This is a genomic window from Pseudomonas sp. SMV71, from assembly GCF_052042015.1.
GTDB lineage: Bacteria > Pseudomonadota > Gammaproteobacteria > Pseudomonadales > Pseudomonadaceae > Aquipseudomonas.
The window spans coordinates 1-55,853 of sequence record NZ_JBKGGU010000005.1; the positions used below are offsets into that span (position 1 = coordinate 1).

Here is a 55,853-nt window from a genome sequence, read left to right on the forward strand (position 1 = left end):
ACTCAACGCACAGGCTCCCAGAACAGCCACGGCAAACCAGGCGAGGTGTTTAACCAGACGGGTTGTCATTGCATGTCTCCTGCCGATATCCAGTGGATTGCGGCGATTGTTTTTATAGTGTGCCCCGGCTATTCGGAGCCGGCCCAATATCCCTGCAAGCCGTCAATAAATAAATCCGTAGTACTACGTAGATGCCCGGTGCGGACTCCCCTGTGGGAGCGAGCTTGCTCGCGATGAGGCCCTGTCCGTCAACATCAGCGGCGACTGATCGGACGCCATCGCGAGCAAGCTCGCTCCCACAGGGGTTAATGGGCGTCTACAGATTCAGTGTCTGTCCCCACAGGTTTCCCTCTCCTATCCGGCGGCCGGTTTGACATATGATGCCAAGCATCGACCTCTCCCCCGCGAGTCCGGACAGGAGTACCCATGTTGCTCAAACACAAAATCGTCGCCCTGGGGATCCTGCCCCTGGTCCTGGCGATCGCGGTGATCTGCGCGTTGGTGATTTCCCTCCACCGCCAATTGGGGGATCAGCAAGCGCAATTGATCGAAGACAGCATCCTGGCGAGCAAGCGCGCCGAGTTGAAGAACTATGTCGAGATGGCGCAGAGCCTGATCGCCCCGCTGTATAACGATGGTAAGGGTGACGAGCGGGCGCAGCAGCAGGTATTGGAAGAACTGCGCAAGCTCAGCTTCGGCATCAACGGTTATTTCTTCGTGTACGACCGCCAGGGTCGCAGCCTGATGCACGCGCGCCAGTCGGAACTGGTGGGCCAGTACCTCTGGGATATGAAGGATCCCCATGGCCTGCCGGTCATCCAGGCCCTGATCAAAAGCGCCGAGTCCGGCGAAGGTTTCCAGCGCTATGCCTGGAACAAGCCCTCCTCCGGCCAGGTTACCGACAAACTGGCCTATGTGGTGATGCTGGAGCGATGGGGCTGGATGCTCGGCACCGGGATTTACCTGGAGGATGTCGAACGCGCCACCCAACAAGCTCGCGACGAAGTGGCCCAGGGCATCCACACCACCATGTTGGCGATTGCCGCCGTCGCCCTGGTGGCGGTGCTGCTGGTGTTCGCCGGCGGCATGACCCTCAACGTCAGCGAACATCGCCTGGCCGACAAGAAACTCCAGCGCTTGAACCAGCGCATTGTCAGCTTGCAGGAAGAAGAGCGCTCGCGGGTGTCTCGCGAGCTTCACGACGGCATCAGCCAGTTGCTGGTGTCGATAAAATTCCAGTTCGAACTCGCCAGCCACGTCCTTGAAAATGGTCAGGAGAACGGCCTGGGGATCCTGAAGAACGCCACGGACCGACTGGGCGAAGCCATCGGCGAGATCCGCAGCATTTCCCACGACTTGCGCTCTTCCCTGCTCGACACCCTGGGCCTGCCGGCTGCCATCGGCCAGCTCGCCAGCGAGTTCCAGCAGCGTAGCGGACTCGAAGTGTCCTACCGCAGCAACGAGTTCGATTGTCGCCTGGAGAATGGCGCGCCGGTCTCGCTGTTTCGCATTGCCCAGGAGGCGCTGACCAACATCGAACGGCATGCCGGGGCGAAAAGCGTTGGCATCACCCTGTTCGGCTCCGCCCAGTCCCTGCGCCTGACCGTGGTGGATGACGGCATGGGGTTCAACGTCCCGCAGGTCGAACGCGGCCATAGCGGCATTGGCCTGCGCAATATCCGCGAACGGGTCGAGCATTTCGGCGGTAGGCTGGAAGTAAGCTCGGTACCGGGACGCAGCGAACTGGACATTCTGCTGCCAATGAACATGTCTGCGACGCAAAGTTGATGCCCCGCCCACCCAATACGAGTACCTGCCGATGAACCTGCCTGCCGTGATCCGCGTCGCACTGGTCGACGACCACTCCCTGGTCCGCGACGGCATCAGGGCCCTGTTGTCCGTGATGCCGCAACTGGACGTGGTAGGCGAAGCCGAGAGCGGTGCGCAAGCGATCGACATGGTCGGGCGCTGCCAGCCGGACCTGCTGCTGATGGACATCAGCCTCAAAGACATGAACGGTCTGGAACTGACCCGGCTGCTGGGTAAGCAATACCCCAGCCTCAAAATCCTGATCCTGAGCATGTACGACAATCACGAATACGTGAGCGAGTCGGTGCGCTCCGGCGCCAGTGGCTACGTCCTGAAGAACGCCCCGTCGCGGGAAATCATCGCGGCCATCGAGGCCATCATCGGCGGCGGCACCTTCTACAGCGCCGAAATCGCCCAGCGCCTGGCCAGCGACACCACCAGCGATAACGAACTGACACCCCGCGAGAGCCAGGTGCTGGCCAAGATGGTCCAGGGACTGAACAACAAGGAAATGGCCCGCGAGCTGGACATCAGCGTGCGCACCGTCGAAACCCACCGCCTGAGTATTCGCCGCAAGCTCAACATCGATAAGCCGGCGGCGCTGGCGAAATACGCGATCGACCATGGGCTGATTTCTCGTTAGCCCAGGCCGGCCACGGCCTTTGTGGCGAGGGAGCTTGCTCCCGCTGGGCTGCGTAGCGGCCCAGGGCTCTGACGATTGCTGCGCAATCGAGCGGGAGCAAGCTCCCTCGCCACAGGGTCGCGTACCTCGCGATGCTCCGGTGACAGCCCCCGCCGCGTTTTACTACACTGCCCCGCTCCCCTCCTTTGCTCGCGAGCCGTCCACGCCATGAAAAAAACAACAAGCACAATGACGATCTTCGGCCTGATGGCGCTCTGCGGCAGCGCCTTGGCCGAGCCTGCGGCCTCGCACCTGGACCAGGTGCTGCAACGCGGCGAGCTGCGGGTGTGCACCACCGGCGACTACAAGCCCTACACCTACAAGACCGATACCGGAGAGTACGAAGGGATCGACATCGACATGGCCCGCTCGCTGGCGACCAGTCTCGGCGTCAAGGTGCAATGGGTGCAGACCACCTGGAAAACCTTGATGCCGGACATGCTCGCGGAAAAATGCGACATCGGCATGGGCGGGGTTTCGGTGACCCTGGAGCGTCAGAAGAAAGCCTATTTCAGCAACACCCTTGACGTGGACGGCAAGATCCCGCTGGTGCGCTGTGAGGACCAGGCGCGCTACCAGACCATCGAGCAGATCAACCAGCCTTCGGTGCGCCTGGTAGAACCGGCCGGCGGCACCAACGAAGCCTTCGTGCGGGCCTTCCTGCCCAAGGGCCAGCTGGCCTTCCATGACAACGTGACCATCTTCCAGGAACTGCTGGACAAGAAAGCCGACGTCATGATCACCGATGCGTCGGAAGCGCTCTACCAGCAGAAACTCAAGCCAGGCCTGTGCGCCGTCAACCCCACCCACTACCTGCAATACGGTGAGAAGGCCTACCTGCTGCCCCGTGACGACCATACCTGGAAAATGTACGTCGACCAGTGGCTGCACTTGAGCAAGGCCAATGGCAGTTACCAGAAGGTGATTGCGCAGTGGCTGGCGGTGCCTGCGGCTCAGTGACTGCTTGCTGATGCAATGACACCTGTGGGGCGAGCCTGCTCGCGATGGCGGTGTTTCAGTTGGCCTCGATGCGACTGACCTGACGCTATCGCGAGCAGGCTCGCTCCCACAGACGGCCTCATTGATCCAGGCATTTGTATCGCTCTGTATAACAACTGCGAATTGATACGAAACATTGATTTCAGGCCCTTGCGGCACACATCACCGATACACCCGGGCGTTTAACTGTGCACACCGGACAGCAGCGAGCCAAGCGCTGGCGCCGGCCACTCAATTAACGCAAGGAGAATCATCATGTCCAACATCTCGAAACTGTCTTCCCTGGCAATCGCCCTGGCATTGATTGGCGGCATCGGCCTGTCCAGCATCGCTTCTGCGAAGGTCGTGACGGCCTTGACCCAGAATCAGGTTGAACAGCAGTTGGCCGAAGGCGGCTCCGATCGACTGATCGAAAACCGTGTGGCCGAAGGCGGCTCCGACCGACTGATCGAGAACCGCGTCGCCGAGGGCGGCTCCGACCGGCTGATCGAGAACCGCGTCGCCGAGGGCGGCTCTGATCGGCTGATTGAAAACCGCGTCGCTGAGGGCGGCTCCGACCGGCTGATCGAAAACCGTGTGGCCGAGGGCGGCGCCGATCGGTTGCAGGAGCTGCGTGAGCGCAACTCGGCAGCGGTGGTGTAGGACCATGCCGGGCACGGCCCGCGCTGACCATTCACCAAGAAGCACAAATGCAGGTGTCGGGCCACGCTCCCGGACACCTGCCGATGCTCGGGCGGCGCGTACGTGTCCCGCGAACACTCCCCCATTGTGGGAGCGAGCCTGCTCGCGATAAGGCCCTACCCAGCGACCTCATGCACCGGATCGGCGTCCGCCGCCCCCGGTTCTAACACCTTCGTATAGCGCGTTAATACCCAGACATGTCGCCACTGACCTTATGTAGAAGTGTCGGATCGCAGGGCCGCGAATACCATCGTCCCTAGCGAACCGAAACTGGATCGGCTGATGCGCCGCACTTTTTCGGCACTTCGCAACACGGTCACGCTGAAACAGTTGAACAATTCAACGTATCGATTCTTGTCTTCGGGAGCTCATCATGAAACAGCATATTCTGGTTGTTGGCGCCGGCTTCGGTGGCGTCTGGAGCGCATTGAGCGCGGCCCGCCTGCTGGACCGGCACGAGCGCAATGACATACAGATCAGTGTCCTCGCCCCGCAGGCGGAGTTGCGCATACGCCCGCGCTTCTACGAGCCGGACGTCCACACGATGAAGGCGTCGCTGGACGCATTGTTCGACGTCGTGGGCATCCACTTCGTCCAGGGTTTTGCAGACAGTATCGACACGACGTCTAAGCAAGTCGGCTACCACGACGCCTCCGGCGCCCGGGGTACGTTGAGCTACGATCGCCTGGTCCTCGCCGCTGGCAGCCAACTGATGCGCCCGGCGCTCAACGGCATAAGCGAGCACACCTTCGATGTCGACGAAATCGAACAGGCAACGCGTCTCGAGGCGCACATCAAATCCCTGAAGAACCTGCCCGACAGCCCGGCCCGCAACACCGTGGTGGTGGCCGGCGGCGGCTTCACCGGAATCGAAACCGCCACTGAAATGCCCGCCCGCTTGCGCGCCGTGCTGGGCGAGAACGCCAACATCCGGGTCATCGTGGTCGATCGCGGCCCGCAGATCGGCGCCTCGCTGGGCGAAGGTATTCGTCCGTCACTTATCGAAGCGTCCGATCACCTGGGGATCGAGTGGATTCTCAACGCCTCGGTCGATTCGGTGGATGCCGGCGGCGTCACGCTCTCGGACGGTCAGCGCATCGAATCGAGCACGGTGATCTGGACCGTCGGTTTCCAAGCCAGCCCGCTGACCCAGCAAGTGCTCGGCACTCGGGATCGTCAGGGCCGCTTGCATGTGGACGGCAATCTCAGGGTATTGGGCCAGAACGACATCTTCGCCGCCGGTGACGTGGCTTATGCCGCCACCGATACCTTGGGCAACTTCGCCGCCATGTCCTGCCAACACGCCATTGCCCTCGGACGCTACGCCGGCAACAACGTGGCCGCCGACCTGCTGGGCGTGGCACCGACCGCCTACAGCCAGCCCAAGTATGTGACGTGCCTGGACCTGGGCGCCTGGGGCGCGGTGTACACCGAAGGCTGGGACCGCCAGCTCAAGCTGGTGGGACAGGAAGCCAAGGAGCTCAAGTCCCAGATCAACTCGGTGTGGATCTACCCGCCCGCCGCCGATCGTGCGACAGCCCTGGCAGCGGCCGACCCCTCGATCCCGGTCGCCTGACCTACACGCTCCATCCCGGCCAGTCTTCTCCTTTCTGAGCCGGCTTTTCCCGGACGCCCACCACTGTCATTTCGGCGGGCGTTTTTTTTGCCTGTCCCTATGCACCGCAAGCGTCACCAGCCGACGGTCGCCGACAGCAGCCACGGCGTGCCTGCCCTCTCCTGTTCGACTTGACTATGGCTGACTTCAGTCCAGTAACGACACAATCCGCGGTTCGATCCCTGCCGCATTCACCTCCAGCAACGCCAGCGTCACCGGCAGCTTGAACCGGCGACGTCCGGCGCTGCCGGGATTCAGATAGAGCCGCTCCTCGCGCCATTCGATTTTCGGCTGATGCGAATGTCCGGTAATCACCACCTTCACGCTCGGGTCGAGCAGCGCCGGCACATCCGCGATGTCGTGCACCAGCAGCACGGGCCAGCCACAGAGCTCGAATCGCAGGTACTCGGCCACGGACGCGGCCCAATCGGCTCCTGCATCATTGTTGCCGACCACCACAGACAGCGGGGCAACGGCCGCAAGCTGATCGAGGATATCCGGGCTGCCGATGTCACCGGCGTGGATGATCCGCTCACAGCCTTCAAGCGCCGCAAGCGCTTGCGGGCGCAGCAAACCGTGAGTATCGGAAATAACGCCAACTTTCATGTAGTCTCCTTGGTCAATCACTAGGGCCGACCGGATCCGCGACCAGAGAGCGTTCTCTCCCACGGAATATTGCGCCAGGTTTGAATAAGATAAGCTGCGCACCCATTAGTGCGCAGACAGAACAGTCGTAAAGGAAATGTAAATGCTTGGACGCAAACGGCCGGAGCCCATGCTGCAAAGCTCCGATGAAGCCTTCTCCCCCCAGGCTGCGCGCACTGGAGCGGCGCTGCGGCTGACGGTGAGCTTCATGCTGGTGGTGGTCATCGCCTTCCTGGCCGTCGAAGGCTGGCGGACCTGGCGCGATTACCGTGCTGCCTTCGCCTCGGCCCGCGATTCGGTGACCAACCTGGCGCGGGCGACGGCGCAGCACGCCGAAGATACCATTCGCCAGGTAGACGTGGTGACCGCGGCCCTCAGCGAGCGCGTGGAAGGCGATGGCCTGCGCAACATGGACATCCCGCGCATTCACAAACTGCTGGTGCAGCAATCGGCCATCATGCCGCAGTTGCACGGGTTGTTTATCTACGGTCCCGACGGTGAATGGGTGGTCACTGACAAGGAAGTAACCCCGGAAATGGCGAACAACGCCGACCGCGACTACTTCCAGTACCACCGAACCCACGAGGATCGCAACGTGCGGATCGGCGAGGTGATCAGAAGCCGCTCCACCAACGACCTGATCATTCCGATCTCCCGGCGCCTGAACAATCCCGACGGCTCGTTCGCCGGCGTCATGCTGGGCACGGTCAAGGTCAGCTATTTCGTCGACTACTACGGCGACTTCAAGATCGACGACAAGGGCGCCCTGGTCCTCGCCACACGCAGCGGGACCATCCTGGTGCGCCGGCCGTTCGTGGCCTCGGTGGTGGGCAAGAGCCTGCTCAACAGTGTGATCTTCAAGAATTTCCTGCCCACCTCGAACCAGGGCGTCGCCGAGGCCAGGGCGGTGATCGACGACACCGAACGCCTGTACGGCTACCGGGCCCTGACCACCTACCCACTGGTGGTGGAAGCCGGCCTGTCTCGCGAATCGATTATCGCGCCCTGGCGTCGCGACCTGCTCAAGACCGGCATCGTGCTGGTGTTCCTGATCACCATACTCGTCGGTTTCGGGCTCATTGTCCTGAGCCAGCTGCGCTACCGGATGACCATGGAGAAGCAGATCCGCAGCGCCCACGAGACCATGCGCGATATGGCCCTGACCGACAGCCTGACTGGCCTGGGCAACCGCCGCCGGTTGGACATTGCCCTGGCCGATCAGATTCGCCTGGCCAGGCGCCAGGGTTCTTCTCTTGCATTGATCATGCTCGATGTCGACTACTTCAAGCGCTACAACGACAGATACGGCCACGCTGCGGGGGATGAATGCCTTCGGGCGATCGCAGGGGCGATCCAGCAGACGATCAAGCGCCCGGGAGATCTGGCGGTCAGGTACGGCGGTGAAGAATTCACCGTGTTGCTGCCCAACACGGATAACTCCGGGGCGGCCCAGGTCGCGCAGCAGATCCTGGAATCCGTCCGTGCCCTGAACATCGAGCACGCCGACCATCCATTGGGCATGGTCACTGCCAGCGCGGGCATCACCACCAGCCAGCCGGCCGCCGAAGAGGTCACGCCGGCGATGCTGATCAAGGCCGCCGACGCCTTCTTGTACCTGGCCAAGAACACCGGCCGAAACCGTTGGTGCAGCGCCGGACTGACGCCGCAATAGTCGCCGTGCATCGGTCCGCAGCGCGCAAAACCAAGTCTGCAGGTGCCTGTCGGGCGCCTGGCGGCTACAATGCGCGCTTCGACCGTGACCAGCCTGACTAAAAAACCAATGTCCTTGCCCAAACATCACCTGGAACTGCTCAGCCCCGCCCGCGACGTGACCATTGCCCGCGAGGCCATCCTGCATGGCGCCGACGCCGTGTACATCGGGGGCCCGAGTTTCGGCGCACGACACAACGCCTGCAACGAGGTGAGCGATATTGCCCGGCTGGTGGAGTTCGCCCATCGCTACCACGCCCGCGTCTTCACCACGATCAACACCATCCTGCACGACAACGAGCTGGAGCCGGCCCGCCAACTGATCCACCAACTGTACGATGCCGGTGTCGACGCCTTGATCGTCCAGGACTTGGGGGTGATGGAACTGGACATCCCGCCGATAGAGCTGCACGCCAGCACCCAGACCGACATCCGCACCCTGGCACGAGCCAAATTCCTCGACCAGGCCGGCTTCTCGCAACTGGTTCTGGCCCGCGAGCTGAACCTTGCGGAAATCCGCGCCATCGCCGACGAAACCGAAGCGGCCATCGAGTTCTTCATCCATGGAGCGCTGTGCGTGGCGTTTTCCGGCCAGTGCAACATTTCCCACGCCCAAAACGGCCGCAGCGCCAACCGCGGCGATTGCTCCCAGGCCTGTCGCCTGCCCTACACCCTCAAGGATGACCAGGGCCGCGTGGTGGCCTACGAAAAACACCTGTTGTCGATGAAAGACAACAACCAGAGCGCCAACATCCGCGCCCTGGTGGAAGCCGGCGTGCGCTCGTTCAAGATCGAAGGGCGCTACAAGGACATGGGCTATGTGAAGAACATCACGGCCTATTACCGTCAGCGCCTGGACGCCGTCCTCGAGGACCGCCCGGACCTGGCCCGTGCCTCCAGCGGCCGCACCGCGCATTTCTTCGTGCCGGACCCGGAAAAGACTTTCCACCGCGGCAGCACCGATTACTTCGTCAGCGAGCGCAAGATCGACATCGGTGCCTTCGATTCGCCTACCTTTACCGGCGTGCCAGTGGGTGTGGTGGAGAAAGTCGGCAAGCGCGACCTGCAGGTGGTGACCTTCGATCCGCTGTCCAACGGCGACGGCCTCAATGTGCTGGTCAAGCGTGAAGTCGTGGGCTTTAGGGCCAACATCGCCGAGCCCAAGGGCGAGTTCGAGGAAGACGGCCAGAAGCGCTACCGCTACCGTGTCGAGCCCAACGAGATGCCGGCGGGCATGTACCAGTTGCGCCCGAACCATCCGTTGAGCCGCAACCTGGACCACAACTGGCAGCAAGCGCTGCTCAAGACTTCCTCGGAGCGCCGGGTCGGCCTGGCCTGGACCGCTCGCTTGCGCGAAGAACGCCTGGAACTGACCGCCACCAGCGAGGAAGGCATCAGCGCCAGCGTCACCCTGGACGGGCCGTTCGGCCTCGCCAACAAGCCCGAACAAGCCCTGGAGCAACTGCGCGACCTGCTCGGCCAGCTGGGTACCACCGAATACCACGCCACGAACGTCGAGCTGGATGCGCCCCAGGCGTTCTTCATTCCCAACTCGCAGCTCAAGGCATTGCGCCGCGAAGTCATCGAAACGCTGACCGCTGCCCGCCTCGCGGCTCATCCACGGGGCGGGCGCAAGGCCGAGACCAGCCCGCCACCGGTGTACCCGGAGTCGCACCTGTCGTTCCTGGCCAACGTCTACAACCAGAAGGCCCGCGACTTCTACCATCGCCACGGGGTCAAGCTGATCGACGCGGCGTTCGAGGCCCATGAGGAAACCGGCGAGGTGCCGGTGATGATCACCAAGCACTGCCTGCGCTTCTCCTTCAACCTCTGCCCCAAACAGGCCAAGGGCGTCACCGGCGTGCGCACCAAGGTCGCGCGATGCAGCTGATTCACGGCGATGAGGTCCTGACGTTGAAGTTCGACTGCAAGCCTTGCGAAATGCATGTGGTGGGCAAGATCAAGGGCCATATCCTGGATCTGCCGCTGCCGGGCAGTACGGCGGAGCCGGTGGTGGGTTATATCAGCCCTGAGGATCTACTCAAGACCATTCCTCGCGCACCGCATTAAGCCGCTGCTGCAATCCTGCTCATTCAAGGAGATCACTTAACCTGTGGGAGCGAGCAGGCTCGCTCCCACAGATTTTGCATTGCTCGACCGCGACCGCAGCCACATTTGTTTTTGTACAGGCCTCCTCACGGTGTTAGGTTGTAAGTGATTGTTTCGTCGAACAGACGCTCACTTCCAACCTTCTGCAAAGGAATGCCCCGCAATGGACTTTTCGTTCAAGCACCTGGCCCTGTCCACCCTGATGCTGTCCAGCCTCGCCGCGATCACCACGCCCGCCTTCGCCAATATCACCGCGCAACAGAACGCCGCCATCGTCAAGACCTTTTCCGACAACTCCGTAACGGACTTCCGTCAGTTCCTGGCAAGCGTCGGCAAGAGCGACGTGGCAAAAACCGCCAACCTCGCCCCGGCCATCGATGGGTTCCTCGGCAACCAAACCCTGACCGCCGAACAGCAGAATGAAATCCATCGCCTGCTCGGCCTCTACGCGCGGGTGAAGTATGGCAACGCGGCCACCGAAACCCTGAAGGAGCTGGTCGCCATCCCGACCTTTCGCAAGGAAGGTGTCGCCCAGCACGAGAACCCCGAGTTCCTGAAGATCGCCGACAAGATCCAGGGCCTGGCCAAAGCCTTCAACCTGAACTTCCGCAATGTCGACAACCGCGTCTACGAGATTTCCCTCGAAGGCAGCGGTGACGAAGTGGTGGGCATCCACGCCCATGCCGACGTAGTGCCGGTGACGCCGGAAAACTGGGTGTTGAAGGACGGCACCCGCCTCGATCCGTTCAAGGTCACCCTGGTGGGCGACCGCATGTATGGCCGTGGCACCGAGGACGACAAGAACGGCATCGTGGTGGCGTTGTACGCGATGAAGATCATCAAGGAAGAAAACCTGCCGCTGGCGCGTCATTTCAAGCTACTGGTCGACACCACCGAGGAAACCAGCGGTGACGCCATCCCTTATTACTTCGAACGCAACCCGACGCCCAACTACAACCTGGCGTTGGACGGCGGCTACCCGGTGGTGATCGCCGAAAAAGGCTACGGCACGGTCATGGCGAACTTTGCCCGGCGCCCCGCACAGGGCAAGGGCGCAGAAATCACCGGGCTGACCGGCGGCCTGGCGACCAACCAGATTCCGTCGACCTCGGTGGCGACCTTCGCCAGCGACAAGCCGGCCGAACTGGCCGCGGCACTGCTCAAGGCCGGCAGCGAATATGCCAAGGACAACGGCGGTGACTTCCAGGTGGCCACCCAGGTGGTCGGCAAGGACGTCCAGCTGACCTTCACCGGCGTTTCGGCGCACTCCTCCGAGCCCGAGTCCGGGGTCAATCCGGTGGCGCGCATGCTGGTGTTCATCAACGGCCTCGACGGCAAGGTCGCGCTCAAGCACAACCACATCACCGACGCCGCCCGCTACGCCGCCGACAACTGGGGCCTGGACTACTTGGGTAAAAAGCTGGGGATCGGTTTCTCCGACGACTTCATGGGCCCGCTCACTGCGTCCCTGACCTATGTCGGGATGGACGAAAAGACCTTCAAGCTGGCGGTCAACCTGCGAGTACCGGTGGGCAAGACCACCGAAGCGCTGAAGACTGAAATCGCCGACAAGCTGGCGGTCTGGAGCAAAAAATCCAAGGTGGCCGTGGCCTTCGACTACTCCCTCGACGAGCCGATGTACCGCAATCCTGAAGGCGAATGGGTCAAGGCATTATTGGCCGTCGCCACCGAAAACCTCGGGATGGAGCACAAATACGGCACCTCCGCCGGAGCCACCTCGGTGCATGACCTGCCCAACGGCGTACAGTTCGGCCTGGCGATGCCCGACGTCAAATACACCGGGCATAACGACAACGAGTTCAAGACGGTGGAGCAGTTCCTGCTGGACTTGCAGATCGTGACCGAGATGATGGGCCGGGTCGGGCAGTTGCCGAAGTTGTAGGGCTGTCTTGTTCACCGTGGCGAGGGAGCTTGCTCCCGCTCGGCCGGGCTGGCGCACCAGTGCGCAGCGACCGCAAGCTTTCAGGGCTGCTGCGCAGCCCAGCGGGAGCAAGCTCCCTCGCCACGGGTTTGGCTACTCCTTCAGATTGGCGCTTTGATCCACGGACGGGTCCGTGACGTCCGCCAGCTCCAGCCCCCAATCCCCATGCAGATACCAATCCTCCCCGATCATCTCCGCCGGATGCATCGTTCGATCGGCGCCGTTGCCGCACGCCAGGGCGCTGGCTGCGCAATAGCGGTCGCAGCCCCAGCAGATGCGCTCGGGATGCTTGGGGCTGAGAGGAAACGGCTTGGCCATGAGAACCCCGCTGACAGATGGGTGTACCTGTACCCTACCGCGCCAGCCCTAGGCTTGCCTTGATATCGATCAAAAATCGCCTTGTATCGTCTTTGCACAATCACGCTGAAAATTGACAATAATCATTATTATTCGCAGCGAAGCTTCCTAGACTCGGCCATCTTTTTTTCCAGCCCAGGAAGTCATCATGCGCACCCTTGCTCCCCTGTCTCTCGCCCTGCTGTTTCTCGCGCCGCTGGCGCAGGCCAAGGAATATCCCATCGGCGAACCGCAACTGTGTCCCGGCCTGGAAGTCGGCGCGGTGTATCTGCAACCGATTGAAATGGCACCGGCCGGCATGATGCGCCCCACGGCCGATTCCGATGTGCATCTGGAAGCCGACATCCGCGCCACGGCAGACAACAGGCAGGGCTTCCAGGAAGGCAGTTTCGTGCCCTACCTCAACGTCTCGTTCCTGCTGAAAAAACACGGCAACGACACCGAACTCAAGGGTGACTTCCACGCCATGGTCGCCAATGACGGTCCGCATTATGGCGACAACGTCAAACTGCTCGGCCCCGGCAAATACCAGCTGACCTTCACTGTGCTGCCGCCCGGCGGGCATGCGTCCCTCGGTCGGCATACCGACAAGGAGACCGGCGTCGCCCCCTGGTTCGAACGATGTGAATTGCACTACGAGTTCGTCTATGCCGGGATCGGTAAAAAAGGCGGGTACTGAGTATGAGTTACGCAACTGGCGTAAGGCACATCGCGAGCCACCGACGCCTGGCCCGGTGGATGCTCGCCGGCCTGGTGGTGCCTTGCATCGCCCATGCCCAACTGCCCACTTATGAACTGAGCATCCGCGACGGGCATTTCACCCCGGCGTTGCTGGAAGTCCCGGCAGGCCAGCGCTTCAAGATCGTGCTGAAGAATGTCGGCCAAGGCCCGGCGGAATTCGAGAGCACGCCGCTACGGGTGGAGAAAGTGCTGTCCCCCGGCGTCACGACCTTCGTGGTCATCCATCCGCTGCGGCCCGGGCACTACCCGTTTTTCGATGAATTCAATCCGCAGTTGCCCGAGGGCGGCATCCTCGCCCGGTAATCGCCAGCAGGAGGCGTTTGCATGACTCAATCGATGTTCATTGTCTGGCGCGAAAGCGTCGAGGCATTGTTGGTAATCGGCATTCTCCAGGCCTGGGTCAGCCGCCAGCGGCAAGCCAGCCAGTTGGTGCGCTACGTTTGGCTGGGCACGGCATTGGGGCTGTTGCTTTCAGGCGTGCTGGCCGGGCTGATTCTGTTGGCGGGCGAAGCCATGAGCGGCGCGGCCAATGAATGGTTCCAGGCGGCATTGGCATTGCTCGCCAGTCTGCTGATCGTGCAGATGGTCGGCTGGATGCATCGCCATGCGCGCACACTCAAACATGATCTGACCCGCCACGCCGACCATCGCCTGAGCCGCCAGGGCGGTCTGGGATTGTTGGTGCTGGCGCTGCTGGCGGTCAGTCGCGAAGGCAGCGAAACCGTGGTCTTCCTGTATGGCGCCGGGGCTCGTCTGCAAGGGCCGCCACTGGGCCTGTTCGCTGTGGGCGCGGTGGCCGGGCTGGTGCTGTCGCTGCTGACTGTGGCGGCACTGCACAGCAGTCGCCGGTTCATTTCCTGGCCGCGTTTCTTCGCCATCAGCGAAGCGATCCTGCTGCTGTTGGGGGCGGCCCTGCTGGTCAGCGGCATCGAGCGAATTGCCGGGCAATTGCTGGCGATGGATTGGCCCGAGGCGGTGTATCGCGGCATCGGCGATGCGTTGTGGGACAGCAGCGCGGTGCTGGACGACGGCCATGGGTTCGGCGGGTTCCTGGCGGACTTCACCGGTTATCGCGCCAGCCCCAGTGCGCTGACCCTGCTGGTATGGCTGGGCTATTGGGGCGTGGTCGCGGGTTGGCTGCGGCCACGCAAGCCGGAAAACCTGCCATGCCCGACCTGAACCCCTGGCTCCAGCGCCTGGGCGACGGTATGCGGCGCCACGGTGGAGCCATTCGCCGGATACAGTGGCTGGTGGTGCTGTTCTACGCGGTACTGCTGGTGGTGCCGGCACTTTCGCCATTACCGGACAGCCAGGCGAGGCTGTTCGACAACCTGACGCTGCTGGCGCAGTTTCTGTTCTGGGGGCTGTGGTGGCCGTTCGTGTTGCTGTCGATCGTGCTGTTCGGACGGCTCTGGTGCGGCGTACTCTGCCCGGAAGGCGCCTTGAGCGAATGGGCCAGCCAGTATGGCAAGGGCCTGGGGATGCCGCGCACCTTGCGCTGGGCCGGCTGGCCGACCGTGGCGTTCTGCCTGACCACGGTTTACGGGCAGTTGATCAGCGTCTACGACTATGCCCAGGCGGCGCTGTTGATCCTGGGGGGCTCGACCGTCGCGGCGGTGTTGGTCGGCCTGTTGTTCGCCCGGGGCAAGCGGGTCTGGTGCCGCTACCTGTGTCCGGTCAGCGGCGTGTTCGCCCTGCTCGCGCGCCTGGCACCGGTGCACTTTCGAGTCGACGAACAGCGCTGGCTGGAAAATCCCGCGCCGCGCCGCCCTCCACCCAACTGCGCTCCCTTGCTGGACATCCGGCGTCTGCGCGGCGCCGCCGATTGCCACGCCTGTGGGCGTTGCAGCGGCCAGCGCGATGCGGTGCGCCTGATCGCCCGCTCCAGCAGTGAGGAAATTCTCGATGCTACGGCCGATACGCTGTCGCCCTGGGATGTCCGCCTACTGCTGTTCGGGGTCATCGGCCTGGCCATGGGCGCCTTTCAGTGGACCGTCAGCCCCTGGTTCATCGCCCTCAAGCAAGCCCTGGCGCAATGGCTGGTGGCACACGACCAGAGCTGGGCCTTGGAGGATAACGCGCCCTGGTGGCTGCTGACCCACTATCCCCAGCTCAACGACAGCTTCAGCTGGCTCGATGGGTTTTGCATCCTCGCCTACTTGAGCCTCAGCGCGTTGCTGTTGGGCAGCGTGTTGATGCTGTTGATGCGCCTGGCGGCGAAACTCGCCGGCGATCCCGCGCACGACCGGACACTGGCGATCACCCTGACGCCCCTGGGTGCAGCAGGACTGTTCCTCGGTTTGTCCGCCACCACGGTCAAATTGCTGCGCTACGAAGGCCTGTTGCTTGAATGGGTCCAGCCCGCCAGGGCCGGGTTGTTGCTGGCCGCAATGGCCTGGAGTCTATGGCTGGGCTACAAACGCCTCGAATCGACTGCCCCCGCCCGCCGCCTCTGCGCCATGGCCTGCCTGGTATCAGCCAACAGCCTGGTCGGGTATGGCTGGTGGTTGCAGTTCTGGGGGTGGTGAGCCACTCAACTCAAAACCAAGCCCTGTGGGAGCGAGCCTGCTCGCGATGGCGTCAGGTCAGCTACATTGATGTTGGCTGACACACCGCCATCGCGAGCAGGCTCGCTCCCACAATGATTTGGTGGACGTTGAATGCTGAGAACTCCCAGCTCCCACAATCATTCGCGCTGCTCAGCTGCGCAACACAAACGAAGGAAACAACTCCCGCAACTCGCCCCACAGCTCGGGTTGCAAGCTGTGCGCCGAGACACTGGAAAGATGAGGATCAAGCATCCGCGCAGTGCGCACCAATTGCACTGCGAAACGCCTGACGCCACGCTCGTTGAGGCGTCGGGCCAGAGTCAGCAGGCGATCAGGGTCGAACAGATGCCAATGCACCGTGGTGCGGCATTCGTAATCCACGCCGCTGTCGAGCAGGTGATCGAGACTGCGCCAATTGGCGCTACCGCTGCCTTCGACCCGGGTTACCTCCAGGGCGTCCTCGGGCAAGGCCTTGATGTCGAATCCCACCCAGTCGGCCAACCCGACCACTTTGGCAAAGGCCGCCGGCTTGATCCCGGCACTGTGCAGCCCGATGCGAAAACCCATCTGCCGCACCTCCTCCATGGCCGCTGCCAGGCCTTCCTGCAAGGTCGGCTCGCCGCCACTGAACACCACGGCGTCGAGCAGATCCTGACGGCGCTGCAAAAACGCCAGCACCCGGCACCAATCCACCTCCTCGCTGCCGCGCGGCGGGATCAGTTGCGGGTTATGGCAATAACGACAACGCCAGGCGCAGCCCTGGCAGAACAGAACGCAGGCCAACTGGCCAGGGTAATCGAGGGTGGTCAGGGGCACCAGGCCCCCGACCCGGAGCACTCGACTCATGGACGCCCGGCCGCACGTTCAGTGAAGTGCACCCGCTCGCGATGCTCGGACTGTTTGCCCGGATTGAAAGCCGCCACCGGACGGTGATAGCCCATCACTCGTGTCCAGACTTCGCAACGTTGACGCTGTGCCTGTGGAAGGGATTGTGCTGCGCTCATGGGTGAAGCTCCTTGCGGTTGATGGATCGGATCAGTGGACGCTGCCGGCAAGCTGCTGTTGCAGCAGCAAGGCTTCGTCGCATTTCGGACAGAATTCGTGTTCGCCAGCCAGGTAGCCATGCACCGGGCAGATGGAAAATGTCGGCGTCACGGTGAGGTACGGCAAGCGGAACCGCCCCAACGCCTTGCGCACCAGTTGCTTGCAGGCCTGGGTCGAGGAAATCTGCTCGGCCATGTACAGGTGCAACACGGTGCCGCCGGTATATTTGCACTGCAGTTCGTCTTGCAGCTCCAAGGCCTCGAACGGGTCGTCGGTGAACCCCACCGGCAGTTGCGACGAATTGGTGTAGTACGGTGCGACCGGGCTGCCCGCCTGCAAGATGTCCGGGAAGCGCTTGAGGTCCTCTTTGGCGAAGCGGTAGGTGGTGCCTTCGGCGGGGGTGGCTTCGAGGTTGTAGAGGTGACCGGTTTCTTCCTGGAAACGCAGGAGCGTGGCCCGCACATGGTCGAGCAGTTTCAGGGCGAACTCACGCCCTTGCTCGGTGTGCAGGCCCTGCTGGTCGTCGGTGAAATTGCGCAGCATTTCGTGCAAGCCATTCACGCCGATGGTGGAGAAATGATTACGCAAGGTGCCCAGGTAGCGCTTGGTATAGGGGTACAAGCCGGCGTCCATGTGATGCTGGATCACCTTGCGCTTGACCTCCAGGCTCTCCATCGCCAGTTCCATCAGCGCATCCAGGCGTTGCAGCAGCGCACTGGTGTTGCCCTTGTACAGGTAGCCCAGGCGGGCGCAGTTGATCGTCACCACGCCCAGGGAACCGGTCTGTTCCGCGGAGCCGAACAACCCGCCCCCGCGCTTGAGCAGCTCGCGCACGTCCAGTTGCAGGCGGCAACACATTGATCGCACCTGGTTGGGTTGCATGTCCGAATTGAGGAAGTTCTGGAAGTACGGCAAGCCATAACGGGCGGTCATTTCAAACAGCCGGTCGGCGTTCTCGCTGTCCCACGGGAAGTCGTGGGTGATGTTGTAGGTCGGAATCGGAAAGGTGAACACCCGCCCTTTCGCATCGCCGGCCTGCATCACCTCGATGTAGGCGCGGTTGAGCAGTTCCATTTCCGCTTGCAGGTCACCGTAGGCAAACGGCATTTCTTCGCCACCGATTACAGGGATCTGTTCGCGCAGATCCTGCGGGCAGACCCAGTCGAACGTAAGATTGGTGAACGGCGTCTGGGTGCCCCAGCGCGACGGAACGTTGAGGTTATAGATGAACTCCTGCAGCGACTGGCGGACCTCGTCGTAACTCAAGCGGTCCTTGCGCACATAGGGGGCCAGGTAAGTGTCGAAGGAGCTGAACGCCTGGGCACCGGCCCATTCGTTTTGCAGGGTGCCGAGGAAGTTCACCATTTGTCCCAGGGCGCTGCTCAAGTGCTTGGGTGGCCCGGCCTCGACCCGCCCCGGCACGCCGTTGAGGCCTTCGTGCAACAGCGTGCGCAGGGACCAACCGGCGCAGTAGCCGGCGAGCATGTCCAGATCGTGGATATGCAGGTCGGCCTCGCGATGCGCCTGGCCGATGGCCTGGCTGTAGACCTCGTCGAGCCAGTAGTTGGCGGTGACCTTGCCCGATACGTTGAGGATCAGCCCACCGAGGGAATAGCCCTGGTTGGCGTTGGCCTGCACACGCCAGTCTTCACGATCGAGGTATTCGTTCATCGAGGTGGCAACCTCCACCAGGGTGCGACGGTCCCGTCGCAGGCGTCCGTGTTGCTCGCGGTAGACGATGTAGGCGCGCATGGAGAGAAAGTAACCGGCGTCCATCAACACCCGTTCGACCCGGTCCTGGATCTGTTCGACGTTCAAGCGTGACTGCCCTTCCAACCGGGCCAGAACGGCTTTAAGCAATTGCTCGGCCTCGACCTCGGCATACTCACCGGTGGCCTTGCCGGCGGCAATCAATGCCTGGCGGATCTTGTCCGCATCGAAGGCGACCACACTGCCGTCGCGCTTGTGCAAACGGTTACAGCCTATCGAGATCAATGTGCTCTGCATTTTGGCTCCAGATACTACATATAGGGCTTTAGGTTTCTTTAAACACAATATGCAGTGAAGGGTACGGCCAAAGGGGTGGGTTGCAATTGATCGATATCAAGAATTGGGGGTGGGTCTGTTGGGGTGATGGTGACGGTGCGGCCCTCATCGCGAGCAGGCTCGCTCCCACAGGGATTTGCGCAAGGCCGCAAATTTTGCCCACACCCAAAGATCCCTTGTGGGAGCGAGCTTGCTCGCGATGAGGGCGGATCAGCTTGCATCAATGTTGAAGGATGCTCACCCCCCACTCATGTTCATGAACCGCACAATCTGCACCTCCCCGCCAGGATTGAAGTCATGACGCAGGGGTTTGCCGCGCAGGGCTTGTTGCACGGCGTGGACCACCGGCTGATCATCCAGCGGATAGCGCCGCAACAGACTCCGCAGGTCGAGGGAATCTTCTTGCCCGAGGCACAGCAGCAAGCGCCCCTCCACCGTCATCCGCACCCGGTTGCAACTGGCGCAGAAGTTGTGGGTGTTGGGCGAAATGAAGCCGATGCGAGTCTGCGGGTGACGCTCCAGGCGCACGTAGCGCGCCGGTCCGCCGCTGTTTTCCGCGCTGTCCAGCAGCCGGTGGTGGCTGGCGATCACCGCCCGCACCTCGTCGCTGGAGCAGAACGCCTCGCCCCGGGAACGCCCGACCTCCCCCAGGGGCATTTCCTCGATGAAGCTGATGTCGATGCGCTGGTCGATGGCGTATTGCACCAACGCCGGCACCTCGTCGAAGTTGCGCCCCTTCATCACCACGCAGTTGAGCTTGACCCGCTCGAAGCCCGCCGATGTCGCCGATTCAATCCCGGCCAGTACCTGATCGAGGTTGCCGTTTCGAGTGATTGCCCGAAAGCGTGCTCCGTCCAGGCTGTCGAGGCTGATGTTCATGCGCTTCACCCCGGCATCGACAAGAGGCCGGGCCAGTCGTCCGAGCTGCGAGCCGTTGCTGGTCATCACCAACTCCCGCAAGCCAGGCAATGCCGCGATCTCGCGGCACAGCCCGACAATGCCCGGGCGGATCAACGGCTCGCCACCGGTCAGGCGAATCTTCTTTACCCCCAGCCCGACGAACAACCGCGCCAGGCGCTGCAACTCCTCCAGGGTCAACACTTGCTGGCGCGGCAGGAAGGTCATGTTTTTCGCCATGCAGTACACACAGCGAAAATCACAACGATCGGTCACCGACATCCGCAGATAATCGATCTGGCGCCCAAATCCGTCCTGCAACAGCGTGTTCATGAATACCCCCCTGATGGACCCGATGCTCACTGCACCAGCGGCGAGTCAGCGCCCTGGAGATGAATGCCACGGATGTCCGCCGCACCGATCAGGGTTTGCAGGTACTGCACCAGTGCTTTCTGCCAGACGCCTTGCTGCAACTGGGTACGAATCGCCGTCGCCACCGCCTCGTAAGGCAGCGGCTGGCCGTCGATGCGCTGGTCGACACTGATCACGTGCCAGCCATAGCGACTTTCCAGCGGCGTGCCACACAGCCCCGCCGGCAACCCGAAAAGTTGGCGCTCCAGTTCGGGCACGGTCTGGCCCTTGCTGATCTGCCCCAGAGAGCCACCCTGCTCCTTGGACGGACACGCCGAATACTTCTGTGCCAGCTCGGCGAAACTGCCAGGAAACTGGTCCAGCCGCTCCAGCAGCAACTCGGCCTGGACGTGGGCCAGGCTGCGGGCCTCGGCATCGTCCGGCGCGCATTCGAGCAGGATATGCCGCACCGCCAGCAGCGGGGCGCTGTGAAAGCGCGCCCGGTTGCTCTGGAAGTAACGCAGGCAGGTCGCTTCGTCACACTGCGGCACCTGCACTTCACGTTCGAGCAACAGCCGCGTCGCCGCTTCCTCTTCGTTCTCACCGGCACCGACCTGCAACGCCAGGCCCAGCTCGGCAATCCGTTGCTGGAGCAACTCACGGATCACCAAGGCCCGTGCCGCCTGATAGACCGCTTCCTCGCGACTTTCGGCCGGATGGTATTGCAGCTCCAGGGCCATTGCCTGCGGGCTGATCGACACGCCGTTGACGCTGATGATCGGCCACTCCTGCTCACTGCTGGCGATCAACTGCGAAGGTGCTTGTTCCTGCACCGCCGACCCGGCCTGGACCGGTTCGAACGGCACCGCACCGGGCGCTTCGACATCGGTCATCGCAGCTGCCTTTGCCGAAGAACCACAACCGCCACCGCCGCCATTACCGCCGCCACATCCGCATCCACTTGTCATGGTCGTCTCCTCAGAACTTCTGCCGAACGATTTGATAACGCCGACCCAGGTACCAGACCGGCGCACTGACGATGTGCACCAGACGGGTGAACGGGAACAGCACGAACAGCGTCAGGCCCAACAGCACATGGAGCTTGTAGACCAGGCCTACCGGCGCCATCGAGGTCGCGGCTTCCACTGGACGCAGCAGCACGGTGTTCTGGGCCCAGTCGGCCAGCATCACCATCACCGAGCCATCCATGTGTGCGGTCGAGGCAACGATGGTCATCAGGCCGAGCACCAGTTGCACCAGCAGCACCACCAGCACCAGGATGTCGGAGGTATTTGAGGTGGCTCGAACCCGTGGATCGGTCAGGCGCCGGTTGAGCAACATCAGCAACCCGACCAGGCCCAGCACACCGAAGAAGCCACCGGAGACCATTGCCAGCAACTGCTTGTGCTCGGTGCTCAGCACATGGTGGTAGACCGCCGATGGCGTCAGCAGACCGACGAAATGCCCGGCCAGCACGAACAGCACGCCGACGTGGAACAGGTTGCTCGCTACCCGCATGCCGCCCTTGCTGAGCATCTGGCTGGAGCCGGCCTTCCAGGTGTACTGGGACAAGTCGAACCGTGCCCAACTGCCGATCAGGCAAATCGCCAGGGCGACATAGGGGTAGACCCCGAACAACAACAGATCCCATTTAGACATTGCCCACCTCCCCGGCAGGCGCAGCGGCCCGCCCTTCATGCTGAAAATCCACCCAGTGCAACGGCACCGCACTTTCTTCCCGGGCCTTGCCCGGCGCGCTTGGCATAGAGCTGCAACGGTCCTGCTGCTCGGCCTTCATGAAATCCACCGCCTCTTCTTCCCAGACCCGGTCCAGGGCTTCGAGGGAATCGTCCCGTGGCTCGGCCTTCACTTGCTCGCGCAGTTCGGCGACCGCGCCCTGGGGTTCGGCCCCGGCGATCTGCAACAAGGCCCGGAAACAACTGGCATAGACGCTTTCACGCTCCTCCAAGCGTGCCGCGAGCAAGGCCAGCAGATGCGCGACATCCGCCAGGCCCTCGCGGGCCTCCAGGTCTTCGCGGGTGGAGAGGAACTCCAGGTACAGCGGGAGGTAGTCAGGCAGCTCCTTGATGCCGATGGCGAAACCGGCTTCTTCGTACTGGGCCAGCATGTCTACCATGGCCTGGCCGCGGTCGCGGGACTCGCCATGGACATGCTCGAACAGCAGCAGCGACAGCGAACGCCCGCGTCCAAACAACGCGCCGTAATGCTCCTGGCCATCCATCAGGTCCGTACCGCAAATCGTCTCCAGCAGTTCGAACAACCCCGCCCGTTGGTTCGGGCTGATTTCCCGTGCCTGGAGAATCGCCTGTTCCAACTCGTCACGACCGGCCACCAGGGTCTCGGTCGGGTAGTCGAGCAGCAACGAAATCACCTTGAGAATGCGCATGCTCATTCCTCCCACAACTGCACGGTCTTGATCACGTCACGCCGGTTGGCCTTCTTGCCACCGAACATGTTGGTGTCGGAGCTGCCGCTGCAACCACTGCCGAAGCTGAAGCCGCAACCGGAACGCTCGGCGAACGCATCGCTCATGGCGTCTTCGCGGTGCGCGCTGGGCACTACGAAGCGGTCTTCATAGTTGGCGATGGCCAGGTAGCGGTACATCTCTTCAACCTGATTTACATCCAGGCCGACATCGGCCAGCACTTGCAGGTCTTGTACGCCATCGACCTGTTCGGAGCGTTTGTAGGCCCGCATCGCCAGCAGGCGCTTGAGGGCGCGCTTGACCGGTTTTTCATCGCCGGCGGTCAGCAGGTTCGCCAGGTAGCGCAGGGGAATGCGCAGGCTGTCGACATCCGGCAGGACGCCGTTCATGCCCACTGTGCCGGCTGCGGCGGCGTTCTGGATCGGCGACAGTGGCGGTACGTACCAGACCATCGGCAAGGTGCGGTATTCCGGGTGCAACGGCAGTGCGAGTTTCCAGTCCACGGCCATTTTGTAGACCGGCGAGCGTTGCGCCGAGTCGATCACCGACTGCGGCACGCCGTCGGCCAGGGCCTGGCGGATCACCGCCGGGTCGTTCGGGTCGAGGAAAATCTCCAGCTGTTTCTCGTACAGGTCATGCTCGTTGGCGGTGCTGGCCACTTCGCTGATGCGGTCGGCGTCATACAGCAGCACACCCAAGTAGCGAATGCGACCGACGCAGGTTTCGGCGCAGACGGTCGGCATCCCGGCTTCGATGCGCGGGTAGCAGAAGATGCATTTTTCCGACTTGCCGCTTTTCCAGTTGAAGTAGATCTTCTTGTACGGGCAGCCACTGATGCACATGCGCCAGCCACGGCATTTTTCCTGGTCGATCAGGACGATGCCGTCCTCTTCACGCTTATAGATTGCGCCGCTCGGGCAGGACGCCGCGCACGCCGGATTGAGGCAGTGCTCGCACAGGCGCGGCAGGTACATCATGAAGGTGTTTTCGTACTCGCCGTAGATGTCCGCCTGGATCTGGTCGAAGTTCTTGTCCTTGCGCCGCTTGGCAAACTCGGTGCCGAGGATTTCCTCCCAGTTCGGGCCCCATTCGATTTTCTCCATGCGCTTGCCCGACACCAGCGAACGCGGCCGCGCGACCGGCTGATGCTCGCCCAGCGGTGCGGTGTGCAGATGTTGGTAGTCGAAGTCGAACGGTTCGTAATAGTCGTCCAGGCCCGGCAGGTCGGGGTTGGCGAAGATGTTCGCCAGCACCCGGAACTTGCCGCCGATGCGCGGGTTGATCGAGCCGTCGGCGTTACGGATCCAGCCGCCCTTCCACTTGTCCTGGTTTTCCCACTCCTTGGGATAGCCGATACCCGGCTTGGTCTCGACGTTGTTGAACCAGGCGTATTCCATGCCTTCGCGGCTGGTCCAGACGTTCTTGCAGGTGATCGAACAGGTGTGGCAGCCGATGCATTTGTCCAGGTTCAGGACCATGCCGATTTGTGAGCGGATCTTCATCTCAGTTCTCCTCGATATCGGTCGGCAGTGGACGCGGCAGATCATCGCCACTGGAACCGTCGAGCCAGTCGACCTTGGCCATTTTTCGCACCACGACGAACTCGTCGCGGTTGCACCCGACCGTGCCGTAATAGTTGAAACCGTAGGCCTGCTGGGCGTAGCCGCCGATCATGTGGGTCGGCTTGAGCACCACGCGGGTGACCGAGTTGTGGTGGCCGCCGCGGGTCTTGGTGGTCTCCGCGCCGGGTACGTTCACGATCCGTTCCTGGGCGTGATACATCATCACCATGCCTTCCTTGACCCGCTGGCTGACCACGGCACGGGCGGTCAACGCGCCGTTGGCGTTGAAGCACTCGACCCAGTCGTTGTCCTCGATGCCGGCGCGCCGGGCGTCGATTTCCGAGAGCCAGATGATCGGTCCGCCGCGGCTCAGGGTGAGCATCAGCAGGTTGTCGGTGTAGGTGCTGTGGATGCCCCATTTTTGGTGCGGAGTGATCCAGTTCAGAACGATCTCAGTGTGGCCATTGGTGCGCTTGCCCTTGACCACTTCGATGGTCCGGGTGTTGACCGGCGGCCGATAGCTCATCAACTGCTCGCCGAACGCCTGCATCCACGGGTGATCCTGGTAAAACTGTTGGCGACCGGTGATGGTGCGCCATGGGATCGACTCATGGACGTTGGTGTAGCCGGCGTTGTAGCTCACGTGATCGTCTTCCAGGCCGGACCAGGTCGGGCTGGAAATGATCTTGCGCGGCTGGGCCTGGATGTCGCGGAAGCGAATCGCTTCGTGCTCCTTGGACACCGCCAGGTGGCTGTGGTCGATTCCGGTGAACTCCGACAGTGCCGCCCAGGCCTTGACCGCCACGTGACCGTTGGTTTCCGGCGCCAGGGACAGGATCACTTCGGCGGCGTCGATGGCGCTGTCGATCTTCGGCCGGCCCTGGCTGATGCCTGAATCGACTTCGCGGTGGTTCAGCTCACCCAGGAATTTCACCTCGACGTCGGTGTTCCAGTTGATGCCCTTGCCGCCGTTGCCGAGTTTTTCCAGCAGCGGGCCCAGTGAGGTGAACTGCTTGTAGATGTTCGGGTAGTCGCGCTCCACCACTTGCAGGTTCGGTGCGTTCTTGCCCGGTTGCGGCACCTCGCCGGCGGTTTTCCAGTCGGTCCCGCCAAATGGCTGGGCTAGTTCGCCGACGCTGTCATGCATCAAGGGTACGGTGACCAGGTCTTTCTCGACACCCAGGTGCCCGACCGCCATGGCCGAAAACGCCTTGGCGATGCCCTTGTAGATTTCCCAGTCCGAACGCGACTCCCAGGCCGGGTCGATGGCTGCCGACAACGGGTGAATGAACGGGTGCATGTCCGAGGTGTTCATGTCGTCCTTTTCGTACCAGGTGGCGGTCGGCAGGACGATGTCGGAGTACACGCAGGTCGAGGACATGCGGAAATCCAGGGTGGTCACCAGGTCGAGCTTGCCGACGGCGCCTTCGTCCACCCACTCGGCCTCGGTGGGCTTGCAGTGACCGACCTTGCCGATGTCCTCGTTCATCACACCGTTCTTGGTGCCCAGCAGGTACTTGAGCATGTACTCGTGGCCCTTGCCCGAGGAGCCCAGCAGGTTGGAGCGCCAGATGAACATGTTGCGCGGGAAGTTCACCGGGTTGTCCGGTTGCTCGCAGGCAAAACGCAGGGAACCGTCCTGCAGCGACTTGACCACGTAGTCTTTCGGGTCCAGGCCTGCGGCGGCGGCATCCCGGCAGATGTGCAGCGGGTTGGTGTTGAGTTGCGGCGCACTGGGCAACCAGCCGGCCCGCTCGGCGCGGATGTTGTAGTCCAGGGCGTGTTCGGGGAACTGCGACTTGTCGGCCAGCGGCGAGAGCACGTCGTGCATGTTCATCTTCTCGTGGCGCCACTGGGAGCTGTGGCCATAGAAGAAGCTGGTGCCGTTCATTTGCCGTGGCGGACGGTTCCAGTCCAGGCCGAAGGCCAGGGGCAGCCAGCCGCACTGCGGACGGAGTTTTTCCTGGCCGACGTAGTGGGCCCAGCCACCGCCGGTCTGGCCGATGCAACCGCAAAGCATGAGCATGTTGATCAGCCCGCGGTAGTTCATGTCCATGTGGTACCAGTGGTTCATCGCCGCACCGACGATGATCATCGAGCGTCCACGGGTCTTGTCGGCGTTGTCGGCGAACTCGCGGGCGATCTGGATCGCCTTCTCACGGCTCACGCCGGTGATCTGCTCCTGCCAGGCCGGGGTGCCGGGCACCGAGGCGTCGTCGTAGTCCTTGGCGACGTTGGCGCCGCCCAGGCCACGGTCGATGGCCAGGTTGGCCGCCGACAGGTCGAACACCGTCGCGACTTTCGCCACGCTGCCGTCGGCCAGCACCACACTGTGCACCGGCACCCGGCGGAACTGCACCGCGTCGCCCGCCACGTGCTGGAAGTGTTCCTGGGACTCGCCGGCAAAGTACGGGAACGCCACCTCGGCCACGTCGCCGCCGATCAGGCTGAGCTTGAGGTCGATCTCACGGCCCTCGCCGCCTTCACGCGGCAGGATGTTCCACTTGCCCTTCTCGCCCCAGCGATAGCCGATGGAACCCTGGGGCGAAACCAGTTGGCCGTCGGCATCCAGGGCAATGGTTTTCCATTCCGGATTGTTGTCCTGGCCGAGGTTGTCGGTCAGGTCGCTGGCCCGCAGGAAGCGGTCCGGTTGGTAGCCTGAACCGGGCGCCGCGCCGAGCATCGGCTTGAGCACCACCAGCACCGGCAGGTCGGTGTAGCGCTTGGCGTAGTCGGTGAAGTAAGCGCTGGGCTTGTCCAGGTGGAATTCTTTGAAGATCACATGGTTGAAGGCCTGGGCCAGCGCCGCGTCGGTGCCCTGCTTGGGGTTGAGCCACAGGTCGGTGAGCTTGGCGACTTCCGAATAGTCCGGGGTGATCGCCACGGTCTTGGTGCCCTTGTAGCGTACTTCGGTGAAGAAGTGCGCATCGGGGGTCCGGGTCTGCGGGACGTTGGAACCCCAGGCGATGATGTAGTTGGAGTTGTACCAGTCGGCCGATTCCGGCACGTCGGTCTGCTCGCCCCAGACCATCGGCGAGGCCGGTGGCAGGTCGCAGTACCAATCATAGAAGCTCAGGCACGCGCCGCCGATCAGCGACAGGTAACGGGCGCCGGCGGCGTAGCTGACCATCGACATGGCCGGGATCGGCGAGAAGCCCACCACCCGGTCAGGACCGTGCTGCTTGACGGTGTAGACGTTCGCCGCCGCAATGATCTCGTTGACTTCTTCCCAGTTCGAACGGATGAACCCGCCCATGCCGCGCTTGCTCTTGTACGAGTCGGCCTTGGCCTTGTTCTCGACGATGCTGGCCCAGGCCTCCACCGGCGGCAGGGTCTGGCGCGCCTGGCGCCACAGCTTGAGCAACGGCTTGCGCACCTTCGGGTACTTGAGCCGGTTGGCACTGTAGATATACCAGCTGTAGCTGGCGCCCCGAGGGCAACCGCGGGGCTCGTGGTTGGGCAGGTCGTTACGGGTACGCGGGTAATCGGTCTGCTGGGTTTCCCAAGTGATAAGACCGTTCTTGGCATAGATTTTCCACGAGCACGACCCGGTGCAGTTCACCCCGTGGGTGGAGCGCACGATCTTGTCGTACTGCCAGCGGGAACGGTAGACGTTCTCCCAGTCCCGGGACTCCTTGCGGGTCTCGCCATGCCCCTCGGAAAACTCGCCTTGCTTGCGGTTGAAGAACCGCAGTTGATCCAGTAAATGACTCACAGTGTCTTTCCTCTCAGGCTTGCTCCGCGGGGTCTGCGCCCCGCCCACGCAACAGGTAAAAAGTTCGTCTCAGCAGGGGGTCGCGGCACCTTTGCGCGCGTACCACCACCAGGTCACCAGGATGCAACTCAGGTAAAAGCCGACGAACATGTAGAAGGCCATCTCCGGGCCGCCGGTCAGGGCCATCGAAGTGCCGAACGATTTGGGAATGAAGAACGCACCGAAGGCGCCCATGGCCGAGCTGAAACCCAGCACCGCCGCCGACTCCTTGCCGGCGTTCTTGAGCGCTTGCTCGCGCTGCTCGGGCTTTTTGCCCAGGGCGGCTTTTTCATGCAGGGTGCGGAAGATCACCGGGATCATGCGGAACGTGGAGCCGTTGCCCACACCGGTGGTGATGAACAGCAGCATGAACATGCCCAGGAAGCCGTAGAAGCTGCCACCCTGCCCGCCCTGTGGCAGGAAATGCATGACCCCGAACACCATCGCGATCATCAGCACGAAGTTCCACAAGGTGACCTTGGCGCCGCCGAGCTTGTCCGCCAGCCAGCCACCCAACGGCCGGACCAGCGCGCCCACCAGCGGGCCGAGGAAAGCGAATTTCAGCGCGATGACTTCCGGGAACGCGGTTTTAATCAACAACGGAAACGCCGCGGAGAAACCGATGAACGAGCCGAAAGTCGCCAGGTACAGCCAGCACATCAGCCAGTTGTGCTTGCGCTTGAAGATCACCGCCTGCTCGCTGAACGAAGCACGGGCGCTGGACAGGTCGTTCATGCCAAACCAGGCGATCAGAGTCACGGCCAGGATGAACGGCACCCAGATGAAACCGGCGTTCTGCAACCACAGCGAGCTGCCATCGGCGAGCACTTGCGGCTGGCCGCCCATGAAGCCGAACACGCCGAAGGAAATCACCAGCGGCACACAGAACTGCATCACCGACACGCCCAGGTTACCCAGCCCGGCGTTCAGCCCCAGGGCGGTGCCTTGTTGCGACTTGGGATAGAAGAAGCTGATGTTGGACATGCTCGACGCGAAGTTGCCGCCACCGAAACCGCACAGCAGGGCGATCAGCACGAACACACTGTACGGCGTGCCCGGATCCTGCACCGCGAAGCCCATCCACAGCGCAGGGATCAGCAGCGACGCGGTGCTCAACGCGGTCCAGCGGCGGCCGCCGAAAATCGGCACCATGAATGAATAGAACACCCGCAAGGTGGCCCCCGACAGCCCCGGCAGCGCCGCCAGCCAGAACAGCTGGTCGGTGCTGAAGCTGAAACCGATGGCGTTCAGGCGCACGATCACCGTGCTCCAGACCATCCATACCGCGAAGGCCAGCAACAGCGCCGGGATCGAGATCCACAGATTGCGTCGTGCGGTCTGCTTGCCGCTGCGCCCCCAGAACGCTGGGTCTTCCGGGCGCCAGTCGTGAATCACCGGGCCTTTGTCAGGCGTTTGTAGAACGGACATGTTCTTCTCCTTGGGCAATGCTGGAAAACGGGGCCTGGCTGGCGGGCGGTTGCTTGCCCAGCAGCGGGCGCTGGCGGATTTCGCTGACGTACATCCAGATCAGCGAGACCCAGACCACGCCGTACAGCAACATGAAGCAGGACGAGCGCACGCCGGTGAGGTCCACCAGCGCGCCAAACATGATCGGCAGCACGAACCCGCCCAGGCCGCCGGCCAGGCCGACAATGCCGGACACAGCGCCCATGTTTTTCGGGTAGTCGTTGGCGATGTACTTGAAGACCGAGGCCTTGCCGAACGCGAAGGCAATGCCCATCACGAACAGCAGAACGGTGAACAGCGTGGCGTTGAGACCGATGTGGAAATCGACGATGCCGTTGACGGTCTGCACTTGCAGTTGGGTTTGCGGATAGGACAGCAGAAACAGGCAGATCCAGCTGACCCACAGCACCCACCAGGTGACGCTCTGGGCGCCCCAGCGGTCCGACATCCAGCCGCCGACGGCCCGCAGCACGCCGCCAGGCAGCGAGAAACAGGCCGCCAGCAGTGCCGCGCTTTGCAGGCTGAAGCCGTATTCCTGCACGTAGTATTTGGTCATCCACAGGGCCAGGGCCACGTAGCCACCGAACACGATCGAGTAGTACTGGCAGTAGCGCCACACGGCCGGCTCTTTCAACGCCTTGAGCTGTTCGCGCAAGCCGGCGCCACCGCTGCTGCGGTGTTCCTTCTTCTCGGCGGTGAGGAACCAGAACAGCAGCGCGGTGATGAACAGGATGGCGCTGAATACCTTCGGCACCAGGTGCCAGCTGCCGAGGGCAATCAACGCCGGGGCGAGGAATTTGGTGACCGCCGAACCTGCGTTGCCAGCGCCGAACACGCCCATTGCAAAGCCCTGGTTCTGTTTGTCGAACCACTTGGCGACATAGGCAATGCCGACCGAGAACGAACCGCCGGCCAACCCGACGAACAGGCCCAGTACCAGGAACTGCCAGAACGCGGTCGCCAAGGTGATCAGGTACAGGGGCAGCACGCAGGCGAGCATCAGCAGGAAGAACACGATCCGCCCGCCGAAGCGGTCGGTCAGAAGTCCCAGGGGCAGACGCATCAAGGATCCGGTCAGCACTGGCGTAGCGGCCAACAGGCCGAACTGGGTCTCATTGAGGGCGAGCAATTGCTTGATCGGCACGCCCAGCACGGCAAACATCATCCAGACCATGAAGCACACGGTGAAGGCCAGGGTACTCATCCCCAGTACCAGCCCTTGTTGCACTTGCGCTCGCATCACGACGCACCCCAGTCAGTTCGATGGGCGCAGACTAGTGATGCCTACCCCGCAGAAACTTGACCTGGGTCAACGAGCCCCTGGGGGGCCGTGGCCTATGCTTGGCCCGCCTACCTCCAAGGTGGTAGACCGGAACATTGATAAAACCCTTTGTTTATCAAGGTTCTGAACAGGTTGGCCGAGGCTTTCAGGGAAACGGAGCGGCCGACAACTCTTTAGAGGTAGTGCACCCAGGATCGGCTGCAACACCCCAGTTCCAGGCGCGATCCATGTCCAGGTATCCGATTTTCTTGCAGAGCCAGCCGCGATGATGCGCTGGCTGCGCAGCTCCCTGCCCGCTCGCGCCGGGCTGGCGGTGATCCTCATCGCCGTCCTGGCTCTCGCCAGTTCCTTGAGCGCCGGCCTGATCGCCTGGTTCAGCCAGGGCGACGCCGCGGCCATCAACACCGCCGGCTCCGTGCGCATGGAGACCTATCACCTGAGCTGGAAGCTGGCGGCGGGCGACAGCACCGAGATCCCGGCGATCACCGCCAGCCTGCAACAACGCCTCGACAGCCCTTCCCTGCGCGCCGTGCTGGAAGACGGGCCGACCACCTCCTTGCGCCAGAGCTACCTGAACCTCGTGCAACGCTGGAACCAGACCCTGCGCCCGGCCATCGAGCGCGGCGACGGGGCGTTCTTTCAGGCCAGTGCCAGTTCCTTCGTCGAGCAACTGGACCAGTTCGTCAACCTGCTGCAACGCCAGAGCGAGCACAAACAGGGCTGGCAACAGGCGATCCAGGGCATGGCGCTGTTCAGCACCATGATCATTCTGTTGATCGGCCTGTATGAATTGCAGTACGCAGTGGTCTCGCCCTTGCAGGAGCTGGTGGACGCAACCCAGCGCTTCCGGCGTGGCGAGTTCCAGGTACGGGTCAATCATCAGTCCGAGGATGAACTGGGCCAGTTGGCGACCAGCTTCAACACCATGGCCGAGACCATCGAGCAATCCCACCGCACCCTGGAGGATCAGGTCCGGCAGAAGACCTTGCACCTGCAACAGGCCAACGCCGCCCTGGAACTGCTCTACCAGAGCAGCCGCAGCCTGGCGACACGCCAGGCGAATGCCGAGGGCCTGGATGAATTGATCGCACGCTTCCAGCAACGGTTGCCGGGCCTGCGTCTGTCGCTGTGCCTGCAAGGGCAACTGCAAGCACCCGCGCGGCAGCTGCTGGCCTTGCATGGCGCCAACAGCCGCCAGGTGTGTGCCAGCAGCGACTGCGCCACCTGCGACAAACACCACGCCGCTCGTCCGCAGGCCTTCAGCATCAGCAACCAGGGCAACGAACTGGGTGAACTCAAGGCGCATTTTGTCGACGGGCATGCAGCACAGCCCTGGGAAACCGAACTGATCCAGGCCCTGGCCAACCTGATCGGCACCTCGCTGTCCCTCAAGCGCCAGCGCGAACAGGACCATCGCCTGCTGTTGCTCGACGAGCGCACGATCATTGCCCGCGAGCTGCATGACTCCCTGGCCCAGGCCTTGTCGTACATGAAGCTGCAAGTGAGCCGCATGCAGACCCTGATGCGTCGGGGCGAACCGGTGCAGACCCTGGAAACCGTCACTGGCGAACTGCGTGAAGGGCTGAACAATGCCTACCGTCAACTGCGGGAATTGCTCACCACGTTCCGCTTGCAGATCCACGACGATGGCCTGGTGGAAGAACTCAAGGACACCGCCGAGGAGTTTTCCAACCGCGGGGATTTCCAGGTGCACCTGTTCATCGACAGCCTGGCCTTCGAACTCTCGGCCAGCGAACAGATTCACATCCTGCAGATTACCCGCGAGGCCCTGTCCAACTGCCTGCGCCACGCCCATGCCGAGAACGCCTGGCTGGAACTGCGCCAGGAAGGCGAAACCGTACGGCTGTCGATCGAAGACGACGGCCGGGGCTTTTGCGGCGAGGTGGACCAGCGCGAGCATCATGGCTTGAACATCATGAACGAACGGGCACGCAGCTTGCGCGGGCAACTGCAGATTCTCTCCCGGACACCCCAGGGCACCCGTATCCAGGTGCAGTTCCAACCGGAATTCCTGGGCCAACACGCTGAAGGCATCGCCCTATGAACGCGCCCCTGCGCCATTCCCTCTTATTGGTCGACGACCACCCGATGATGCGTCGCGGAATCCGCCAGATGCTGGAGCTTGAAGACGACCTGCGGATCGTCGGTGAAGCCAGTCACGGCGAAGAAGCCCTGGCGCTGATCGAACCGCTCAAGCCCGACCTGGTGCTGCTGGACAACAACATGCCGCAGATGAACGGCATCGAGACCCTGCGCCGGCTGCGCGCCATGCATTACACCGGCAAGGTGCTGCTGTTCACTGTGTCCGATGCCGAGGACGACATTCGCGACGCGCTGCGCCTGGATGCCAACGGCTACCTGCTCAAGGACATGGAACCCGAGTTGTTGATTCAGTACATCCGCGACGCCCTGGATGGTGCCCTGGTGATCAGCCCCGGCCTGACCCGCGCCATGGCCCAGGCCCTGCGCTCCCCGCCACGCCAGACCGAGGTGGAACTGACCGAACGCGAACGCCAGGTGCTCAAGGCCATCGCCAGCGGCTACAGCAACAAGGTCATCGGCCACAAGCTCGGCATTACCGAAGGCACGGTGAAGGTCCACGTGAAAAACCTGCTGCACAAACTCGGCCTGCGCTCCCGGGTCGAAGCCGCGGTATGGGCGATGGAGCATCTGCGCGGCGCGGGCTAGCCATCCGCTCTACGCTCCCACAGGGGTTTGGCGTTTAACAGACTGCCCATCCCTCTTCCGAGGTAAGCCTGCCGAGGCATAGGCCCGGGGGCGTCCCGGGCCCTACCATGACGGCACGCGGAGGTACGCCATGCTGACCCACCCTTCCATCGTTTTACTGTTGCGTCGCCATCACCTGTTCAGCCAATTGCCGGAGCGGGTTTTCGAAGACGTCTGCAACCTCGCCGTGCTCAAGCGCCTGGATTGCAACAGCACCCTCATGCACCAGGGCGACCCGGCCAGGCGGTTCTTCTTGCTGGTCAGTGGCCAGATCAAACTGTTCCGGGTCACCGGCGAAGGCCAGGAAAACCTGGTGGAGATCATCCAGCCGGGACAGACGTTCGCCGAGGCGTTGCTGTTCAGCCAGGCCCGTTGCTACCCGGTCAGCGCGGCGGCAATCAAGGACAGCGTCTTGGTGAGCATCGAAGGCACTCACTATCGTAAGGCCCTGGAAGACCAGCCCCAGGTCTGCCTGGCAATTCTGGGAAGCATGAGTATCCACCTGCACCAACGCCTCAAGGACATCGACAACCTGACCCTGGCCAGCGCCAGCCGACGGGTCATCAATTTCCTGTTGCAGGAACGCGATCCCCGCGACGGCCAGGTGGTGCTGCAAGTGTCCAAGCGCCTGGTGGCCTCCAAGCTGGGGATTCAGCCGGAGACCTTCTCGCGGATCCTGCATCGGCTGGTGGACGGCGGGTTGATTGCCATGGAGCGGCGCAATATCCGGATTTTGGCTGAGGATCAGTTAATGGATTACCAACAGTAAACCGCGTCCCCCTGTGGCGAGGGAGCTTGCTCCCGCTGGGCTGCGCAGCAGCCCCCAACAAGCCCCCCCCACATACCTGACGCACCGCAGTGACTGACCCAAGGGCCGCTTCGCAGCCCAGCGGGAGCAAGCTCCCTCGCCACAGGTGCTGTGCGCTTCAATCTGTCTCTGGCATCCCTTTCATCATCGGCACCAGATACTCGAACAACACATTCCCCTGCTCATCCGTGCAATCGACCCCGAAGCGCTTGCGCAAGCCCAACTGGCTCAGGATCACATGCACATCGGCCTTCAATGCGTGCTGCTGCAAACAGCCCTGCACGCATTGCAAGGGACAGCCGTCCAGCGCAATGATCCGCCGTCCCGAGCGTGCCTTGTTGACCAGCGCCGCGACATGCCCGCCCACCCCGACGATGCAGGACATCTCGGCCAGGCCTGCCCGATCCAGGCGCAGGGCGACGGTATTGGCCAGCTGCGCGACGTTGGAGCAGCCGGAGCAGGAGTACACCAGGGGCAAATCATCGAGAGCGTTCATCTCATCCCACCGTTGCCAGGCCTTTCCCCGCCCGCTCCAGGTTGCGCCACAACCAGGGCGGCAACACGTCCGGGTCGAGGCTGTCGATCAGGTTTTTCAGTGCCAGCCCCAGTTCGGTATCCCCTTCGATCACCAGTCGCCGCCGGAAGAACAGCGTGTCCGGATCCTCCTGACGGCTGGCCAACAGCAGGAACTCACGCCAATTGCCGCTGATGGTGACCTGGGCCTCGGCCCGTTCGGCGATGCGCAAGCCGTCGCGGGCCAGGGTCAGGTACCAGCACAACTTCAAGTCGAGCACCCGCAGGCACAACCAGCGCCCGCGCAGCACATCGAACCCGCCATCGCCCAGCGGCTCGGCCAGGCAGCGGTTGAGGGCCTGCTGCAACGCCAGGCGCTGCACCACGAACGGCACCTTGCCCACCAGCGGCAACAAGCGATCGGCGCTTTTGAGCAGCCATTTTTTCGGACTCAGCACAGGCCCGCCTCCTCTACCTTGAGCATGCCGGCATGGCCATGCCAGTAACCGTTGCAACCCTCGACATACAGCGGCGGCGCCTCGCCCTGACGGACTTTGTCGAACGCCGTGACCACCTCGGCCATGCCCTGGGCCCGCGGACTCAGGCGCAGTACATCCGCGCCGCAGGCGACCAATGCCGGGTAGTCGGCCAGCAGGTTGGTGATCTCGCCTGACATCGTCTGGATGCCGTTGAGGGTGAACAGTTGCTGGCCTTCCTGACTGCTTAACGCCAGGCCATCGGGGTAATTGATGCAGCAGAACTGGCAATCGTCCTTGGGCCGGTTTTCGGCCCGGGCGGCAAAGCAGCGCGCCGAGTAGGCCAAGGGCAGATGACCGTAGGCAAAGATCTCCACCTCGGGCACCTCGCGGCCCAGTTCGCGCACCTGCTCCAGCACATCGGCAATCAGCGCGGCGGAGCATTCCACCGGCGGCACCCAACGCATCATGCCGCTGTCGAGCAACTGCCCGAGGGCATGCCCGTTGTACAGGTTCAGCGCCGGTCCGCCCACGAACGGCAGCTTGCGCTCGGCAAGAAACTGCACCGCGCCCATGTCGTTGGCTTCCACCAGCAACTGGCCGTTGTCACACAACCGGCGCAAGGTCGACAGCTCCGAGGCGGCCTCGATCAGCGTCAGGCTCGATAACACGATCTGCGCCTGACTGCAGCCTTGCAGCTCGCGGCCCAGGCCCAACCATTGATCCAGCGAGAGTGCCCGGCGCTTGGAACACACGGTTTCTCCAAGGTAAATCACGTCCAGCGGCAATGCCGACATCTCGGCATAAAAATTCCCCAGTTGCGTCTTGTCCCAGTAAAACAGGACCGGTCCCAGGCTGAGTTTCATCGGACCTCCTTCATTGCCATGATCGATGGTAGGCACCCAGCGTGGTCTGGCTGCCTTCGGACAGCCCGGCCAGCGCCTGGCGCCATTCTTCGCGTACCCGGAACCGCTGTGGCGCGGCCTGGTGGGCATCCAGTGCAGCGCGCCAGACCCGGGTCACTTGCTCGACATAAGCCGGGCTGCGCTGGCGGCCTTCGATCTTCACCGCTTCGACACCGATGGCGACCAGCTCCGGCAGCAGGTCCAGGGTGTCGAGGCTGGTGGGTTCTTCCAGCGCGTGGAAACGCTTGCCGCCCACCAGGAAGCGGCCCTTGCACAGCGTCGGATAGCCGGCCGGCTCTTCGGGTGTGTAGCGGTCGATCAGCACCTCGCTCAGGCGTGCGCTCAAGCCTTGGGCGTCTTCGCTCCAGCGCACCGCCTTGGCTGGCGAGCAGACGCCGCAGAGGTTCGGCGATTCGCCTGTGATGTAGGAAGACAGGTGACAGCGGCCCTCGGCCATGATGCACAGGCTACCGAAACCGAAGACCTCGATCGGCACCGGGCTGGCCGCAGCCACCTGCCGCACCTGGGCCAGGGACAGCACCCGTGGCAGCACCGCACGGCGGATGTCGTAGCGCTGGGCATAAAAACCCAGGGCCGCGGCATGGGTCGCCGAGCCCTGGACCGACAGATGCAGCGCCAATCGGGGATGACGCTGGGTGGCGTAGCCGAGCACACCGGGGTCGGCGGCAATCAGCGCATCGACGCCGAAATCCGCAGCGCGATCCACCGCTCGTTGCCAGCGCTCCCAGCCCTTGGGTTGCGGGTAGGTGTTGACCGCCACGTACAGCTTGCGTTGGTGCTGGCGAATATGCGCGACCGCTGCGTCGAATTGTTTGTCGTCCATGTTCAGCCCGGCGAAATGCCGGGCATTGGTGTCGTCGCGAAAGCCGACATAGACGGCATCGGCGCCTTGGCGCACCGCCGCTTTGAGGGCAGGCAGGTTCCCTGCCGGGCAAACCAGTTGCATGGGGCATCCTCAGGAGAAAACACAAGCGCCGCCAGTCTAGCCAGCCCTCGGCGGGTGACCTTGACGGCAATCAATTGCGCTCAGTGCATCAGTGTGGCGAACGGCAGATACAGGACCCGGTCGTGCTTGTGCACCTGCGTCTCACGCTCCACCAGCGCCAGCCCGTCGGCCCAGCAGGCGGCGCTCAACATCGCCGAGCTTTGCTGGGGATGCAGCTCCGCGCACAAATGACCGCTGGCATCCTGGCTCAACCTGGCGCGCAAGTATTGCCGGCGCTTGTTGCGTTGCAGCCAGTCGAACCCGGCCGGCACCGGTAGTGGCACGGGCAGCACGTCGCCCATGCCTTGGGCGCGAAACAGGAATGGACGCACCACGATCAGCGCGGTGATCAGCGCCGCCGAAGGATTGCCCGGCAGGCCGATCCAGGGTTTGCCTTCCACGTCGCCGAAGGCCAACGGCTTGCCCGGCTGGATCGCCAGGCGCCAGAGGTCGATGCTGCCCAGGCCCTCGATGGCTTGCTTGAGATGGTCCTCCTCACCCACCGAAACGCCGCCGGAAGTCAGTAGTACGTCGCACTCGGCAGCGGCCAGGCTCAAGGCTTGCCGGCTGGCCAGCAATTGGTCGGGCATGACCCCGAAGTCGTGCACCTCCAAGCCCCAGCCGCGCAGTAATGCGGCGAGGCTATGGCGATTGCTGTTGTAGATCTGCCCCGGCGCCAGCGGCTCACCCGGTTCGCGCAGCTCATCGCCGCTACTGAGCAGACCCACCCGCAGCGGGCGGTAGACCTCTACCCGGCCGATCCCGGCGCCGGCCAGCAACCCGAGCTCCTGGCCGCGCAGGCGCGTACCGGCCCGAAGAAGCCGCTCGCCTCGGCGCAGTTCTTCGCCCTCCTTGCGTACGTGATCGCCGCAGTCGACTGTCGGCAACCAGACCCGCTCGCCCTCGACCCGGCAGCTCTCCTGGGGCACCACCGTGTCCGCCCCCGGCGGCAGCGGCGCGCCGGTGAAGATCCGCACCGCCTGCCCTGCGCCCAGCGGCTCGCCGGGGCCGTCACCGGCGGCGATCCGTCCGACCACCGTCAGGCATCCACCATCGGCCGACACATCGGCGGCTCGCAAGGCGTACCCGTCCATGGCGCTGTTGTCCCAGGCCGGCAGGTTCATCGGACAGAAAATGTCTTGGCTCAACACCCGGGCCAATGCTTGATCCAAGGTGAGCTGCTGCACCGCCGGGGGCGGCGGTGCTTGATCCAGCAGATGCCGGATCGCCTCATCCACCGGCACCAGCGCGCCGCTGTCGCACACCCGCCCGCTCATGAGCGCGTCTCGCAGGCAGCAGGGGCTACACCGTCCTGAGGCTTGAGGTGCGGGGTGAAATTGCATGGGCCGGTGCGACTGTCCAACTGCCCGACGAGGATCTGCTCCCAACCGGTCCGGCAAGCACCCGGCGAACCCGGCAGGCAACACACCAGCACACCGTTGCTCATCCCGGCCAATGCTCGCGACTGCAGGCTGGACATGCCTATTTCCGCCAGCGACACCTGGCGGAACAATTCGCCAAAACCGTCCACCTGTTTGTCCAGCAGCGGCAGCACCGCCTGGGGCGTGTTATCCCGTGGGGTAAAACCGGTGCCGCCGGTCATCAGCACCACTTGCACGGCGGGGTCGGCAATCCATTGGGAGACCTGGGCGCGGATCTGGTAGATATCGTCCTTCACCAGGGCCCGGCTGATCAGTACATGCCCGGCCGTTTGCAGCAGATCAGCGAGGGTCTGCCCGGAGGTGTCGGTGTCGAAGGTGCGGGTATCGCTGATGGTCAGTACCGCAATGTTCAGGGGTTGGAAAAGGCGTTGCGTCAGATGGGCCATGATCAGCCGTCCTGTCAGAAAAGATGGCCCAGCCTGAACCGCATTCCCTGCCGGGCCTATTCCTCCTTCGAGGTACCTCCCCCGGCGCTCAAGGCGCCAGGCGGCTGCGCTGCCATGCTGCGTCGCGCAGGCGATAGTCGAGACGGTCATGCAGCCGGTCGGCACGGCCCTGCCAGAACTCCAGGCGCTCAGGCCGCAGGCAATAACCGCCCCAATGCTCGGGGCGCCGCAGCGGTTGCCCGGCAAACCGCTGTCGGGCCTGGGCCAGCAAGGCTTCGAGCGCTGCCCGGTCCTTTAGCCCATGACTTTGCGGCGAGGCCCAGGCACCGATGCGACTGGCCAGGGGCCTGGATTCGAAATAGGCATCCGACAACGTCGGATCCAACCTCTGGACCGTTCCTTCGACACGCACCTGCCGCTCCAGCCCTGGCCAGAAAAACGTCATGGCCGCCCAGGGATTGGCCGCCAGGTCCTGCCCCTTGGCGCTGTCGTAATTGCCGAAGAACACGAAGCCGTCGTGGTCGAACCCCTTGAGCAACAGCACCCGACAATGGGGCCGGCCCGCGGCATCCACGGTTGCCAGGTGCATGCTGTTGGCTTCTATCGGCGGGCTTTCGGTGTCGCGGGCCTGTTGCATCCAGCGCTCGAACAGAACCAGCGGATCGTCCGGCGCCTGGGCTTCGTTGAGGCCGTCGAGGGTGTACTGGCGGCGCATATTGGCCAGGGACAGCGGCATAGCGGTATCTCCACAGGGGGTTCGGCCCAGTGTGGAGTGTGGGATGAGGGGTGGCCTTGATCGTTGTCAATGCGGGGTTGTCGATGGGCTGTGCCGACGCCATCCCGAGCAGGCTCGCTCCCACAAGGGATCTGCGGCGCTCACGATACCTGTGGGAGCGAGCTTGCTCGCGATGAAGCCGACTCGATTCAAAGCCCTACTTAAGCCCCAACCGCCGCGCCAGTTTATGCAGATTGCTCGGATCCACCTCCAACAACCGCGCCGCCCCCGCCCAGTTCCGAGCGCAGCGCTCCAGGGCCTTGAAGATCGCCTGGCGCTGGCAATTGTCGACCGTTTCACTCAAGGACCGGACTGGCTCGTCAACGATCTCCATGGACGACTCGGGCACCGCGTGCGCCGGGGATGCAGCGACATCCAGATCCAGCACTTGCGGCTCCAGGGTCATGATCAGGCTGCGACTGGCGCCGCGGCTCAGTTGCTTGAGCGCCGCGCGGCTGATCACATGCTCCAGCTCGCGCACGTTGCCCGGCCAGCTGTAGTCCAGCAGCGCCTGCTCGGCAGCCGGTGACAGGCGCAACCCGCGCAAGCCCAGGCGGGTACGGTTCAGTTCGAGGAAGTGCCCGGCCAGCATCAGCACATCGTGACCACGCTCGCGCAGCGGTGGGATCGGCACCGGATAGACCGACAGCCGGTGATACAGATCGGCACGGAACAGCCCGTCGCGAATACTGTCCGGCAGGTGCCGGTTGGTGGCGGCGATGATTCGCACATCGACGTGCAGCGGCTTGTCTGCGCCCAGGCGCTGGATCTCGCCGTTCTGCAAGGTGCGCAGCAGCTTGGCCTGCACGCTCAACGGCAGCTCGCCCACCTCATCGAGAAACAGCGTGCCGCCATTGGCCGCGTCGAAACGCCCGGCGCGGTCGGTGGTCGCCCCGGAAAACGCGCCTTTGACGTGACCGAACAATTCGCTCTCGGCCAAGGACTCCGGCAACGCCGCGCAATTGACCTGGACCAGCGGCTTGCGGCAGCGCCGGGACAAACGATGCAAGCGCCGGGCGAACAACTCCTTGCCCACTCCGGTTTCCCCCAGTAACAGGACCGGTAACTCGGAGTCGGCCAGTACATCCAATTCGTTGAGCAACTGCTGCAAGCCTTCGCTGCGACCGAGGATCTCGCCCTCCTCGCTTGGCAGGCGCAGGTCTGGCGCATCGCTGCGCGAGGCGCGCAGGCTACGGTTTTCCTGCTCCAGCCGGGTCACCCGCACTGCTGCCTCGATCTGCAACGTGCAGCGCTTGAGTTCTTCACGGGCACGGCTGTCGAACGTACCGGCGTGCAAGGCGTCCAGGGTAATTGCGCCCCAGAGCCGGCCTTCCACGTACAGACTCACGCCCATGCAGTCGTGCACCGGCAGCGGCTCGCCGACATGAGGGTCGAGCAAGCCGTCATAAGGATCCGGCAAACGGCTGTCGGGCTCGAACCAGGTCGGCTCGCGGGACGCCATGATCGCCGCCAGACGCGGATGCTGGGCAATCACGAAGCGCCGGCCCAGCGCCTCGTGAACCAGCCCGACGGTCGCCACGGGCCGCAGGCTGTCGTCGTCCAGGCGCAACAGGCCCACGGCACCGCTATTGAAGTATTCGCGCAGGGTCTGCACCAGGCGCTGCAATCGCACCGCATTGGGCAGCTCGACAATCAGGTCGGCGGCCAGGCTTTCACGCAGCATGGTAGTGGTTACCCTCCGGGGTACGTTTGACCCCTCTGCCACAGGGTGACAATCACCCCGCGAAAAAATTACCAGCAATTAATCAACAACTTACAGATGGCATGGCGACTGCAACGCCTGGGTATCCGTCCCTCCCGGGATCCAACCCAAGGAAACACGATGAGCCTCGACCTGCTGGACCAAAGCCTCGGCCAACTGGCCTGCGACATCCCCGGTGCGACCCGTACCTTCCATCATTACAACCTCGACTTCTGTTGCGGCGGGCAAAAATCCCTGCGCGAAGCGGCCCTCGGCAAAGGCCTCAATCCACTGCTGATCGCCGACGCCCTCAGCACTCTGCAAGCCGCCGGCGAGCCGGGACACGACTGGCGCGACGAGCCCCAGGCACTGCTGATCGCTCATATCCTGGAGCGTTACCACGCCCGGCACCGCGAGCAACTGCCGGAGCTGATCCGTCTGGCCCGCCGCGTCGAGCAAGTACACGGCGCACGGGCCAGTTGCCCGAACGGCCTGGCCGACCACCTGGAAGACATGTACCAGGAACTCGAAGGCCACATGCTCAAGGAGGAGCAGGTGCTGTTCCCGATGCTCCAACACGGCCTGGGCGAACGCGCCTCGGCACCGATCCAGGTCCTGCGCTATGAACACGACCAGCACGGTGAAGCACTGGAAACCCTGCTAGCCCTGACCGACCACATCACCCCACCCGCCGACGCGTGCAACACCTGGCGCGCCTTGTACCGCGGGCTGGTGGAGTTTCGTGACGACCTGATGCAGCACATTCATCTGGAAAACAATGTGTTGTTCGTCAATGCGATGAGGCCTGATCGCTGATCATCAAACACCACAATTCCCCTTGTGGGAGCGAGCCTGCTCGCGATAGCGGAGGATCAGCCAGCATCGGTGGTGACTGGCATACCGCTATCGCGAGCAGGCTCGCTCCCACAGGTTCAGTGGTGTTTGTTCACACTTGGAATTGCCAATAGAACATCCCCTTCGCCAACAGCACAATGAGCAGCATATGCCCGAGAATGCTGCGCCGTATCCAGCTGGCTCGTCCCGGGCTCAGGCGGCCTTTGCGCAGCCAGTACGCCAGCCATAAATAGTGTCCAATGATGCTCAACGCCAGCAGGATCTTCAGGCTCAGCAGCAGGCCGAAACTGCTATGGAGCGGTTGGCTCAAGGCGCCACGATGCTGCCAGGCCAGGCCAATGCCGGCGCCGTACAACAACAGCACGACGCCGTGCAGCACCTGCCGCGAGCGCTTGCCGATGGCCTGGTCGGCAGCGTCCCTGGCCTCTACGGCCAGTGGCCTGCGGGCGGTATGCCAGATAAAGACTTCGAAAAACAGCGTGCCGATGAAGGCAATCGCCGCCAACAAGTGGGTGACCAGCAAGAGCCCATACATTATCGATTACCTGCGCTCAGTCGTTTCATCCCGGATGCCCATCCACCCGAGCCTGCAACAGCATCGGCCCGTACCGCCAGGCATAGAGCCCGAACGCCAGCGTCCAGCACACCCCCGCCAGCCATAGTCCGGCCAACGGGAACACCAGCACCAGCAGCACGCGACTCAAGCACGCCAGGTTCAACAGGATAAACGCCAACGTCATACCTGCTGGCGGCTCCAGGGGACGTCCGGTATGACCCAGGCTGACACGGGCAATCATCGCCAGGATCAGCCCGGCCATGGCGCCGATGGTCAGGCTGTGGACCGCCAGGCTCGGGTTCACCGGCACGCCGAAATGCCATAGCGCCATGCCCAGGCAGGCCAGTGCCAGCCAGGCGTAGGCCAGGTGCAGCGACCACAGCAGCGGCACTCGCCATAGGTCCCGATCATGCCAACGCACCAGGCGAATCCCGTGGCCCACCGCCAGTGCAGCGAACAGCAGGCCGCAAGCGATATGGGGCGTCAGCGCCACGCCGAACGCATACAACAGCGCCACCAGCGCCGATCCCAGCAATAACAGGCGATCGAGCCACGGCCAGGCCGCGACGCCTTGCACCCGGCCAAGACCGCGCTGGGTGAAGAACGGGATCACCCGCCCACCGATCAACCCCATCATCGCCGCCACCAGCCATAGGCCGGTGAGCACGCTTTGCCGCTCGATGCCCTCGTTACGCTGCACCAGGCCATAGACCGACAAGCCGTCGGCCGCGGCCAACAGTAGCAATACCAGGACGATCGGGTAATTGCGCTTCTGCCGCACGCGCCACAAGGTCAAGCCCATCAGCGCCGCGACCGCCAGGGCAAAACCCAGCTCCAGCAATGCCAACAATGGCCAGGGCGCATCAATCAGCCAGGCCAGCCGAGCCCCCAGCCATAGCACCGTCAGCGCTGCCAACCGCTTGCCGCTGAGGCCTGGGGTCCCGGTCCAGGTCTGCACCGCCGTCAGCAGGAACCCTGCGATGATTGCCAGGCCAAACCCGAACAACAGCTCATGACGGTGCCAGGCCAGCCAGCCACCGGCCGGCTGCCACCCGGACAACCGTCCGCTGAACGCTGCCAGCCACAGCGGGACGGCCAACAGCGCCAACACGCAGCCGGCCAGGAAGAACGGCCGGAACGCCAGGCGCCACAGCGGCAAAATGGCCATGGCCTTGCGACGGTCGAGCACTTGCATACTTCACTCCTTAACCTCATCGAGTCGCGGGGCCACTGACGAGGGTCAACGAACAGGGTTCGAATGATCGGCTATCGATGCCCGAGGGAGCTTGTGTCAGATCAAGCTCGCTTGCGGATGATCGACTACCTCAAAGTGTCCTTTGCAAGGGGCTTGCCGCAATTGCCTCGCGATCATGCCCAGGCACATATGAATATGCCCCCTGTGGGAGCGAGCTTGCTCGCGATGGCGGTCGCACATGTAGCATCGATGCAACCTGCCCTGCCGCAATCGCGAGCAAGCTCGCTCCCACAGGGACCATCAGGGTACTTAGAACCCTATCAGGGTTCTTTTAACCCTGTCGCATTTGGGTCATTTTCACCCTCTACATCCCGAACCTTGCTGAATACCTGCCCCCCAGCGCCTGGCCCGGCTCTTGCTCAGCCAGGTCATAGACTGTCTATCCGGGCCCCCTCCATGAAGTACATCGCTCTGCCTTTGACCTGGTTCGTCGTGCTGTCCTGCATCCTGGCACTCGCCAGCGGCCTGTCCCTGAGCCTGATCTGATCCGATCCATTTCCCGTCTTAAAAAGGATTCCATCCCATGGTGCTCCACCGCATCCATCACCAGATTCTGCGCAGCCATCACCTGTTCGAGCCGTTGAACGAGGAACAACTCGACGAATTGATGAGCACCAGCCAACTGTTGAACGTCGACAGGGGCGAGCCGCTGTTTCTCCAGGGCGAGCCGGCCCAGGCGTTTTATTTCGTGATCGCCGGCGCGGTGAAGATCTACCGCTTGACCCCGGACGGCCAGGAAAAGGTCTTCGAGGTGATCGGCGAGCGACAGACCTTCGCCGAAGCCATGATGCTGATGGACACGCCCAACTACGTCGCCTCTGCCGAAGCGGTCGGACCGACCCAGTTGTACCGGCTGTCCAACGCCACCTACATGCGCCTGTTGCAAAGCAACAGCCGGCTGACCTTTGCCCTGCTCGGCAAGCTCTGCGTGCGCCTGCACCAGCGGGTCAACGAGATCGAGACGCTGTCACTGAAGAACGCCACCCACCGCGTGGTGCGCTACCTGCTCACGCAGCTGGTGCGCCTGCAAACTGTCGACAGCCAGTTCGAACTGCCGATGGCCAAGCAGCTGATCGCCGGGCACCTGTCGATCCAGCCGGAAACCTTCTCGCGGATCATCCGGCGCCTGATCGACGAAAAGATCATCACCCAGGACGGCCGGCAGATCGCAATCCTCGACCGCCTGCGCCTGGAGCAGTTCGAATGAGCCCGCAGCCCACCTGCCTGTACTGCCAACGGGCCTATCACGCCGATGAAAGCGAATGCCGCCAGTGCGGCATGCCCTTGCCGACCGAAGCGAAACTGGCCGGCGAACGGCGATTGCGGCGCTTCACCTGGTTCTGTGTCGGCTTGACGCTGTTCTGCATCGTCATGTTCTTCTGGCTGCCCCGCGACATCGGCTGAGCGCTCAATCCTGGGTCAATTGCCGGTACAACTGCACAAGGCGCAGCGGCAGTTGCGCAGGCTGGCGAATCAAGGTGTAGCCATTGGCGCCGAACATGTACGGCAGATAGTCCCCCGCCTCACGGTCAATGGTGATGCAGAACGGCGTCAGTCCCTGGCGCCGCGCTTCGAGCACCGCCTGGCGAGTGTCTTCCACGCCGTAGCGTCCCTCGTAGAGGTCCAGGTCATTGGGTTTGCCATCGCTGAGCAACAGCAACAGTTTGCGCCGACGTTTGCAGCCCGCCAGCCGTTGTGTAGCGTGGCGGATCGCTGCACCCATGCGCGTGTAATAACCGGGTTTGAGACCCAGGATCCGGCCACGAGTGTGGTCGTCGTAGCGCTGGTTGAACGCCTTGAGTGCATGCAGCCGCACCTGCTGGCGGCGCAACGAAGAGAACCCGTACAAGGCGAAATCATCCCCCAGCACCGAGAGGGTCTCACCGAACAGCAACAGACTGTCGCGGATCACCTCGATCACCCGATGCTCGTCGTTGAGGTGGGCGTCGGTGGACATCGACAGATCCGCCAGCAGCAGGCAGGCCAGGTCACGGCGGGTCTGGCGCTGTTCGAGGAATAGGCCGCGTTCGCTGCATGGGCCGTGCTGGCGCTCGACGTGGAAATCCAGCCAGGCTTGCAGGTCCAGCTCCGCCCCCTGGGTCTGCTGGCGCAGCCATTGGCGGTCGTTGCGCAAGTGCTCGAACTGGCGGCGCAAGCGTTGCGCCGCAGGACGCAGGCGTACCGGCAGCGGCTGGGGTTCGCAGTCACGGGAAATGAAGGTCTGCAGGCTGACGTAGTCCTCCTGCAGGCGCTGTTTGCGGTAGTCCCATTCCGGCAACAGAACGCCCTCGCCCAGGGGGATGTCATCCACGTCGGCCGGTGGCAAGTCCAGATGCAGCTTCAAGCCACCCCCTTTGCGCAAGCGGGTCCGCGACAGGCTCAACTGGTCGAGGTCTTCGGCAACGCGGGCGGCGTCCGGATCTTCGCTGTCATCGGCCCAGCGATCCAGGTCAACGTGCTCGGTCCAGCTGAACAGGTTTTCCAGGCGCACGATCAGCAAGCCGCCGTCGCGGGTGGTTTCGTCGATCCGCTCGGCGCGCTTGCGACCGCCCTTCTGCTCTCCTGCCGGGGTCGCCAGGTATTGCTCGGATTCCTCCAGGTCGGCGGCCTGGGGATCGGCCAGGTGTTGCGCAGGATACAGCCACAACGGCAGCGGCCAGGCCGCCCGTTCGCTGCGCGGAAACTGCTCGACGCTGCCCGGTTCGCGCAACGCCTGGCACAGCGCGCGCTCCAGGGCCGCTTCGGCCGGGTTAAGACTGGCCGGGTCGGGGCGCAAGGCCAGATGCGCCTCCACCAGGCGCCGATAGCGCGCACGCATTGCCGGATAGCGTTGCAAAACCGCCAGGGTCCAACGCTGGTTGTCACGCCCCCAGTGTTGCATCGGCCCGGACTGCGCGGCCAACAAGGCGAGCCAGCGATACAGTTCCTCGTTCAGCCGGGTATCGGGAAGCACCGCCAGGCTCGCTGGCAAGCGCAGGTTGTCACCATCGCACCAGGCCAGGGGCATCTGTTTGCAAGTGCCGGCGATCTGCTGCAACAGGTTGCGGCGCAGCAACACATCGCGGTCGCTGACGGCTTCCACCCCCAGGTGACGAGCCCCGCCCGTGGCCCGCAGCAACACTCGCAAGGCGCGTTGCCGATCCATCAGCTCGACCCGCGCCTCGGGAAAATCCGTGCTGGCGCGGCGGGTAATGAAACGGTGCCAGACACTGCCGACCCATTCTTCCAGCTCCAGGGTGAATGCCATGCTTTCCTCCTCCCAAACCGAACCCATTGTGGCGAGGGAGCTTGCTCCCGCTGGGCTGCGCAGCAGCCCATTTTTGTGAGCGCTTCGCACTCATGCGGGAGCAAGCTCCCTCGCCACTAATGAGTCCGGCTTAATCGCTGTGGTAACTCACGAAGGCACCACCGTCGCCGACGCCCGCTGGGCCGCACGGCCACGCTGGCGGAAGCTGAGCAGGTAGCAGAGCAGACCGGCCAGGAACCCGACGCCGCTGAGCAGCCGTGCCCAGAACAACGGTTTCAAATGATCCACCGTCGCCATGAACGGCAAGGCGCTGCCGTCGGCCATCCAGCGTTGCAACCAGACCTGGACCACACCCGCCGCAGTGAGGAACAGAGTGATCAGCACCATCGACAGGGTCATCAACCAGAAGCCCCAGATTTCCAGGCGCTGGGAGCGTTCATCCGCCGCTTCGCCCAGGCCGCGCAAGCGAGGCATGGCGTAGCTGATCAGCGTCATCACGATCATTGCATAGGCTCCGTAGAAGGCCAGGTGACCGTGGGCCGCGGTCAGTTGCGAACCGTGGGTGTAGTAGTTGACCGGTGCCAGGGTATGCAGGAACCCCCAGACGCCGGCGCCGAAGAATGCGGTCACCGTGGTGCCCTTGGCCCATAGCGTGGCGGCGCGGTTCGGGTGTTGCCGGCGACGATTGCGCACCATGCTGAAGGCGAATATCACCATCGCCAGGAACGGCAGCGGCTCCATTGCCGAGAAGATCGAACCGACCCACAGCCAGACCTCGGGCGCACCGATCCAGAAGAAGTGGTGACCGGTGCCGATGATGCCGGTGATCAACGCCATAGCGATGATCACGTAGAGCCACTTCTCCACCACTTCCCGGTCCACCCCGGTGATCTTGATCAGCACGAAGGCGAGCATCGCCCCCATGATCAGTTCCCAAACGCCTTCGACCCACAGATGCACCACCCACCACCAGTAGTATTTATCGCGGGCGAGGTTTTCCGGGTTGTAGAAGGAGAACAGGAAGAACACCGCCAAGCCGATCAAGCCGGTCATCATCACCATGCTGACCGTGGTCTTGCGCCCCTTGAGCAGGGTCATGCCGATGTTATAGAGAAAGCCCAGGCACACCACCACGATGCCCATTTTGGTGATGGTCGGCTGCTCCAGGAATTCACGGCCCATGGTCGGCAGCAGGTCGTTGCCGGTGACTTTCGCCAGCGTCGCGTACGGCACCGACAGGTAGCCCAGGATTGTCAGCACCCCGGCGATGGCGAACACCCAGAACAGCAGCAGCGCCAGTTTCGGACTGTGCAGCTCGCGATCGGCCTCCTCCGGTACCAAGTAATAGGCCGCGCCCATGAAGCCGAACAGCAGCCAGACGATCAGCAGGTTGGTGTGGACCATGCGGGCCACGTTGAAAGGAATCAGCGGGAACAGGAAATCGCCGATCACGTATTGCAGGCCCATGATCAAACCGAACAGGACCTGGCCCAGGAACAGTATCAGGGCAAACACGAAATAGGGTTTGGCAACGGCCTGCGAGGCGAATTTCAGATGCGGATTAGCCATGCTCATCTCTCAGCCCTCCTTGTTTGGCGGCCAGCCATTGGTATTGATTTTCGAACTCCACTTGAGGAATTCGGCGATGTCGTCGACCTCCTGCTCGCTGAGGTTGAACTGCGGCATGGCCCGGCGCCCGGGAACGCCCAGCGGCTGCATTTTCATCCAGGCGTGCAGGAACGGCTTGAACGCTTCCTCGCCGCCGCGGCGGTTGACCACATTGCCCAGCTCCGGCGCAAAGTACGCGCCCTCGCCCAGCAGGGTATGGCAGCCGATGCAGTTGTTACGCTCCCAGACGCCCTTGCCGCGGATCACCGATTCGGTCAATTGCGCCTGGTTGCTGCGTTCTGGAAAGGTCTGTTCCGTGTGGTAGGTCAGGGCCAGGAATATCAGGAAGAAAAACACGCTTCCCCCGAAGTAAATATTCCTGGCCATGCCTTTGGTGAAGGTATCTGACATGGTCACTTCCTCATTGCTTGGCGTGACCATTCTAGGAAGCGAGCCCCTCGAAACCGCTTGATGGCGATCAAGAATCTCCGATGGTTTTGGTGGGTTGTTCCAATACAGTCCGAAAGACAGGCAGGCTTTTGTGGCGAGGGAGCTTGCTCCCGCTGGGCTGCGAAGCGGCCCTAAAACCTGCTGGCGCGGTGTATCAGGCAGATTGAGTGGTTGCTATGGGGGCTGCTGCGCAGCCCAGCGGGAGCAAGCTCCCTCGCCACAACGGAAGGTGCGCCGGGATTCAGATCGTGCGTGAGATGACGATCCCTATAACGGTCGCAAGCACCACCGCCCAGCTCAACACCAGCCGTCGCCACAATCGCGGCGCGTGGCGCAGCTCCATGAAGCCGTCGGCGATCAGCCAGGCCTTGGTCACCGCGACCACCAGGATGGCGATGGACACCAGGCCGGTAGCTGCGATCTGGCCCAGGGCAACGGTGCCGGTGCTCAACACGGCCAGCGTCATCCAGCAGGCGATCAGGACACGGGAAGCCGACATGCATACCTCCGCTCAATCAAGGATGTAGACAACCGGGAACAGCAGCACCCAGACCAGATCGACCATGTGCCAATACAGCACGCCGGATTCCAACCCACTGTTGCGTTGCGCCCGATAGCGACGTCGCCGACACCCCTCGGCCAGCCAGGCGAGGATCACCATGCCCAGCAACACATGGAGAAAATGAAACGCGGTGAGGATCCAGTACAACGTGAAGAATGTGTTGTGCTCCATCCCCAGGCCGTTCGCCAATAGATGGGCGTACTCCGTGAGTTTGATCCCCACATAACCGCAGGCGAGCAGCAACGCCACACACAATAACCGTGCGGCGCGACGCGGCCGGTCTTGCCTGACCTGCTCTTGGGCCAGCGCGGCGAACAGTCCGGCGGTGAGCAGGCTGAGGGTCATCGCCAGGCCCGTGGAGCGATCCAGCAGATGACGGCCTTCGCTGAACGTCTGTGGGTCCAGCGCCTGCGCGACGGTGAACGCGAGGATCAGCAGCGCGAACACCGACAGCTCGGCGAGGATGAAAAACCACATCGCCAGGTCACCCGGCAGCCGTCGCGATGGGGTAACGGTTTCAGCCAAAGTGGACATCGACCACATCCATCAGCGCAGCAACGGTCTGCGGGTCGTCACTCAACGGTTCGGCCAGGCATGCGAGACAGGCCTGGCGCGGGTCCATGCCGGAGCCGATCATCCGTGCGGCGAAGATTAGCAGCCGGGTCGAAGCGACCTCTTCCAGGTCATGCTGATCGAGGCGTCGCAGCGCCTGGCCGAGTCGCACTACCTGGCTGGCCAGGGCCATGTCGACGTTGGCTTCGCGGGCGACGATGCGTTCCTCGTCGGCCACTGTCGGATAATCGAAACGCATCGCCACGAAGCGCTGCCGGGTGCTGGGCTTCATGCCTTTGAGCAGGTTCTGGTAACCGGGGTTGTAAGACACCACCAGCATGAACGACGGCGGCGCCTGGAGCACTTCCCCGGTGCGTTCCAGGTACAGCTGCCGACGATCATCGGCCAGCGGGTGCAACACCACGGCCGTGTCCTGGCGCGCCTCGACCACCTCGTCCAGATAACAGATACCACCCTCGCGCACCGCACGGGTCAACGGCCCGTCCTGCCACCAGGTGCCCTGGGCGCCGATCAGATGCCGGCCCACCAGGTCGGCCGCGCTCAGGTCATCGTGGCAGGCCACGGTGTACAGCGGCAGTTTCAGACGGTGGGCCATGTGCTGGACAAAACGGGTCTTGCCGCATCCGGTCGGCCCCTTGATCAGCACCGGCATGCCGTGGCGCCAGGCCTGTTCGAACAGCGTCGGTTCGTTGTCCTGGGCTTGATAGAAGGGTTCGTCCGGCTGTTGCAGAGGGTGGATTGCGTTCATGGCACGACCTGCTCGGATTAATCGATTGCGCCTCACGCTACGGGGCCCTGCGACAACCTGGCAAGGGCCGCGGCCGGCAAACTTGATCGCCGTCAAGCGGCTGACCACCGGCCTGGGCATAGCCTTGCAACGCACCCAGAAGCTGCGCGCCGAAGGTCAGTTGCAGCGCAGCACGGGTCACGCCTGAGGAGAAATGGAATGCTGATCAGCCACAAAACATCGTCGGCGCTGACGATCACGGCAATGGGGGTCACGGCGCTGTGTGCGGCGTTGGCCGCACCCTACGCTGTCGCCGACCAACCCACCGCGCAAGAGTCACCTCGCCTGGTCAAGACCGAAGGCGCCCCGGACCTGAGCCAGGCCGATTTCGATGCGGCCAAGGAAATCTATTTCCAGCGTTGCGCCGGTTGCCACGGGGTGCTGCGCAAAGGCGCCACCGGCAAACCGCTGACCCCTGACATCACTCAGACGCGCGGCCAGGCCTACCTGGAAGCGCTGATCACTTATGGCTCGGCCGCCGGCATGCCGAACTGGGGCACCTCCAACGCCCTGACCAAAGACCAGATCACGGTCATGGCCAAGTTCATCCAGCACATCCCGCCTACGCCGCCGGAATGGGGCATGGCCGAAACCCTGAAAACCTGGAAAGTACTGGTCAAGCCCGAGGACCGGCCGAGCAAACAACTCAACTCGTTGAACCTGCAGAACCTGTTTTCGGTGACCCTGCGCGACGACGGCAAGATTGCCCTGGTCGACGGCGACAGCAAGCAGATCGTCAAGCTGATCGACACCGGCTACGCGGTGCACATTTCGCGTATCTCCGCATCGGGGCGCTACCTGCTGGTGATCGGTCGCGACGCCAAGATCGACATGATCGACCTGTGGCCGAAGGAGCCGACCAAGGTCGCCGAAATCAAGGTCGGCATCGAAGCCCGCTCGGTGGAAACCTCCAAGTTCAAGGGCTACGAGGACAAGTACACCATTGCCGGTTCGTACTGGCCGCCGCAGTTTACCATCATGGATGGCGAGACCCTGGAGCCCAAGCAGATCGTCTCGACCCGCGGCATGACCGTCGACACCCAGCAGTACCACCCCGAACCGCGGGTCGCGGCAATCATCGCCTCCCATGAATGGCCGGAGTTCATCGTCAACGTCAAGGAAACCGGCAAGGTGATGCTGGTCAATTACCAGGACATCAAGAACCTCACCATCACCAGCATCGACGCCGCGCCGTTCCTCCACGATGGCGGTTGGGACAGCAGCCATCGCTACTTCATGACCGCTGCGAACAACTCCAACAAGGTCGCGGTGATCGACTCCAAGGAACGCAAGCTCACCGCCCTGGTGGACGTCGGCAAGACCCCGCATCCGGGGCGCGGCGCCAACTTCAACCACCCGCTCTACGGACCGGTCTGGGCCACCAGCCACCTGGGCGATGCCGGCGTCTCGCTGATCGGCACCGACCCGGTCAAGCACCCGCAATACGCCTGGAAACAGGTCGGCTCGCTCCAGGGCCAGGGCGGCGGTTCGCTGTTCATCAAGACCCACCCGCAGTCGCGCCACCTGTATGTCGACACCACCCTGAGCCCCGACGCCAAGCTCAGTCAGTCGGTGGCGGTGTTCAACATCGACAAGCTCGACGCCGGCTACACCGTGCTGCCGATTGCCGAGTACGCCGGCATCAAGAAAGGCGCCCTGCGCGTGGTGCAGCCGGAATACAACAAGGCCGGCGACGAGGTCTGGTTCTCGGTCTGGAGCGGCCAGGAAGACGAGTCGGCCCTGGTGGTGATCGACGACAAGACGCTGAAGGTCAAGAACGTGATCAAGGACAAGCGCCTGATCACGCCCACCGGGAAATTCAACGTCTACAACACCCAACACGACATCTATTGAGCCCCATCAATAAGAGGAAAAACCATGAAGCCTATTCTGATCGCGCTGGCCCTGACCGCGGTATCGACCCTGCAACCGGCGTTGGCCGAAGACGGACCGACCTTGTTCAAGAGCAAACCCTGCGCCGCATGCCATTCCATCGACACCAAGGTGGTCGGCCCGGCTCTCAAGGACGTCGCGGCGAAGAACGCCAACGTCCCGGGCGCCCAGGAGGTGCTTGCCAAACACATCAAGGAAGGTACGCAAGGTAATTGGGGACCGATGCCGATGCCGGCCAATCCGGTGACTGAGGAGGAAGCGAAGGTGTTGGCGGCTTGGGTGTTGAGCCTCAAGTAACCCCAGACACAAAACCCTGTGGCGAGGGAGCTTGCTCCCGCCGGGCTGCGAAGCAGCCCCAACAAAGACCTGGCAACTCGTTATATCAGGCAAAAACCAGGGGCTGCTTTGCAGCCCAGCGGGAGCAAGCTCCCTCGCCACAACAGCCATACAGGCGAATTTCAATCAGGAGGACGTCATGGAACGACACAGCGCTGCAACCCTGATGACGCTCCTGCTCCTCAGTTTTTCGGCCGGCGCGCTGGCCACTCCCGACCCGCAGCGCCAAGCCCGACTGCAACACCTGCTGGACCAGGACTGTGGCGCTTGCCACGGCCTGTACCTGACCGGCGGCCTCGGCCCGCCACTGACTCGCCAGGCGTTGTCCGGCAAGTCCCGCGACAGCCTCATCGCCACCGTCACCCTGGGACGGCCCGGCAGCGCCATGCCCGGTTGGGCTCCGCTGCTGGGCGCCGACGACATCCGCTGGTTGGTTGACCGGCTCCTGCAAGGAAAACCCGCCTCATGATCCGTTCCTTCCTGTCCTTGACCGCCGTCGCCCTATTGCTGAGCGGTTGCGCCCAGACACCGCTGCGCGGCACCGGCGACCTTGGCGTGGTGGTGGAGCGTGCCACCGGCAGCCTGCAAATCATCGAGAGCGACACCCGCACCGCCCTGGCCCGCGTCGAAGGCCTGGGCGACCTGTCCCATGCCTCGGTGGTGTTCTCCCGCGATCAACGTTACGCCTATGTGTTCGGCCGCGATGGCGGCCTGAGCAAGGTCGATCTGCTCACGGCGAAAATCGAGCGGCGGATCATTCAGGGCGGCAACAGCATCGGTGGCGCGATCAGCCAGGACGGTGCGCTGATCGCCGTATCCAACTACGAGCCCGGCGGCGTCAAGGTGTTCGATGCCCGGACCTTGGCACAGGTAGCTGACATTCCGGCCACGCCGTTGCCCGACGGCCAGAAGCGCTCGCGGGTGGTCGGCCTGGTGGACGCGCCGGGCCAGCGCTTCGTGTTCAGCCTGTTCGACACCGGTGAGATCTGGACCGCCGATTTCAGCCAGGGCCTCACGCCGCGCATCGAGCGCTTCAGCGCCATCGGCCAGCAACCCTATGACGCGCTGATTACCCCGGACGGGCGCTACTACATGGCCGGCCTGTTCGGTGAAGACGGCATGGCGCAACTCGATCTCTGGCACCCGGAGCGTGGCGTGAAACGTGTGCTCGGCCATTACGGACGCGGCCAGGCCAGACTCCCGGTGTACAAAATGCCCCACCTGGAAGGCTGGGCCCTGGCCGACCAGCACGCCTTCGTACCCGCCGTCGGCCATCACCAGGTGCTGGTGATGGACACCGCCAGCTGGAAGCAGACCGACGCCATCGAGGTCGCCGGGCAACCGGTATTCGTCACCGCACGCCCGGACGGTCGGCAGCTGTGGGTCAACTTCGCCTACCCGGACAACGACCGGGTCCAGGTCATCGACAGCCAGACCCATGCCATTGTCGCCGACCTGCGACCAGGGCCAGCGGTGCTGCACATGGAGTTCACCGCCCGCGGCGACCAGTTATGGTTGTCGGCCCGGGACGGCGGCGAGGTTCAGGTCTGGAACCCGTACCGACTGGAGCGCCTGGGCAGCCTGCCCGCCGCCAGCCCCAGCGGTATTTTCTTCAGCAGTCGTGCGCACAAGCCGGGGTATTGAACATGACCGTCAACTCGCTGGCCCGGCGCCTGATCGATCGATTCCAGCATGGCCTGCCGTTGTGCGCGCAACCCTATCGGGCCATGGCCGAGGCGTTGGGTTGCAGCGAAGCCCAGGTACTCGATTGCCTGCGCCACCTGCAAGTGGCCGGCAGCCTGTCGCGGGTCGGGCCGGTGTTCGAGCACACCCGGGCCGGGGCCAGCACCCTCGCCGCCCTCGCGGTGCCGGAAGAACGCTTGCAGCAAGTCGCGGCACGGGTCAGCCAATACCCGGAGGTCAATCACAACTATGCCCGGGAGCACCGCTACAACTTGTGGTTCGTAGTGACCGGTCCCGACCGCGCCCACCTGGACAGCATCCTCCAGGAACTGGAAAGCGACACCGGCCTCACGCCGCTGGACCTGCCCATGCTGACCGCCTACCGCATCGACCTGGGCTTCGCCCTGGAGACTGCCCCATGACAGACATCTTGAACACGCAACAAGCCTTGCAACTGCGCCGGCAGCTGGAAACCGGCCTGCCGTTGGCATCGCGGCCTTTCCAGGCCCTGGCCGAACAGATCGAGGCCAGCGAACAGCAGGTGCTGGAGCAGGTCCGGCGTTGGCATGAACAAGGCCTGTTTCGCCGCGTCGGGCTGG

52 protein-coding genes and 1 pseudogene (1 of these 53 running past the window's edge) are annotated in these 55,853 nt (G+C 63.2%); 24 read left to right on the plus strand and 29 right to left on the minus strand.

Features of this window, described 5'->3' with window-relative positions; genetic code table 11:
- The first annotated feature begins 426 nt into the window (after window positions 1–426).
- The 5 genes from ACLEJQ_RS06045 to ACLEJQ_RS06065 all read left to right on the plus strand — a co-directional run bounded on the left by ACLEJQ_RS06045 (window position 427) and on the right by ACLEJQ_RS06065 (window position 5,747).
- A complete protein-coding gene (locus tag ACLEJQ_RS06045) occupies window positions 427–1,788 on the plus strand; it encodes a cache domain-containing protein (RefSeq protein ID WP_440793100.1) in 1,362 nt (453 codons plus the stop codon).
- Window positions 1,789–1,819: 31 nt separating this feature from the next.
- Window positions 1,820–2,452 (plus strand): response regulator, encoded by a 633-nt coding sequence (locus tag ACLEJQ_RS06050; RefSeq protein ID WP_440793102.1) that lies wholly within the window; start codon window positions 1,820–1,822, stop codon window positions 2,450–2,452.
- A gap of 207 nt (window positions 2,453–2,659) precedes the next feature.
- Window positions 2,660–3,451, plus strand: coding sequence for a transporter substrate-binding domain-containing protein (locus tag ACLEJQ_RS06055; protein ID WP_440793104.1), 792 nt, complete (start codon window positions 2,660–2,662; stop codon window positions 3,449–3,451).
- Window positions 3,452–3,745: 294 nt separating this feature from the next.
- Window positions 3,746–4,132, plus strand: a complete 387-nt coding sequence (locus ACLEJQ_RS06060) for a hypothetical protein (RefSeq protein ID WP_440793106.1) — start codon at window positions 3,746–3,748, stop codon at window positions 4,130–4,132.
- A 412-nt stretch (window positions 4,133–4,544) separates the two neighbouring features.
- Window positions 4,545–5,747 carry an NAD(P)/FAD-dependent oxidoreductase gene (locus ACLEJQ_RS06065; RefSeq protein ID WP_440793108.1) on the plus strand — a complete coding sequence of 401 codons (1,203 nt, stop codon included), beginning with the start codon at window positions 4,545–4,547 and terminating at the stop codon, window positions 5,745–5,747.
- Between the two features lie 186 nt (window positions 5,748–5,933).
- Here ACLEJQ_RS06065 and ACLEJQ_RS06070 read toward each other — a convergent pair whose 3' ends face one another.
- Entirely contained in the window at window positions 5,934–6,392 is a 459-nt protein-coding gene (locus ACLEJQ_RS06070; protein WP_440793110.1) for a metallophosphoesterase family protein, read from the minus strand.
- Between the two features lie 142 nt (window positions 6,393–6,534).
- On the opposite strand from ACLEJQ_RS06070, the gene ACLEJQ_RS06075 reads away from it, so the two are divergent.
- The 3 genes and pseudogenes from ACLEJQ_RS06075 to ACLEJQ_RS06085 all read left to right on the plus strand — a co-directional run bounded on the left by ACLEJQ_RS06075 (window position 6,535) and on the right by ACLEJQ_RS06085 (window position 12,153).
- Window positions 6,535–8,103 (plus strand): sensor domain-containing diguanylate cyclase, encoded by a 1,569-nt coding sequence (locus ACLEJQ_RS06075; RefSeq protein WP_440793112.1) that lies wholly within the window; start codon window positions 6,535–6,537, stop codon window positions 8,101–8,103.
- Window positions 8,104–8,211: 108 nt separating this feature from the next.
- Window positions 8,212–10,211: pseudogene (locus tag ACLEJQ_RS06080) on the plus strand (peptidase U32 family protein).
- Between the two features lie 202 nt (window positions 10,212–10,413).
- On the plus strand, window positions 10,414–12,153 hold the full coding sequence (locus ACLEJQ_RS06085; RefSeq protein WP_440793114.1) for a dipeptidase: 1,740 nt from the start codon (window positions 10,414–10,416) through the stop codon (window positions 12,151–12,153).
- A gap of 132 nt (window positions 12,154–12,285) precedes the next feature.
- Here the strand turns inward: ACLEJQ_RS06085 and ACLEJQ_RS06090 are convergent, their stop codons facing one another.
- Window positions 12,286–12,510 (minus strand): DUF3079 domain-containing protein, encoded by a 225-nt coding sequence (locus tag ACLEJQ_RS06090; RefSeq protein WP_440793116.1) that lies wholly within the window; start codon window positions 12,508–12,510, stop codon window positions 12,286–12,288.
- Between the two features lie 187 nt (window positions 12,511–12,697).
- Between ACLEJQ_RS06090 and ACLEJQ_RS06095 the strand changes: the two genes are divergently transcribed.
- Genes ACLEJQ_RS06095 through ACLEJQ_RS06110 form a run of 4 tightly spaced genes read left to right on the plus strand, consistent with a single transcriptional unit; the run spans window position 12,698 to window position 15,818 of the window.
- The gene (locus ACLEJQ_RS06095; RefSeq protein ID WP_440793118.1) at window positions 12,698–13,228 is read left to right on the plus strand and encodes an iron transporter; all 531 of its coding nucleotides are present in this window, start codon (window positions 12,698–12,700) and stop codon (window positions 13,226–13,228) included.
- A gap of 59 nt (window positions 13,229–13,287) precedes the next feature.
- On the plus strand, window positions 13,288–13,593 hold the full coding sequence (locus ACLEJQ_RS06100) for a cupredoxin domain-containing protein (protein WP_440793538.1): 306 nt from the start codon (window positions 13,288–13,290) through the stop codon (window positions 13,591–13,593).
- Window positions 13,594–13,614: 21 nt separating this feature from the next.
- Entirely contained in the window at window positions 13,615–14,469 is an 855-nt protein-coding gene (locus ACLEJQ_RS06105) for an FTR1 family iron permease (RefSeq protein ID WP_440793120.1), read from the plus strand.
- The gene (locus ACLEJQ_RS06110) at window positions 14,457–15,818 is read left to right on the plus strand and encodes a 4Fe-4S binding protein (protein WP_440793122.1); all 1,362 of its coding nucleotides are present in this window, start codon (window positions 14,457–14,459) and stop codon (window positions 15,816–15,818) included. The genes ACLEJQ_RS06105 and ACLEJQ_RS06110 overlap by 13 nt, the downstream gene beginning before the upstream one ends.
- A 171-nt stretch (window positions 15,819–15,989) precedes the next feature.
- On the opposite strand, the gene ACLEJQ_RS06115 is transcribed toward ACLEJQ_RS06110, so the two are convergent.
- The 11 genes from ACLEJQ_RS06115 to ACLEJQ_RS06165 all read right to left on the minus strand — a co-directional run bounded on the left by ACLEJQ_RS06115 (window position 15,990) and on the right by ACLEJQ_RS06165 (window position 30,646).
- Window positions 15,990–16,685, minus strand: a complete 696-nt coding sequence (locus tag ACLEJQ_RS06115; RefSeq protein WP_440793124.1) for an anaerobic ribonucleoside-triphosphate reductase activating protein — start codon at window positions 16,683–16,685, stop codon at window positions 15,990–15,992.
- The gene (nrdD, locus tag ACLEJQ_RS06120; RefSeq protein ID WP_280639811.1) at window positions 16,682–16,843 is read right to left on the minus strand and encodes an anaerobic ribonucleoside-triphosphate reductase; all 162 of its coding nucleotides are present in this window, start codon (window positions 16,841–16,843) and stop codon (window positions 16,682–16,684) included. The genes ACLEJQ_RS06115 and nrdD overlap by 4 nt, the downstream gene beginning before the upstream one ends.
- A gap of 31 nt (window positions 16,844–16,874) precedes the next feature.
- Window positions 16,875–18,890 (minus strand): ribonucleoside triphosphate reductase, encoded by a 2,016-nt coding sequence (locus tag ACLEJQ_RS06125; RefSeq protein WP_440793127.1) that lies wholly within the window; start codon window positions 18,888–18,890, stop codon window positions 16,875–16,877.
- A 276-nt stretch (window positions 18,891–19,166) separates the two neighbouring features.
- A complete protein-coding gene (moaA, locus tag ACLEJQ_RS06130; RefSeq protein ID WP_440793129.1) occupies window positions 19,167–20,159 on the minus strand; it encodes a GTP 3',8-cyclase MoaA in 993 nt (330 codons plus the stop codon).
- A 26-nt stretch (window positions 20,160–20,185) separates the two neighbouring features.
- On the minus strand, window positions 20,186–21,145 hold the full coding sequence (locus ACLEJQ_RS06135) for a peptidylprolyl isomerase (protein WP_440793131.1): 960 nt from the start codon (window positions 21,143–21,145) through the stop codon (window positions 20,186–20,188).
- Between the two features lie 10 nt (window positions 21,146–21,155).
- Window positions 21,156–21,836: a respiratory nitrate reductase subunit gamma gene (narI, locus tag ACLEJQ_RS06140; protein WP_440793133.1), complete on the minus strand. Its 681-nt coding sequence runs from the start codon at window positions 21,834–21,836 to the stop codon at window positions 21,156–21,158.
- Window positions 21,829–22,584 (minus strand): nitrate reductase molybdenum cofactor assembly chaperone, encoded by a 756-nt coding sequence (narJ, locus tag ACLEJQ_RS06145; protein ID WP_440793135.1) that lies wholly within the window; start codon window positions 22,582–22,584, stop codon window positions 21,829–21,831. The genes narI and narJ overlap by 8 nt, the downstream gene beginning before the upstream one ends.
- Window positions 22,585–22,586: 2 nt before the next feature.
- Complete coding sequence (narH, locus tag ACLEJQ_RS06150) at window positions 22,587–24,125, minus strand: nitrate reductase subunit beta (protein WP_440793137.1); 1,539 nt, start codon at window positions 24,123–24,125, stop codon at window positions 22,587–22,589.
- A 1-nt stretch (window position 24,126) separates the two neighbouring features.
- Complete coding sequence (locus ACLEJQ_RS06155) at window positions 24,127–27,900, minus strand: nitrate reductase subunit alpha (protein ID WP_440793139.1); 3,774 nt, start codon at window positions 27,898–27,900, stop codon at window positions 24,127–24,129.
- A 69-nt stretch (window positions 27,901–27,969) separates the two neighbouring features.
- Window positions 27,970–29,367 carry a NarK family nitrate/nitrite MFS transporter gene (locus tag ACLEJQ_RS06160; protein WP_440793141.1) on the minus strand — a complete coding sequence of 466 codons (1,398 nt, stop codon included), beginning with the start codon at window positions 29,365–29,367 and terminating at the stop codon, window positions 27,970–27,972.
- Window positions 29,345–30,646, minus strand: a complete 1,302-nt coding sequence (locus tag ACLEJQ_RS06165; RefSeq protein ID WP_440793143.1) for an MFS transporter — start codon at window positions 30,644–30,646, stop codon at window positions 29,345–29,347. Before ACLEJQ_RS06165 ends, ACLEJQ_RS06160 begins: the two co-directional genes overlap by 23 nt.
- A 307-nt stretch (window positions 30,647–30,953) precedes the next feature.
- Between ACLEJQ_RS06165 and ACLEJQ_RS06170 the strand changes: the two genes are divergently transcribed.
- The 3 genes from ACLEJQ_RS06170 to ACLEJQ_RS06180 all read left to right on the plus strand — a co-directional run bounded on the left by ACLEJQ_RS06170 (window position 30,954) and on the right by ACLEJQ_RS06180 (window position 34,205).
- Window positions 30,954–32,753 (plus strand): HAMP domain-containing protein, encoded by a 1,800-nt coding sequence (locus tag ACLEJQ_RS06170; RefSeq protein WP_440793145.1) that lies wholly within the window; start codon window positions 30,954–30,956, stop codon window positions 32,751–32,753.
- Window positions 32,750–33,397 (plus strand): two-component system response regulator NarL, encoded by a 648-nt coding sequence (gene narL / locus ACLEJQ_RS06175; protein ID WP_440793148.1) that lies wholly within the window; start codon window positions 32,750–32,752, stop codon window positions 33,395–33,397. The genes ACLEJQ_RS06170 and narL overlap by 4 nt, the downstream gene beginning before the upstream one ends.
- A 130-nt stretch (window positions 33,398–33,527) precedes the next feature.
- Window positions 33,528–34,205, plus strand: a complete 678-nt coding sequence (locus tag ACLEJQ_RS06180; protein WP_440793150.1) for a Crp/Fnr family transcriptional regulator — start codon at window positions 33,528–33,530, stop codon at window positions 34,203–34,205.
- Between the two features lie 157 nt (window positions 34,206–34,362).
- Here ACLEJQ_RS06180 and ACLEJQ_RS06185 read toward each other — a convergent pair whose 3' ends face one another.
- The 8 genes from ACLEJQ_RS06185 to norR form a co-directional block, all read right to left on the minus strand.
- The gene (locus ACLEJQ_RS06185; RefSeq protein ID WP_440793152.1) at window positions 34,363–34,740 is read right to left on the minus strand and encodes a putative zinc-binding protein; all 378 of its coding nucleotides are present in this window, start codon (window positions 34,738–34,740) and stop codon (window positions 34,363–34,365) included.
- Between the two features lies 1 nt (window position 34,741).
- A complete protein-coding gene (gene ubiT / locus ACLEJQ_RS06190; protein ID WP_440793154.1) occupies window positions 34,742–35,215 on the minus strand; it encodes a ubiquinone anaerobic biosynthesis accessory factor UbiT in 474 nt (157 codons plus the stop codon).
- Window positions 35,209–36,099: a U32 family peptidase gene (locus tag ACLEJQ_RS06195; RefSeq protein WP_440793156.1), complete on the minus strand. Its 891-nt coding sequence runs from the start codon at window positions 36,097–36,099 to the stop codon at window positions 35,209–35,211. Before ACLEJQ_RS06195 ends, ubiT begins: the two co-directional genes overlap by 7 nt.
- Before the next feature lie 10 nt (window positions 36,100–36,109).
- Entirely contained in the window at window positions 36,110–37,105 is a 996-nt protein-coding gene (ubiU, locus tag ACLEJQ_RS06200; protein ID WP_440793158.1) for a ubiquinone anaerobic biosynthesis protein UbiU, read from the minus strand.
- A gap of 80 nt (window positions 37,106–37,185) precedes the next feature.
- Window positions 37,186–38,421: a molybdopterin molybdotransferase MoeA gene (locus ACLEJQ_RS06205; protein WP_440793160.1), complete on the minus strand. Its 1,236-nt coding sequence runs from the start codon at window positions 38,419–38,421 to the stop codon at window positions 37,186–37,188.
- The gene (gene moaB / locus ACLEJQ_RS06210; RefSeq protein WP_440793162.1) at window positions 38,418–38,972 is read right to left on the minus strand and encodes a molybdenum cofactor biosynthesis protein B; all 555 of its coding nucleotides are present in this window, start codon (window positions 38,970–38,972) and stop codon (window positions 38,418–38,420) included. The genes ACLEJQ_RS06205 and moaB overlap by 4 nt, the downstream gene beginning before the upstream one ends.
- 88 nt (window positions 38,973–39,060) lie before the next feature.
- On the minus strand, window positions 39,061–39,708 hold the full coding sequence (gene pdxH, locus ACLEJQ_RS06215; protein WP_440793164.1) for a pyridoxamine 5'-phosphate oxidase: 648 nt from the start codon (window positions 39,706–39,708) through the stop codon (window positions 39,061–39,063).
- Between the two features lie 196 nt (window positions 39,709–39,904).
- The gene (norR, locus tag ACLEJQ_RS06220; RefSeq protein WP_440793166.1) at window positions 39,905–41,431 is read right to left on the minus strand and encodes a nitric oxide reductase transcriptional regulator NorR; all 1,527 of its coding nucleotides are present in this window, start codon (window positions 41,429–41,431) and stop codon (window positions 39,905–39,907) included.
- A 159-nt stretch (window positions 41,432–41,590) separates the two neighbouring features.
- Between norR and ytfE the strand changes: the two genes are divergently transcribed.
- On the plus strand, window positions 41,591–42,265 hold the full coding sequence (gene ytfE / locus ACLEJQ_RS06225; protein WP_440793168.1) for an iron-sulfur cluster repair protein YtfE: 675 nt from the start codon (window positions 41,591–41,593) through the stop codon (window positions 42,263–42,265).
- Window positions 42,266–42,395: 130 nt separating this feature from the next.
- Here ytfE and ACLEJQ_RS06230 read toward each other — a convergent pair whose 3' ends face one another.
- The gene (locus ACLEJQ_RS06230) at window positions 42,396–42,839 is read right to left on the minus strand and encodes a hypothetical protein (RefSeq protein WP_440793170.1); all 444 of its coding nucleotides are present in this window, start codon (window positions 42,837–42,839) and stop codon (window positions 42,396–42,398) included.
- Window positions 42,840–42,864: 25 nt separating this feature from the next.
- A complete protein-coding gene (locus ACLEJQ_RS06235; RefSeq protein WP_440793172.1) occupies window positions 42,865–44,055 on the minus strand; it encodes an NnrS family protein in 1,191 nt (396 codons plus the stop codon).
- A gap of 583 nt (window positions 44,056–44,638) precedes the next feature.
- Here ACLEJQ_RS06235 and ACLEJQ_RS06240 point away from each other — a divergent pair.
- Together ACLEJQ_RS06240 and ACLEJQ_RS06245 are read left to right on the plus strand one after the other, a co-directional pair.
- Window positions 44,639–45,322, plus strand: coding sequence for a Crp/Fnr family transcriptional regulator (locus ACLEJQ_RS06240; RefSeq protein ID WP_440793174.1), 684 nt, complete (start codon window positions 44,639–44,641; stop codon window positions 45,320–45,322).
- Window positions 45,319–45,519 (plus strand): protein DnrP, encoded by a 201-nt coding sequence (locus ACLEJQ_RS06245; protein WP_440793176.1) that lies wholly within the window; start codon window positions 45,319–45,321, stop codon window positions 45,517–45,519. The genes ACLEJQ_RS06240 and ACLEJQ_RS06245 overlap by 4 nt, the downstream gene beginning before the upstream one ends.
- Before the next feature lie 4 nt (window positions 45,520–45,523).
- Here ACLEJQ_RS06245 and ACLEJQ_RS06250 read toward each other — a convergent pair whose 3' ends face one another.
- The 6 genes from ACLEJQ_RS06250 to ACLEJQ_RS06275 form a co-directional block, all read right to left on the minus strand.
- Entirely contained in the window at window positions 45,524–47,362 is a 1,839-nt protein-coding gene (locus tag ACLEJQ_RS06250) for a nitric oxide reductase activation protein NorD (RefSeq protein ID WP_440793178.1), read from the minus strand.
- Window positions 47,363–47,509: 147 nt separating this feature from the next.
- A complete protein-coding gene (locus ACLEJQ_RS06255; RefSeq protein WP_440793180.1) occupies window positions 47,510–48,937 on the minus strand; it encodes a cbb3-type cytochrome c oxidase subunit I in 1,428 nt (475 codons plus the stop codon).
- 3 nt (window positions 48,938–48,940) lie between these two features.
- Window positions 48,941–49,381: a c-type cytochrome gene (locus ACLEJQ_RS06260; protein ID WP_245138113.1), complete on the minus strand. Its 441-nt coding sequence runs from the start codon at window positions 49,379–49,381 to the stop codon at window positions 48,941–48,943.
- A 280-nt stretch (window positions 49,382–49,661) separates the two neighbouring features.
- A complete protein-coding gene (locus tag ACLEJQ_RS06265) occupies window positions 49,662–49,919 on the minus strand; it encodes a cytochrome C oxidase subunit IV family protein (RefSeq protein ID WP_440793183.1) in 258 nt (85 codons plus the stop codon).
- 12 nt (window positions 49,920–49,931) lie between these two features.
- Window positions 49,932–50,516, minus strand: a complete 585-nt coding sequence (locus tag ACLEJQ_RS06270) for a cytochrome c oxidase subunit 3 (protein WP_440793185.1) — start codon at window positions 50,514–50,516, stop codon at window positions 49,932–49,934.
- Window positions 50,500–51,303 (minus strand): CbbQ/NirQ/NorQ/GpvN family protein, encoded by an 804-nt coding sequence (locus ACLEJQ_RS06275; RefSeq protein ID WP_440793187.1) that lies wholly within the window; start codon window positions 51,301–51,303, stop codon window positions 50,500–50,502. Before ACLEJQ_RS06275 ends, ACLEJQ_RS06270 begins: the two co-directional genes overlap by 17 nt.
- Window positions 51,304–51,501: 198 nt before the next feature.
- Between ACLEJQ_RS06275 and nirS the strand changes: the two genes are divergently transcribed.
- The 6 genes from nirS to ahbB form a co-directional block, all read left to right on the plus strand.
- Window positions 51,502–53,196: a nitrite reductase gene (gene nirS, locus ACLEJQ_RS06280; protein WP_440793189.1), complete on the plus strand. Its 1,695-nt coding sequence runs from the start codon at window positions 51,502–51,504 to the stop codon at window positions 53,194–53,196.
- Window positions 53,197–53,220: 24 nt separating this feature from the next.
- Window positions 53,221–53,532, plus strand: coding sequence for a c-type cytochrome (locus tag ACLEJQ_RS06285; RefSeq protein ID WP_440793191.1), 312 nt, complete (start codon window positions 53,221–53,223; stop codon window positions 53,530–53,532).
- A gap of 178 nt (window positions 53,533–53,710) precedes the next feature.
- The gene (locus ACLEJQ_RS06290; RefSeq protein ID WP_440793193.1) at window positions 53,711–54,040 is read left to right on the plus strand and encodes a c-type cytochrome; all 330 of its coding nucleotides are present in this window, start codon (window positions 53,711–53,713) and stop codon (window positions 54,038–54,040) included.
- Window positions 54,037–55,215 carry a cytochrome D1 domain-containing protein gene (locus ACLEJQ_RS06295; RefSeq protein WP_440793195.1) on the plus strand — a complete coding sequence of 393 codons (1,179 nt, stop codon included), beginning with the start codon at window positions 54,037–54,039 and terminating at the stop codon, window positions 55,213–55,215. Before ACLEJQ_RS06290 ends, ACLEJQ_RS06295 begins: the two co-directional genes overlap by 4 nt.
- Before the next feature lie 2 nt (window positions 55,216–55,217).
- On the plus strand, window positions 55,218–55,676 hold the full coding sequence (locus tag ACLEJQ_RS06300) for an Lrp/AsnC family transcriptional regulator (protein WP_440793197.1): 459 nt from the start codon (window positions 55,218–55,220) through the stop codon (window positions 55,674–55,676).
- Window positions 55,673–55,853: the beginning of a siroheme decarboxylase subunit beta gene (ahbB, locus tag ACLEJQ_RS06305; protein WP_440793199.1), read on the plus strand. The gene runs 332 nt beyond the window's last position; the window shows 181 of its 513 coding nt (coding positions 1–181); it begins with the start codon at window positions 55,673–55,675; its stop codon lies beyond the right edge, outside the window. Before ACLEJQ_RS06300 ends, ahbB begins: the two co-directional genes overlap by 4 nt.

What these genes read in the sequence shown, in the direction of transcription:
- ACLEJQ_RS06275 (WP_440793187.1), bottom strand. Translation starts at nt 51,303, where the DNA reads ATGAACGCAATCCACCCTCTGCAACAGCCGGACGAACCCTTCTATCAA.
- norR (WP_440793166.1), bottom strand. Translation starts at nt 41,431, where the DNA reads ATGCTGCGTGAAAGCCTGGCCGCCGACCTGATTGTCGAGCTGCCCAAT.
- ACLEJQ_RS06270 (WP_440793185.1), bottom strand. Translation starts at nt 50,516, where the DNA reads ATGTCCACTTTGGCTGAAACCGTTACCCCATCGCGACGGCTGCCGGGT.
- ACLEJQ_RS06125 (WP_440793127.1), bottom strand. Translation starts at nt 18,890, where the DNA reads ATGCAGAGCACATTGATCTCGATAGGCTGTAACCGTTTGCACAAGCGC.
- narH (WP_440793137.1), bottom strand. Translation starts at nt 24,125, where the DNA reads ATGAAGATCCGCTCACAAATCGGCATGGTCCTGAACCTGGACAAATGC.
- ACLEJQ_RS06110 (WP_440793122.1), top strand. Translation starts at nt 14,457, where the DNA reads ATGCCCGACCTGAACCCCTGGCTCCAGCGCCTGGGCGACGGTATGCGG.
- ACLEJQ_RS06115 (WP_440793124.1), bottom strand. Translation starts at nt 16,685, where the DNA reads ATGAGTCGAGTGCTCCGGGTCGGGGGCCTGGTGCCCCTGACCACCCTC.
- ACLEJQ_RS06055 (WP_440793104.1), top strand. Translation starts at nt 2,660, where the DNA reads ATGAAAAAAACAACAAGCACAATGACGATCTTCGGCCTGATGGCGCTC.
- ACLEJQ_RS06045 (WP_440793100.1), top strand. Translation starts at nt 427, where the DNA reads ATGTTGCTCAAACACAAAATCGTCGCCCTGGGGATCCTGCCCCTGGTC.
- ACLEJQ_RS06300 (WP_440793197.1), top strand. Translation starts at nt 55,218, where the DNA reads ATGACCGTCAACTCGCTGGCCCGGCGCCTGATCGATCGATTCCAGCAT.
- ACLEJQ_RS06075 (WP_440793112.1), top strand. Translation starts at nt 6,535, where the DNA reads ATGCTTGGACGCAAACGGCCGGAGCCCATGCTGCAAAGCTCCGATGAA.
- ACLEJQ_RS06065 (WP_440793108.1), top strand. Translation starts at nt 4,545, where the DNA reads ATGAAACAGCATATTCTGGTTGTTGGCGCCGGCTTCGGTGGCGTCTGG.
- ACLEJQ_RS06090 (WP_440793116.1), bottom strand. Translation starts at nt 12,510, where the DNA reads ATGGCCAAGCCGTTTCCTCTCAGCCCCAAGCATCCCGAGCGCATCTGC.
- ACLEJQ_RS06230 (WP_440793170.1), bottom strand. Translation starts at nt 42,839, where the DNA reads ATGTATGGGCTCTTGCTGGTCACCCACTTGTTGGCGGCGATTGCCTTC.
- ACLEJQ_RS06255 (WP_440793180.1), bottom strand. Translation starts at nt 48,937, where the DNA reads ATGAGCATGGCTAATCCGCATCTGAAATTCGCCTCGCAGGCCGTTGCC.
- ACLEJQ_RS06100 (WP_440793538.1), top strand. Translation starts at nt 13,288, where the DNA reads ATGCTCGCCGGCCTGGTGGTGCCTTGCATCGCCCATGCCCAACTGCCC.
- ACLEJQ_RS06290 (WP_440793193.1), top strand. Translation starts at nt 53,711, where the DNA reads ATGGAACGACACAGCGCTGCAACCCTGATGACGCTCCTGCTCCTCAGT.
- ACLEJQ_RS06050 (WP_440793102.1), top strand. Translation starts at nt 1,820, where the DNA reads ATGAACCTGCCTGCCGTGATCCGCGTCGCACTGGTCGACGACCACTCC.
- ACLEJQ_RS06160 (WP_440793141.1), bottom strand. Translation starts at nt 29,367, where the DNA reads ATGTCCGTTCTACAAACGCCTGACAAAGGCCCGGTGATTCACGACTGG.
- narL (WP_440793148.1), top strand. Translation starts at nt 32,750, where the DNA reads ATGAACGCGCCCCTGCGCCATTCCCTCTTATTGGTCGACGACCACCCG.
- ACLEJQ_RS06095 (WP_440793118.1), top strand. Translation starts at nt 12,698, where the DNA reads ATGCGCACCCTTGCTCCCCTGTCTCTCGCCCTGCTGTTTCTCGCGCCG.
- ACLEJQ_RS06180 (WP_440793150.1), top strand. Translation starts at nt 33,528, where the DNA reads ATGCTGACCCACCCTTCCATCGTTTTACTGTTGCGTCGCCATCACCTG.
- ACLEJQ_RS06195 (WP_440793156.1), bottom strand. Translation starts at nt 36,099, where the DNA reads ATGAAACTCAGCCTGGGACCGGTCCTGTTTTACTGGGACAAGACGCAA.
- narJ (WP_440793135.1), bottom strand. Translation starts at nt 22,584, where the DNA reads ATGCGCATTCTCAAGGTGATTTCGTTGCTGCTCGACTACCCGACCGAG.
- ACLEJQ_RS06240 (WP_440793174.1), top strand. Translation starts at nt 44,639, where the DNA reads ATGGTGCTCCACCGCATCCATCACCAGATTCTGCGCAGCCATCACCTG.
- ACLEJQ_RS06170 (WP_440793145.1), top strand. Translation starts at nt 30,954, where the DNA reads ATGATGCGCTGGCTGCGCAGCTCCCTGCCCGCTCGCGCCGGGCTGGCG.
- ACLEJQ_RS06260 (WP_245138113.1), bottom strand. Translation starts at nt 49,381, where the DNA reads ATGTCAGATACCTTCACCAAAGGCATGGCCAGGAATATTTACTTCGGG.
- ACLEJQ_RS06070 (WP_440793110.1), bottom strand. Translation starts at nt 6,392, where the DNA reads ATGAAAGTTGGCGTTATTTCCGATACTCACGGTTTGCTGCGCCCGCAA.
- ACLEJQ_RS06165 (WP_440793143.1), bottom strand. Translation starts at nt 30,646, where the DNA reads ATGCGAGCGCAAGTGCAACAAGGGCTGGTACTGGGGATGAGTACCCTG.
- nrdD (WP_280639811.1), bottom strand. Translation starts at nt 16,843, where the DNA reads ATGAGCGCAGCACAATCCCTTCCACAGGCACAGCGTCAACGTTGCGAA.
- ACLEJQ_RS06135 (WP_440793131.1), bottom strand. Translation starts at nt 21,145, where the DNA reads ATGACAAGTGGATGCGGATGTGGCGGCGGTAATGGCGGCGGTGGCGGT.
- ACLEJQ_RS06250 (WP_440793178.1), bottom strand. Translation starts at nt 47,362, where the DNA reads ATGGCATTCACCCTGGAGCTGGAAGAATGGGTCGGCAGTGTCTGGCAC.
- ACLEJQ_RS06285 (WP_440793191.1), top strand. Translation starts at nt 53,221, where the DNA reads ATGAAGCCTATTCTGATCGCGCTGGCCCTGACCGCGGTATCGACCCTG.
- ACLEJQ_RS06085 (WP_440793114.1), top strand. Translation starts at nt 10,414, where the DNA reads ATGGACTTTTCGTTCAAGCACCTGGCCCTGTCCACCCTGATGCTGTCC.
- ubiU (WP_440793158.1), bottom strand. Translation starts at nt 37,105, where the DNA reads ATGCAACTGGTTTGCCCGGCAGGGAACCTGCCTGCCCTCAAAGCGGCG.
- ACLEJQ_RS06205 (WP_440793160.1), bottom strand. Translation starts at nt 38,421, where the DNA reads ATGAGCGGGCGGGTGTGCGACAGCGGCGCGCTGGTGCCGGTGGATGAG.
- narI (WP_440793133.1), bottom strand. Translation starts at nt 21,836, where the DNA reads ATGTCTAAATGGGATCTGTTGTTGTTCGGGGTCTACCCCTATGTCGCC.
- ACLEJQ_RS06185 (WP_440793152.1), bottom strand. Translation starts at nt 34,740, where the DNA reads ATGAACGCTCTCGATGATTTGCCCCTGGTGTACTCCTGCTCCGGCTGC.
- ytfE (WP_440793168.1), top strand. Translation starts at nt 41,591, where the DNA reads ATGAGCCTCGACCTGCTGGACCAAAGCCTCGGCCAACTGGCCTGCGAC.
- ACLEJQ_RS06265 (WP_440793183.1), bottom strand. Translation starts at nt 49,919, where the DNA reads ATGTCGGCTTCCCGTGTCCTGATCGCCTGCTGGATGACGCTGGCCGTG.
- moaA (WP_440793129.1), bottom strand. Translation starts at nt 20,159, where the DNA reads ATGAACACGCTGTTGCAGGACGGATTTGGGCGCCAGATCGATTATCTG.
- ACLEJQ_RS06235 (WP_440793172.1), bottom strand. Translation starts at nt 44,055, where the DNA reads ATGCAAGTGCTCGACCGTCGCAAGGCCATGGCCATTTTGCCGCTGTGG.
- pdxH (WP_440793164.1), bottom strand. Translation starts at nt 39,708, where the DNA reads ATGCCGCTGTCCCTGGCCAATATGCGCCGCCAGTACACCCTCGACGGC.
- moaB (WP_440793162.1), bottom strand. Translation starts at nt 38,972, where the DNA reads ATGGCCCATCTGACGCAACGCCTTTTCCAACCCCTGAACATTGCGGTA.
- ACLEJQ_RS06245 (WP_440793176.1), top strand. Translation starts at nt 45,319, where the DNA reads ATGAGCCCGCAGCCCACCTGCCTGTACTGCCAACGGGCCTATCACGCC.
- ACLEJQ_RS06295 (WP_440793195.1), top strand. Translation starts at nt 54,037, where the DNA reads ATGATCCGTTCCTTCCTGTCCTTGACCGCCGTCGCCCTATTGCTGAGC.
- nirS (WP_440793189.1), top strand. Translation starts at nt 51,502, where the DNA reads ATGCTGATCAGCCACAAAACATCGTCGGCGCTGACGATCACGGCAATG.
- ACLEJQ_RS06060 (WP_440793106.1), top strand. Translation starts at nt 3,746, where the DNA reads ATGTCCAACATCTCGAAACTGTCTTCCCTGGCAATCGCCCTGGCATTG.
- ACLEJQ_RS06105 (WP_440793120.1), top strand. Translation starts at nt 13,615, where the DNA reads ATGACTCAATCGATGTTCATTGTCTGGCGCGAAAGCGTCGAGGCATTG.